This window comes from Acinetobacter johnsonii (genome assembly GCF_048551975.1).
Classification (GTDB): Bacteria; Pseudomonadota; Gammaproteobacteria; order Pseudomonadales; family Moraxellaceae; genus Acinetobacter; species Acinetobacter johnsonii_A.
Map to the genome: position 1 here is coordinate 1 of NZ_JBIMCF010000001.1, position 57,506 is coordinate 57,506.

General features: G+C 41.2%; 55 protein-coding genes and 1 pseudogene (1 of these 56 running past the window's edge). 27 read left to right on the forward strand and 29 right to left on the reverse strand.

From position 1 onward, the window contains the following. Positions 1-519 precede the first annotated feature (519 nt). From ACG9ZB_RS00005 to ACG9ZB_RS00015, 3 genes are read right to left on the reverse strand one after another with little or no spacing between them, the layout of a single operon-like run. The gene (locus ACG9ZB_RS00005; RefSeq protein ID WP_114837880.1) at positions 520-1,179 is read right to left on the reverse strand and encodes a hypothetical protein; all 660 of its coding nucleotides are present in this window, start codon (positions 1,177-1,179) and stop codon (positions 520-522) included. Between the two features lie 17 nt (positions 1,180-1,196). Next, positions 1,197-1,628: a ClpXP protease specificity-enhancing factor gene (locus ACG9ZB_RS00010; protein ID WP_114837879.1), complete on the reverse strand. Its 432-nt coding sequence runs from the start codon at positions 1,626-1,628 to the stop codon at positions 1,197-1,199. 8 nt (positions 1,629-1,636) lie between these two features. Next, positions 1,637-2,290, reverse strand: a complete 654-nt coding sequence (locus ACG9ZB_RS00015) for a glutathione S-transferase N-terminal domain-containing protein (protein ID WP_419323318.1) — start codon at positions 2,288-2,290, stop codon at positions 1,637-1,639. 123 nt (positions 2,291-2,413) lie between these two features. Between ACG9ZB_RS00015 and ACG9ZB_RS00020 the strand changes: the two genes are divergently transcribed. Continuing rightward, a complete protein-coding gene (locus ACG9ZB_RS00020) occupies positions 2,414-2,743 on the forward strand; it encodes a hypothetical protein (protein WP_419323320.1) in 330 nt (109 codons plus the stop codon). Positions 2,744-2,869: 126 nt separating this feature from the next. Here ACG9ZB_RS00020 and rpsI read toward each other — a convergent pair whose 3' ends face one another. Beyond that, positions 2,870-3,256 (reverse strand): 30S ribosomal protein S9, encoded by a 387-nt coding sequence (gene rpsI, locus ACG9ZB_RS00025; protein WP_004695095.1) that lies wholly within the window; start codon positions 3,254-3,256, stop codon positions 2,870-2,872. A gap of 12 nt (positions 3,257-3,268) precedes the next feature. Next, positions 3,269-3,697 (reverse strand): 50S ribosomal protein L13, encoded by a 429-nt coding sequence (gene rplM, locus ACG9ZB_RS00030; protein WP_004695096.1) that lies wholly within the window; start codon positions 3,695-3,697, stop codon positions 3,269-3,271. A gap of 490 nt (positions 3,698-4,187) precedes the next feature. Here rplM and pdxA point away from each other — a divergent pair, with 490 nt between their 5' ends. The 3 genes from pdxA to ACG9ZB_RS00045 are packed head-to-tail and all read left to right on the forward strand — an operon-like array spanning position 4,188 to position 6,851. Beyond that, a complete protein-coding gene (pdxA, locus tag ACG9ZB_RS00035; protein WP_419323322.1) occupies positions 4,188-5,156 on the forward strand; it encodes a 4-hydroxythreonine-4-phosphate dehydrogenase PdxA in 969 nt (322 codons plus the stop codon). Between the two features lie 32 nt (positions 5,157-5,188). Further along, complete coding sequence (gene rsmA, locus ACG9ZB_RS00040) at positions 5,189-6,001, forward strand: 16S rRNA (adenine(1518)-N(6)/adenine(1519)-N(6))-dimethyltransferase RsmA (RefSeq protein ID WP_004695098.1); 813 nt, start codon at positions 5,189-5,191, stop codon at positions 5,999-6,001. A 1-nt stretch (position 6,002) separates the two neighbouring features. Continuing rightward, positions 6,003-6,851 carry a symmetrical bis(5'-nucleosyl)-tetraphosphatase gene (locus ACG9ZB_RS00045; RefSeq protein ID WP_419323323.1) on the forward strand — a complete coding sequence of 283 codons (849 nt, stop codon included), beginning with the start codon at positions 6,003-6,005 and terminating at the stop codon, positions 6,849-6,851. Between the two features lie 42 nt (positions 6,852-6,893). On the opposite strand, the gene ACG9ZB_RS00050 is transcribed toward ACG9ZB_RS00045, so the two are convergent. From ACG9ZB_RS00050 to hflX, 5 genes are all read right to left on the reverse strand, one after another. Beyond that, positions 6,894-7,343, reverse strand: coding sequence for a DUF2147 domain-containing protein (locus tag ACG9ZB_RS00050; protein ID WP_419323325.1), 450 nt, complete (start codon positions 7,341-7,343; stop codon positions 6,894-6,896). Positions 7,344-7,626: 283 nt separating this feature from the next. After that, positions 7,627-8,070: a DUF2147 domain-containing protein gene (locus ACG9ZB_RS00055; protein ID WP_058870235.1), complete on the reverse strand. Its 444-nt coding sequence runs from the start codon at positions 8,068-8,070 to the stop codon at positions 7,627-7,629. Positions 8,071-8,157: 87 nt separating this feature from the next. Next, entirely contained in the window at positions 8,158-8,832 is a 675-nt protein-coding gene (locus tag ACG9ZB_RS00060) for an LrgB family protein (protein WP_004695104.1), read from the reverse strand. 10 nt (positions 8,833-8,842) lie between these two features. After that, positions 8,843-9,214: a hypothetical protein gene (locus ACG9ZB_RS00065; RefSeq protein WP_419323327.1), complete on the reverse strand. Its 372-nt coding sequence runs from the start codon at positions 9,212-9,214 to the stop codon at positions 8,843-8,845. A 43-nt stretch (positions 9,215-9,257) separates the two neighbouring features. Continuing rightward, on the reverse strand, positions 9,258-10,589 hold the full coding sequence (gene hflX / locus ACG9ZB_RS00070; protein WP_419323783.1) for a ribosome rescue GTPase HflX: 1,332 nt from the start codon (positions 10,587-10,589) through the stop codon (positions 9,258-9,260). A 387-nt stretch (positions 10,590-10,976) separates the two neighbouring features. On the opposite strand from hflX, the gene ACG9ZB_RS00075 reads away from it, so the two are divergent. Further along, on the forward strand, positions 10,977-11,801 hold the full coding sequence (locus ACG9ZB_RS00075) for a lysophospholipid acyltransferase family protein (RefSeq protein WP_279735078.1): 825 nt from the start codon (positions 10,977-10,979) through the stop codon (positions 11,799-11,801). Between the two features lie 4 nt (positions 11,802-11,805). On the opposite strand, the gene ACG9ZB_RS00080 is transcribed toward ACG9ZB_RS00075, so the two are convergent. Further along, positions 11,806-13,434, reverse strand: a complete 1,629-nt coding sequence (locus ACG9ZB_RS00080; RefSeq protein ID WP_419323329.1) for a phospholipase D family protein — start codon at positions 13,432-13,434, stop codon at positions 11,806-11,808. Between the two features lie 101 nt (positions 13,435-13,535). On the opposite strand from ACG9ZB_RS00080, the gene ACG9ZB_RS00085 reads away from it, so the two are divergent. Beyond that, positions 13,536-14,546, forward strand: coding sequence for a metallophosphoesterase (locus ACG9ZB_RS00085; protein WP_419323331.1), 1,011 nt, complete (start codon positions 13,536-13,538; stop codon positions 14,544-14,546). Between the two features lie 7 nt (positions 14,547-14,553). Here the strand turns inward: ACG9ZB_RS00085 and ACG9ZB_RS00090 are convergent, their stop codons facing one another. The 3 genes from ACG9ZB_RS00090 to trhA all read right to left on the reverse strand — a co-directional run bounded on the left by ACG9ZB_RS00090 (position 14,554) and on the right by trhA (position 17,218). Then, on the reverse strand, positions 14,554-14,976 hold the full coding sequence (locus tag ACG9ZB_RS00090; RefSeq protein ID WP_201706737.1) for a hypothetical protein: 423 nt from the start codon (positions 14,974-14,976) through the stop codon (positions 14,554-14,556). A 142-nt stretch (positions 14,977-15,118) separates the two neighbouring features. Further along, positions 15,119-16,432, reverse strand: coding sequence for an MFS transporter (locus ACG9ZB_RS00095; protein WP_419323333.1), 1,314 nt, complete (start codon positions 16,430-16,432; stop codon positions 15,119-15,121). 144 nt (positions 16,433-16,576) lie between these two features. Continuing rightward, positions 16,577-17,218: a PAQR family membrane homeostasis protein TrhA gene (gene trhA / locus ACG9ZB_RS00100; RefSeq protein ID WP_419323335.1), complete on the reverse strand. Its 642-nt coding sequence runs from the start codon at positions 17,216-17,218 to the stop codon at positions 16,577-16,579. Between the two features lie 106 nt (positions 17,219-17,324). On the opposite strand from trhA, the gene ACG9ZB_RS00105 reads away from it, so the two are divergent. Both ACG9ZB_RS00105 and ACG9ZB_RS00110 read left to right on the forward strand, forming a co-directional pair. After that, complete coding sequence (locus ACG9ZB_RS00105; protein ID WP_419323337.1) at positions 17,325-18,539, forward strand: class I SAM-dependent methyltransferase; 1,215 nt, start codon at positions 17,325-17,327, stop codon at positions 18,537-18,539. A 59-nt stretch (positions 18,540-18,598) separates the two neighbouring features. Continuing rightward, entirely contained in the window at positions 18,599-19,033 is a 435-nt protein-coding gene (locus ACG9ZB_RS00110; protein ID WP_419323339.1) for a GNAT family N-acetyltransferase, read from the forward strand. Between the two features lie 32 nt (positions 19,034-19,065). Here ACG9ZB_RS00110 and ACG9ZB_RS00115 read toward each other — a convergent pair whose 3' ends face one another. From ACG9ZB_RS00115 to ACG9ZB_RS00130, 4 genes are all read right to left on the reverse strand, one after another. Beyond that, positions 19,066-19,407 carry a hypothetical protein gene (locus ACG9ZB_RS00115; protein ID WP_234304539.1) on the reverse strand — a complete coding sequence of 114 codons (342 nt, stop codon included), beginning with the start codon at positions 19,405-19,407 and terminating at the stop codon, positions 19,066-19,068. Between the two features lie 188 nt (positions 19,408-19,595). Beyond that, on the reverse strand, positions 19,596-21,728 hold the full coding sequence (locus ACG9ZB_RS00120; protein ID WP_419323341.1) for a 3-hydroxyacyl-CoA dehydrogenase NAD-binding domain-containing protein: 2,133 nt from the start codon (positions 21,726-21,728) through the stop codon (positions 19,596-19,598). Positions 21,729-21,739: 11 nt separating this feature from the next. Then, a complete protein-coding gene (locus ACG9ZB_RS00125; protein ID WP_419323343.1) occupies positions 21,740-22,945 on the reverse strand; it encodes an acetyl-CoA C-acetyltransferase in 1,206 nt (401 codons plus the stop codon). Between the two features lie 190 nt (positions 22,946-23,135). After that, positions 23,136-24,146, reverse strand: a complete 1,011-nt coding sequence (locus ACG9ZB_RS00130) for an AraC family transcriptional regulator (RefSeq protein ID WP_004695134.1) — start codon at positions 24,144-24,146, stop codon at positions 23,136-23,138. Between the two features lie 207 nt (positions 24,147-24,353). Here ACG9ZB_RS00130 and ACG9ZB_RS00135 point away from each other — a divergent pair, with 207 nt between their 5' ends. The 6 genes from ACG9ZB_RS00135 (at position 24,354) to ACG9ZB_RS00160 (ending at position 32,419) form a co-directional block, all read left to right on the forward strand. Beyond that, entirely contained in the window at positions 24,354-25,472 is a 1,119-nt protein-coding gene (locus ACG9ZB_RS00135; protein ID WP_419323345.1) for a CaiB/BaiF CoA transferase family protein, read from the forward strand. Positions 25,473-25,591: 119 nt separating this feature from the next. Then, positions 25,592-26,869: a carbohydrate porin gene (locus ACG9ZB_RS00140; protein WP_419323347.1), complete on the forward strand. Its 1,278-nt coding sequence runs from the start codon at positions 25,592-25,594 to the stop codon at positions 26,867-26,869. Positions 26,870-27,053: 184 nt separating this feature from the next. After that, entirely contained in the window at positions 27,054-29,456 is a 2,403-nt protein-coding gene (locus ACG9ZB_RS00145) for a glucose/quinate/shikimate family membrane-bound PQQ-dependent dehydrogenase (RefSeq protein WP_010327444.1), read from the forward strand. 381 nt (positions 29,457-29,837) lie between these two features. Beyond that, positions 29,838-31,481: a nitrite/sulfite reductase gene (locus ACG9ZB_RS00150; RefSeq protein WP_419323349.1), complete on the forward strand. Its 1,644-nt coding sequence runs from the start codon at positions 29,838-29,840 to the stop codon at positions 31,479-31,481. Continuing rightward, the gene (locus ACG9ZB_RS00155) at positions 31,474-31,959 is read left to right on the forward strand and encodes a DUF934 domain-containing protein (RefSeq protein WP_062034136.1); all 486 of its coding nucleotides are present in this window, start codon (positions 31,474-31,476) and stop codon (positions 31,957-31,959) included. Before ACG9ZB_RS00150 ends, ACG9ZB_RS00155 begins: the two co-directional genes overlap by 8 nt. A 106-nt stretch (positions 31,960-32,065) precedes the next feature. Continuing rightward, a complete protein-coding gene (locus ACG9ZB_RS00160; RefSeq protein ID WP_148825551.1) occupies positions 32,066-32,419 on the forward strand; it encodes a DMT family transporter in 354 nt (117 codons plus the stop codon). 13 nt (positions 32,420-32,432) lie between these two features. Here the strand turns inward: ACG9ZB_RS00160 and ACG9ZB_RS00165 are convergent, their stop codons facing one another. From ACG9ZB_RS00165 to ACG9ZB_RS00175, 3 genes are all read right to left on the reverse strand, one after another. Continuing rightward, positions 32,433-32,885 (reverse strand): VOC family protein, encoded by a 453-nt coding sequence (locus ACG9ZB_RS00165; RefSeq protein ID WP_419323351.1) that lies wholly within the window; start codon positions 32,883-32,885, stop codon positions 32,433-32,435. Positions 32,886-33,069: 184 nt separating this feature from the next. Continuing rightward, positions 33,070-34,245: a thiolase family protein gene (locus tag ACG9ZB_RS00170; protein WP_004983123.1), complete on the reverse strand. Its 1,176-nt coding sequence runs from the start codon at positions 34,243-34,245 to the stop codon at positions 33,070-33,072. Between the two features lie 100 nt (positions 34,246-34,345). Then, positions 34,346-34,870, reverse strand: coding sequence for a GspH/FimT family protein (locus ACG9ZB_RS00175; protein ID WP_183174368.1), 525 nt, complete (start codon positions 34,868-34,870; stop codon positions 34,346-34,348). Positions 34,871-35,243: 373 nt separating this feature from the next. On the opposite strand from ACG9ZB_RS00175, the gene omp38 reads away from it, so the two are divergent. Next, positions 35,244-36,263 (forward strand): outer membrane protein Omp38, encoded by a 1,020-nt coding sequence (gene omp38, locus ACG9ZB_RS00180; RefSeq protein ID WP_183174367.1) that lies wholly within the window; start codon positions 35,244-35,246, stop codon positions 36,261-36,263. Between the two features lie 645 nt (positions 36,264-36,908). Here omp38 and ACG9ZB_RS00185 read toward each other — a convergent pair. The 3 genes from ACG9ZB_RS00185 to ACG9ZB_RS00195 all read right to left on the reverse strand — a co-directional run bounded on the left by ACG9ZB_RS00185 (position 36,909) and on the right by ACG9ZB_RS00195 (position 40,845). Then, positions 36,909-38,372: an amino acid permease gene (locus tag ACG9ZB_RS00185; protein ID WP_419323353.1), complete on the reverse strand. Its 1,464-nt coding sequence runs from the start codon at positions 38,370-38,372 to the stop codon at positions 36,909-36,911. A gap of 9 nt (positions 38,373-38,381) precedes the next feature. Beyond that, positions 38,382-39,407, reverse strand: a complete 1,026-nt coding sequence (locus ACG9ZB_RS00190; protein ID WP_419323355.1) for a methyltransferase — start codon at positions 39,405-39,407, stop codon at positions 38,382-38,384. A gap of 67 nt (positions 39,408-39,474) precedes the next feature. Next, a complete protein-coding gene (locus ACG9ZB_RS00195; RefSeq protein WP_419323357.1) occupies positions 39,475-40,845 on the reverse strand; it encodes a uracil-xanthine permease family protein in 1,371 nt (456 codons plus the stop codon). Positions 40,846-41,016: 171 nt separating this feature from the next. On the opposite strand from ACG9ZB_RS00195, the gene typA reads away from it, so the two are divergent. The 3 genes from typA (at position 41,017) to ACG9ZB_RS00210 (ending at position 43,957) form a co-directional block, all read left to right on the forward strand. After that, positions 41,017-42,855: a translational GTPase TypA gene (gene typA, locus ACG9ZB_RS00200; protein ID WP_010327435.1), complete on the forward strand. Its 1,839-nt coding sequence runs from the start codon at positions 41,017-41,019 to the stop codon at positions 42,853-42,855. 204 nt (positions 42,856-43,059) lie between these two features. Beyond that, positions 43,060-43,494 carry a large conductance mechanosensitive channel protein MscL gene (gene mscL, locus ACG9ZB_RS00205; RefSeq protein WP_058870213.1) on the forward strand — a complete coding sequence of 145 codons (435 nt, stop codon included), beginning with the start codon at positions 43,060-43,062 and terminating at the stop codon, positions 43,492-43,494. A 127-nt stretch (positions 43,495-43,621) separates the two neighbouring features. Further along, complete coding sequence (locus ACG9ZB_RS00210) at positions 43,622-43,957, forward strand: gamma-glutamylcyclotransferase family protein (protein WP_419323359.1); 336 nt, start codon at positions 43,622-43,624, stop codon at positions 43,955-43,957. Between the two features lies 1 nt (position 43,958). Here the strand turns inward: ACG9ZB_RS00210 and ACG9ZB_RS00215 are convergent, their stop codons facing one another. The 3 genes from ACG9ZB_RS00215 to mutM are packed head-to-tail and all read right to left on the reverse strand — an operon-like array spanning position 43,959 to position 45,525. Further along, entirely contained in the window at positions 43,959-44,387 is a 429-nt protein-coding gene (locus ACG9ZB_RS00215) for a hypothetical protein (protein ID WP_419323361.1), read from the reverse strand. Further along, positions 44,384-44,674, reverse strand: a complete 291-nt coding sequence (locus tag ACG9ZB_RS00220; protein WP_062034147.1) for a peptidylprolyl isomerase — start codon at positions 44,672-44,674, stop codon at positions 44,384-44,386. Before ACG9ZB_RS00220 ends, ACG9ZB_RS00215 begins: the two co-directional genes overlap by 4 nt. Next, the gene (mutM, locus tag ACG9ZB_RS00225; RefSeq protein WP_419323363.1) at positions 44,671-45,525 is read right to left on the reverse strand and encodes a bifunctional DNA-formamidopyrimidine glycosylase/DNA-(apurinic or apyrimidinic site) lyase; all 855 of its coding nucleotides are present in this window, start codon (positions 45,523-45,525) and stop codon (positions 44,671-44,673) included. The genes ACG9ZB_RS00220 and mutM overlap by 4 nt, the downstream gene beginning before the upstream one ends. A 353-nt stretch (positions 45,526-45,878) precedes the next feature. Here mutM and ACG9ZB_RS00230 point away from each other — a divergent pair, with 353 nt between their 5' ends. The 3 genes from ACG9ZB_RS00230 to ACG9ZB_RS00240 all read left to right on the forward strand — a co-directional run bounded on the left by ACG9ZB_RS00230 (position 45,879) and on the right by ACG9ZB_RS00240 (position 49,407). Next, positions 45,879-47,159 carry a carbohydrate porin gene (locus tag ACG9ZB_RS00230; RefSeq protein WP_419323365.1) on the forward strand — a complete coding sequence of 427 codons (1,281 nt, stop codon included), beginning with the start codon at positions 45,879-45,881 and terminating at the stop codon, positions 47,157-47,159. Between the two features lie 108 nt (positions 47,160-47,267). After that, the gene (locus tag ACG9ZB_RS00235; RefSeq protein ID WP_419323367.1) at positions 47,268-48,383 is read left to right on the forward strand and encodes an NADH:flavin oxidoreductase/NADH oxidase; all 1,116 of its coding nucleotides are present in this window, start codon (positions 47,268-47,270) and stop codon (positions 48,381-48,383) included. A 100-nt stretch (positions 48,384-48,483) separates the two neighbouring features. Next, positions 48,484-49,407 carry an AEC family transporter gene (locus ACG9ZB_RS00240; protein ID WP_419323369.1) on the forward strand — a complete coding sequence of 308 codons (924 nt, stop codon included), beginning with the start codon at positions 48,484-48,486 and terminating at the stop codon, positions 49,405-49,407. A gap of 41 nt (positions 49,408-49,448) precedes the next feature. On the opposite strand, the gene ACG9ZB_RS00245 is transcribed toward ACG9ZB_RS00240, so the two are convergent. After that, complete coding sequence (locus tag ACG9ZB_RS00245; protein WP_419323371.1) at positions 49,449-50,258, reverse strand: tetratricopeptide repeat protein; 810 nt, start codon at positions 50,256-50,258, stop codon at positions 49,449-49,451. A 290-nt stretch (positions 50,259-50,548) separates the two neighbouring features. Here ACG9ZB_RS00245 and ACG9ZB_RS00250 point away from each other — a divergent pair, with 290 nt between their 5' ends. Next, positions 50,549-50,794: a hypothetical protein gene (locus ACG9ZB_RS00250; RefSeq protein ID WP_419323373.1), complete on the forward strand. Its 246-nt coding sequence runs from the start codon at positions 50,549-50,551 to the stop codon at positions 50,792-50,794. A 355-nt stretch (positions 50,795-51,149) separates the two neighbouring features. Here the strand turns inward: ACG9ZB_RS00250 and ACG9ZB_RS00255 are convergent, their stop codons facing one another. Continuing rightward, positions 51,150-51,872, reverse strand: coding sequence for a YgfZ/GcvT domain-containing protein (locus tag ACG9ZB_RS00255; RefSeq protein ID WP_419323375.1), 723 nt, complete (start codon positions 51,870-51,872; stop codon positions 51,150-51,152). Between the two features lie 265 nt (positions 51,873-52,137). On the opposite strand from ACG9ZB_RS00255, the gene acnD reads away from it, so the two are divergent. From acnD to ACG9ZB_RS00280, 5 genes and pseudogenes are all read left to right on the forward strand, one after another. Further along, entirely contained in the window at positions 52,138-54,744 is a 2,607-nt protein-coding gene (acnD, locus tag ACG9ZB_RS00260; protein WP_419323377.1) for a Fe/S-dependent 2-methylisocitrate dehydratase AcnD, read from the forward strand. A 74-nt stretch (positions 54,745-54,818) separates the two neighbouring features. Then, positions 54,819-56,159 carry an SIR2 family NAD-dependent protein deacylase gene (locus tag ACG9ZB_RS00265; RefSeq protein ID WP_419323379.1) on the forward strand — a complete coding sequence of 447 codons (1,341 nt, stop codon included), beginning with the start codon at positions 54,819-54,821 and terminating at the stop codon, positions 56,157-56,159. Positions 56,160-56,276: 117 nt separating this feature from the next. Next, entirely contained in the window at positions 56,277-56,420 is a 144-nt protein-coding gene (locus ACG9ZB_RS00270) for a zinc ribbon-containing protein (protein WP_419323381.1), read from the forward strand. 106 nt (positions 56,421-56,526) lie between these two features. Further along, positions 56,527-57,101: pseudogene (locus ACG9ZB_RS00275) on the forward strand (DUF4126 domain-containing protein). A 230-nt stretch (positions 57,102-57,331) separates the two neighbouring features. Next, positions 57,332-57,506 carry the 5' portion of a hypothetical protein gene (locus ACG9ZB_RS00280; protein ID WP_419323383.1) on the forward strand. The gene runs 32 nt beyond the window's last position, so the window shows 175 of its 207 coding nt (coding positions 1-175); its start codon is at positions 57,332-57,334; the stop codon falls past the right edge of the window.

Genomic DNA, 57,506 nt, shown 5'->3' on the forward strand with positions numbered 1-57,506 from the left:
AAACTAATAAAACTAATAAAACTAATAAAACTAATAAAACTAATAAAACTAATAAAACTAATAAAACTAATAAAACTAATAAAACTAATAAAACTAATAAAACTAAGTCAATGAATTATTTTAATTTTTTTTAAAACATGTATGAGTAATAAAGTAGTTTGACTATAACTTGTTGTTTCACAATTCGATTTAATTATATGGAGGGCGTGAAAAAATTATCAATATAAATAAATGTAACAAAAAAAGATGAATAAATGTAAGATTAAACCTGAGTATTTTAGTTGGTTTTTGCTACAGATTATGTGATAAAGTTTGCGTATTTTAAAAGGAGTGTGAGAAATTTTATTGTTATTTGGAAAAGTGTTTAATTTATTTAATATTGTAACGAAATGTAAATTTTTACCATTTGGACAAATAAAAGTAAAATAAATCGATTTTTTTGATTTTTAAAGATGAGGTATATAATTATTTCTTATTAAAAAATAAAGGGATGCGCAAAATGAGTGCATCCCTTGGGAATTAGAAAAACATTTGACTTGCTGCGCAATAAAGTCCCCATAAAATAACAATAGCCACAGCAGGCTCAATCAGTTTTGCCCATGTTGGCGTTGGATTTTGCTCTACTACCTGTGTGTGTAGCTGATCTGAGTGGTCTGTTGTGTGTTGATTAACCATTTGATTAAACTCCTTCATCGTTTCTTCTAATGATAGCTCTTCTTCAGGCTTTGGTTTAGAGCCAATCAGTTCTGTTAGCTCACTTGTTGTCCAAACCCAGTCATCAGCCAGACCTGAGAGGTGCTCAATTTGACCGACAAGCAGCTCACGAATTCCATGTTCACCAAAGTTCCCCGTGACATCAAGTTGTTTGAGTTCAGCAAGCTGAAGATCTAACATGGTGGTCAGGCTATGCTCTAAGTCTGGCTTCGCTAACAGTGATTGATTTTGCGGAGACGTGGTGAGGTGCCTTGCAAGTTCTTGAATATAGAGATGATCTTGGGTTTGAATCTCATGATAGAGCTTGGTGCCATCTTGACGCATCAAGGTGATGAGTTTTCCAAGCGAGAGAGTGTTGGCCTCAGAAATATATTGAAGTCGCTCCTCGTCTGAATATTGAATCAGAAGCTCAGGCTTTTGAATTTTAATCTGCTCTGCAAAATATTGTACTAAATCAAAAGCCATATAATTACTCCATTTTATTAATCTAATAATCTTAAACTTGGTTTTTTCTTAGCGGGTTCAGTTTTTTCTTGATTGTCTGATTTTAAAGCATTTTGCTCACTTTGGGTATGATTGTCATACTCACTTGGATCGAAGAATAAGCCTTGTCCATTTTCACGGGCATAAATGCCTATCACAGCATTAAGTGGGACATAAATATCACGAGATACGCCACCAAAACGTGCTGAGAAAGTAATCGCATCGTTGCTCATATGTAGCGCATGTACGGCATGAGGGACGATGTTTAAGACAATTTGGCCATCTTGAATAAACTGTTCCGGAACGAGAGTATTGGGCTGGGTTGCATCGACCAATAAATGCGGTGTTAATTGGTTATCACAAATCCATTCATAAATGGCGCGAGCTAAATATGGACGAGTCGGCGTAAGGTTTAATTCTTGATCAGACATAATGTTCTCTACGGCTGTTTAAATTCAGATTGATAATGGTTTTTCTCCTGCAAAGTTAAAGACTTTAAAAATGCAGGACGATTAAAAATACGTTGACAATATAAATAGATTGGGCGGCATTGCTGTTTCGGTAAATGCACGCCCATGCTGTTTAAGCGTAGAAAGATAGGCGCAAGCATGCAATCTAAAATACTAAAGCTTTCCGACATGAAATAGGGGAAATGCTGGAACAATGGTGTTAAGGAAATGAGCGTATCTTTCAGTTTTTTTTGTGCTTTCAGTTTTGCTTGTTCATCGAGTGTATCTGGATGTCGCAGCATCATATCGGCAAGCTTTAACCAATCTTGTTCAAAGCGCCAGATATACTGCCGCTGTTCCGCACGAGGCATAGGTGCATCGGCATAGAGTTTGTTTTGACGATAACGATCGTCTAAATACTCAGAGATGATATTGGCATTAAATAGTTTTAAATCATTTTCAATCAACGTCGGTAGCTGATTATAAGGGTTTAAGCTGGCGAGATCTTCATCATCTGCATCACTTAAAACCAAATGGTATTTGATTTGCTTCTCTGCAAGTACATAACGAATCCAATGGGAGCGAAAATCATCTGCATGGCTATACAGCGTAATTCCTTGAAGCGGAGTAGTTTCGACAGACATATTTCAAGAAACTAGGTGAAGTGAATCGGTTAGAATACTAAAAATAGCCAATAAAATCATCTTAACTTTAATATGCTTATACAATAGAACAACTTGGAATAAATGAAAAAGAAGGATAGAACCATGCAGCTCTGGCTCAGAACCACCCAATCGATCGCAGTTATTATACTAATGACTTCCATCTCAAGTAGTTATGCTCAAAATCAAGATGCAGCCGAACAAGTAGATGTAGCGCAGCAGACTGCTGAATATGCAGCTTGTATTGCCGATGAAGCCTGTGATGTTGTTACTTCTGTATCTGAGGATGAGATGTATGGCGGCATTCAGCAAGAATATACAGTAAAAGGCTGTAAGGTCACTGTGTATAATGATGGGCCTGTGAAAATGGTCGATGCGAAAACTGATGAGCCATGTAATGCACCACTTCCCAAAGATCATCAATTTTCAAAATAAGCTGGAATATGCAACTAGAGGCATGTAGTAAGAATAGAGCAGGAAACTTAGACTTAAAACTTGAAAATGATGCATAAAAAAAGCCTTGGATAAACCAAGGCTTTTTTGTCCGATTCGGTAAGCGAATTAACGTTTAGAGAATTGAGGACGTTTACGAGCTTTACGTAAACCAAGTTTCTTACGTTCAACTTCACGAGCATCACGAGTAACGAAACCAGCTTGACGAAGAGCAGGTTTAAGTGTTTCGTCAGAAGCGATCAACGCACGGGTAATACCGTGACGGATAGCGCCAGCTTGACCACCGATACCACCACCAGCAACAGTGATGTAAAGGTCATACTTTTCAGTAACTTCAAGAAGCTCTAAAGGTTGACGAACAACCATACGAGCAGTTTCACGACCGAAGTATTGCTCAAGAGTACGGTTGTTAATTACGAGCTTGCCTGTACCAGCTGACAAGAAAACACGTGCAGTTGCGGTCTTACGGCGACCTGTACCATAATTAGTAGCCATGTGCTGTATCCCTTAGATGTCCAAAACTTGTGGCTGTTGAGCAGCGTGTGGATGCTCTGTACCTGCATACACTTTCATTTTCTTGATCATTGCATAACCAAGAGGACCTTTTGGTAACATACCTTTAACAGCTTTTTCTAAAACTGCTTCAGGTTTGTGAGCGATTAACTTTTCAAAGTTAGTCTCACGGATACCACCAGGGAAGCCAGTGTGGCGATAGTATTTTTTATCAAGTGCTTTTTTACCAGTCACTTGAATTTCTTCAGCATTGATTACAACGATATAATCGCCAGTGTCAACGTGAGGAGTATAAGAAGTCTTGTGCTTACCACGTAGACGACGAGCGATTTCAGTCGCAAGGCGACCTAAAGTTTTGCCAGAAGCATCAACAACGTACCAGTCGTGTTGAACTTCAGCAGGCTTAGCGCTGAGAGTTTTCATTAAACCACTACCTATTATAGTTGGTTTGGACTATGGAATCTGTCCAAACAAAAGGAGACGCGATTCTAAACGAAGTTGCTCAGAATCACAAATGAAAATATAAAATTTCAAGAGCCGTATCTTAAGGTATTTCCCTACATAAAGGAAGAGATCAAAGTTTATTCTTTTTAAAAAACCACAAAAGAGTTCAAACTTTAAAAAATGAGGAAACAGCGATATTGAACTTTATGACTTTACTGAATGAAATGCGGGATCATCACCATAGAACCATTTTAAAATAACGGATAATACAGGAGTTACGACTCGCAATTTCTTTGTCATGTTTTATATGTTTGAGGCTTTATTTTTTCTTTGAAAGTCGGTGGAATGTGAAAACAGGATAAGTGAGGATTTAAATATAAAAGAATAGGTTGAAGTTGAGTACGGTGAATGCGGAGATACTGGGTGAGACGTTGTATAATAGTCCAAACGCATTTTACTTGAGTTGATTATGCTGCCTTTATATGTCACCAGTGGTGAACCTGCTGGGATTGGTCCAGATATTTGTTTAAGCCTTACTGCTCGTATAGATGAGCGTCCGATCGTGGTCCTTGGTGATATGAACTTGCTACGTACACGTGCAGCATGTTTGGGATTGGACATTGAACTGATTGAATATTCAGGGCAAGAAGCATCATCAACTCAGGGACAACTTTATGTTGAGCATGTGCCTTTAAGTGAAGCTGTTGTAATGGGTGAGCTCAATCCTCAAAATTCGGCTTATGTCTTAGAGCAGCTACGACGTTCGGCCGATTATGCTATGTCCGGTAAAAGTGTAGGTGTTGCAACTGCACCTGTACAAAAGTCAGTCATCAATGATGCTGGGATTCACTTTAGTGGACATACCGAATACTACCAAGAGTTTGCTGGAGTTGAACGTGTGGTGATGATGCTCGCAACGAAGACGTTACGTGTCGCGCTGGCTACTACACATTTGCCATTAAGAGCTGTACCCGATGCGATTACTAAAGAACGACTGCATCAAGTGATTGATATTTTAATTCAGGACTTAAAAAGCAAATTTAAAAAAGAGCATCCCCTCATTTTAGTGTGTGGCCTAAATCCACATGCTGGGGAGGATGGTTATTTGGGCATGGAAGAAATTGAGGTGATTAACCCTGTGCTGGAAAGCTACCGTTATCAAGGCATAAATATGAGCCTGAGCCTACCTGCCGATACCTTATTCACCCCAGAAAACTTAAAAGATGCCGATGCTGTTTTGGCGATGTATCACGATCAGGGCTTACCTGTGTTAAAATCGCAAGGGTTTGGTGAAGCCATTAATATTACTTTGGGCTTACCGTTTATTCGTACCTCAGTCGATCATGGCACAGCTCTCTCCCTCGCAGGCACTGGTCTTGCGAAAAGCTCAAGTTTACAGGTCGCTGTTGATTTAGCGTTAGAATTAGCTCGTCACTAATGTTCAGTGATTAACTCACGTTGGAAAATTTTATGTATCAAATTAATGCCTTAAACCCTAAAGATGAAGGGCACCATACGCGGAAGCGTTTTGGGCAAAACTTCTTACATGACCAACGTGTGATTGCCAAGATTGTACGTTCAGTTGCACCACGTTCAGGTGATAACATTGTGGAAATTGGCCCGGGTTTGGCAGCATTAACATCACCGTTGATTGGAGAGTGTGACGCACTCACGGTGGTCGAATTAGACCGTGATTTGGCGGCCGGTTTGCCGGGGCGTGTGCCACATCCTGAACGTTTAACCATTATTGAAACCGATGCACTGAAGTACGACTTCACTAATTTATTTGAAGATGGTCGTCCTTTACGGGTTGTGGGTAATTTGCCGTATAACATTTCGACGCCACTTTTGTTTCATCTCTTGGAATTTGGTGACAAAGTTAAAGACATGCATTTTATGCTACAAAAAGAAGTGGTTGACCGTATTACGGCTTCTCCAAATAGCAAAGAATATGGTCGTTTGTCGGTGATGATCCAGTATTTCTGCAAACCTACGTTCTTGTTTGAAGTACCACCGGGTTCATTTAACCCGCCACCAAAAGTGACTTCTGCCGTTTTTCGTCTGGAGCCGTATGCGGTTAAGCCGATTGTGGCAAAAAATGAAAAAGCCTTAGCACGTTTGGTCTCGCATGTCTTTACTCAGCGCCGTAAAACTTTGCGTAATAGCTTAAAAGGCATGTTGGTTGAAGATGGTTTTGAACAAGCAGGTGTTGATCCGATGGCGCGTCCAGAGACTTTAACACTGGCTCAATTTGTGGCATTAGCAGATCAAATGGTGGCTTAAGGTGGCAGGTGCAGAGATTCGATACAATTATGTCATTGGTGATGTGCAGGGTTGTTTTGAAGCACTAAAAGCCTTGTTAAAGACCATACAGTTTGATCCTGACCAAGATTTTATTTGGTTTGCAGGGGATTTGGTTGCCCGTGGTGAAAACTCATTAGGTGCTTTACGCTTTATTAAAAAATTAGTAGAGCGTAATGCGGCTGCAACAGTTTTAGGCAATCATGATTTAACTTTGCTGGCGGCTGCACGTGGCATTAAAGCAATCAAAGACAAAGATAACATTCGGGATGTGATTGATGCGATTGATAGTGATGATTTGATTGATTGGTTACGTAAACAACCTTTGTGTGTGTTTCCAAACGCAACTACGGTTCTAACTCATGCAGGCATTCCAACCAATTGGACAGCGGAACAAACTGCTGCTTTATCCGCAGAAGTTGAGGCGGTCATTGCAGCGGATGATTTTGATGTTGTGGATGCCTTTTTAAAAGAAATGTATGGTAAAGAGCCCACGTTGTGGTCGGATGAACTAACGGGACACGCACGTTTACGTTGTATCGTAAATTATTTGACCCGTATGCGTTTAACCGATAGTGCAGGGCGTTTGGAGTTTAGTTTTAAAGACTCACTCAGTGACCCGATGCCTGAAGGCTTCAAACCATGGTTTGAATTTGCTTCACAAGCAGCGCAAACCCATAAAGTTGTGTTTGGTCACTGGGCCGCTTTACAAGGCAAAACCATTTCAGACTCGATTCAAAATGTAGATGGCGGTTGTGTTTGGGGGCATCAATTAATGGCTTACCGTTTAGAAGATGAGGCCTTATTTGCAGTTGATAATCCAGTTCAATAGCACATGCATTAAAAAGCCACGAAGTTCGTGGCTTTTTTATTCTTAGTCGATTCTTAACCAGGTTTGGTTACGACCTAAAGCAGAAACACCCATGTAAGCACGTAACGAAAGACGCTTTCCTGTGGCATTCAGTTTCATTTTCGCATCATAAAGTTTGCCAGACAAAGGATCAATCACACGACCTTTTTCATAATTATTGGTGCCGTCGACATGCTTTAAGCCTTTAATAATGTCCATACCTAAAATTGGTTTATTGGTATATGGCGTAGGGCAATTCACACAAGTTTCTTTTGGGGTATAACCTGGGCGTGGTGTAATTTTTACAATTTTTCCAGTGTAAGTATTATTCGATTCTTTACGAATTTCGATGATGGCTTTTGGTGAGCCTGACTTATCATCAATTTGTTGCCATGTCCCTGTTAAGTCCTGTGCAAATGCTCCCCCGCAAAGCATGGACAATGTTAATCCCGCGATAAAAAACTTACTTTTCATATAAGGTTCTCTATAGTTTCACAAAAAGATATCCAAGACACAAAAAATAAACAGTTTACACAAGGCAAACTGTTTTGTGTTTAGATATGAGTTAGGCAGTTGCCTTTAAAAATTGAAAAATCATACATGCTTAGCTGAAACTCTTTTATTCATTGAATTTGAAACAATCAGACTAAGTTTGATGCAATGTATGAGTGACTCAGTGGTGGTCTACAAAATCTAAAATGAATTGATCAAGTGATTGCTTGCGTAGACCAAGCCTGTTCAGTAATAAAAACCTAGATTATTCTCGAATCCACGTTTGACTACGACCTAGAGCAGATATGCCCACGTATCCTCGCAAGGTTAAGCGTTTGCCATTCGAACTGAGTTTTGCTTTACAGCTATAAATATTACCAGACAGTGGATCAATGATTTTTCCACCCGTGTAATTGGTATCACCGCTGTGTTTCAAACCTTTCATCACATCCATGCCTAAAATAGGCTTATTGGTATACGGCGCAGGGCAATTAATACACGTTTCTTTTGGTGTGTAACCCGGACGAGGCGTCACTTTAACGATCTTAGCGGTATAGGTCCCATTTGATTCTTGGCGAATCTCAAGGATGGCTTTTGACGACCCAGTTTTGTCATCAATATTTTTCCAAGTGCCGCTAATATCTTCAGCGAAAGCTGTACTACCTATAACGGTTGTAGCGAATGCGATTGCAAGTGTCAATTTGCTCATGAACAAAATCCTTTTATCATTTAATCAACGACAAACTCATCTTAAGTCGATTTTTTAAACAATACAATTGTTTATGTGAGGAACATATCACATTTTTTGCAAGTATAGAATAAACAACGGTAACCAGATTGCTGTAAATACCGCATTGACAGCCATTCCAAAGGCTGCATAACGTCCAGCAATACTTCCCCGTTGCCATGCTTGAGCTGTACCGATGGCATGAGCTGCAAGACCTAGCGCTAAGCCCGATGCTCGTTCATCATTAATGTGTTTGAGGATCAGTGGTGAAAATGCAGCACCAATCACACCAGATAAAATCACGATTAAAATAGCCAGACTCACAGGGGCTTGCAGCAGTGTTGCAATGTTAATTGCAATTGGCGTTGTGACTGCGCGTGTGGCAAATGCCATAATGGTAGGATCGGACAAATGTAGTAGATAAGCCAGTCCCATCGGTAGTCCGACCGCACTGATACTGGCAAAAACCAAGATACCCACCACGGCTTTGAGGGGGAGGTCGTCATAGCGCATTGCAGCCAATGGAATAGCCAAAGCGACTGTGACATAACCGAGCAGATGGTTAAATACTGGATTTACCTGTGCCATATATTGCTCATATGGAATGTTTAACAACAACAGCAGGGCAATCACAAAGCACATGCCAAAAACAATCACGGGAATTTGTGGCAGTTTTTTGTTGAGTGGCTTTGCCAGTAAATAGGCAACGAGGGTTAGGAAAAAACCGAAAATAATGGGAATCATGTGCACACTCCTAAAGCCATTTCTTAGACATTTTTGCGTAAACCCACAGTGGAATTAGTGTGCTGACAAATAGCACCACCAAAAACATTGGGATTTCACTGCCTAAATGCGTCATCATCAGCAGGGAGCCTGCACTGATAGGTAGAAAAGCAAAGGCACTTTCTTTCATGATTTTATTGTTGGTATCGACCAAACGTGCTGGAATTTTATGAAATTTTCTCCAACCCAAAAGGACGATTAATAAACTAATCAGTCCAATTAAATTGCCCAGTTCAGGATGTCCAAAACGTCCAGTGATCCACACAGCCGCTTCACGAAAGATGATGATCAGGGCAAGCGTGCCGATCCATGCTTTCCAATCAACAGTTTTTATCCATTTCATTTTGTTCTGTCATTAACATTTTACTTATCACGTTTTAACTGATTTAGCTTTTGATTTCAAATTCTTCAAGTTCACGATGAAATTGTTTTGCTTTCAAACCTAAAATTTCATCAATCGGTAAATGTGCTTGTTTGATCAATTGTTCAAGTTTATGTGGCGCAATATACACTTGTAGGTGTAGGTTGCCCTCATCATCATAATTTTCAGATTGAATCACATTTAGGGCGTACAGTTGATTACGCAATTTTCCATAGGCAGGTTTGAGTAGGAGGTCAAAGTTTTGAATTTGACCCATCAAGCATTCTTGTACCGCTTGGCGTAGTAGATCAAATCCTTCGCCTGTATGTGCTGAGACATAGACACGCTCAGGTACATTGGCTTCAACGTAAATGATTTTGGCTTGTTCACCACTTTGATCGATCTTGTTATACACCCGTAGGATTGGAATATCTGCACCAATTTCTTTGAGCACTTTTTCAACAGCTTCAATTTGTTCCATATGGTCTGGACTGCTCGAGTCAATCACATGCAACAGCAAACTGGCTTCTAATGTTTCCTCTAGTGTCGCTTTAAACGATTCCACTAAAGCATGCGCGAGATTACGCACAAAACCAACCGTGTCGGCTAGGACCAGTGGGCCAATACCATCCCATTCCAAACGTCTTAAGGTTGGATCTAAGGTTGCAAATAACTGATCTGCGGCATAAACATCAGATTTGGCTAGGGTGTTAAACAGGGTCGATTTGCCCGCATTGGTATAACCAACCAAAGAAACAGTTGGAATCGCAGCTTTTTGACGTGCAGCACGCCCTTGGATACGGGTCTGACGGACTTTTTCTAATTTATCTTTAAGTTGGCCAACCCGGACACGGAGTAAACGACGGTCAGTTTCGAGTTGCGTTTCACCTGGACCACGAAGTCCAATCCCGCCTTTTTGGCTATCGAGGCTAATGCCTGTACCGACCAATCGAGAAGACAAGTGATCCAATTGAGCCAATTCGACTTGAAGTTTCCCTTCATGGGTACGGGCACGTTGTGCAAAGATATCTAGAATAAGGCGTGTACGGTCAATAACACGGCACTTAATAATACGACTCAGATTACGTTCCTGACTAGGGGTTAGTGCATGGTCAATAATCACCAGCGTGGCTTCAAGCTCCTCAACACGAGCAGCAATTTCTTCTGCTTTGCCTGAACCAATGAAATATTTAGCATCGGGTTTGAATCTTTGAGCGTGAACATGCTCCAGAATTTCTGCACCTGCCGACTTAGCAAGCAAACGAAATTCTTCTGCATCAAGGTCTTCCAGAATATGAATGGCAACACTGACTAAAATGGTTTTTTCGCCACCTTGCTTCTGCTCAAAATATTCCACTAAATTCGATCTCACATTGAAAACTCTAGTGTAGATGAATTTGTTAATATTGGGCGAAATAGTTATGCCTTTGCGTTACATTGAGCGAAATAATTGAACCAAAAGCAGTAAGGTGCCAAAGTATAAAATACTAAGTCCTATAATAAATTTCAGTGCCTGAACAGGATTTAACGGCGGAGCTGGAGGATTCATTTGATCGTTCATATACATACTATGTTTTGTTATTTCGATTGATTTATTTTAATTAATTTATTTAAACGATTAAAATTGAAAATAATCATCTGGTCCTTCGGTTTTTATGATCAATGCAAGTTACTCAAGATCAGTATAGAATGAGTCGAAATCAATGATTAAATGTTGAATGAAGCTGTGCCAAGTGAACCGTCTATGCAATCAAATACTGAAATAAAAACAACATCAATAAAAGGTGTCTCTAAGCTTTTTCTGTATGGCAAAAAGCTGGCTTCAGGGCTTGGCGCTGTGTTCGAAGGGTTTTATTTGGTCTATCGACATGGCTTGTATAAAGACATTAACAATCCACAAAATACCCGTTACGTGCAGTATTTTTGCCGTCGACTGTGCAAGGTGTTTAACATTGATGTGCATGTCCACGGGGATATTCCGCGTAAGCCTGCACTTTGGGTCAGCAATCATATTTCATGGTTAGATGTCGCGGTTTTAGGCTCAGGCGCACGAGTTTTCTTTTTGGCCAAGGCTGAAATTGAAAAATGGCCTGTGTTTGGCAAGCTGGCAAAAAGTGGTGGAACTTTGTTTATTCAACGTGGTTCAGGCGATTCCATCAAAATTCGAGAGCAAATTACAGCGTTTTTAAAACAAGATATTCCTGTGTTGTTTTTCCCAGAAGCGACCACCACCGATGGTTCTAAAGTGAAAAAGGTCCATGGACGTATTTTAGGCGCAGCAATTGAGGCTCAGCGTGATGTGCAAATTTGTTTGCTTTGCTATGTGAATCAACAGGGCGAACTTGACCAAGTCTCTCCGTTTATCGGTAACATTAGTTTTGCCGAGCATGTTAAAAAAGTACTAGAAATGCCAAAAGTCACGGCACATTTAGTTGCGCTGCCAGCCATTTGTACCGCAGGACATACGGTTGAGAGTTTAACGGCACTGGTCCAACAAAAAATGGTGCAAGGTTTGGCCGATTTACATCAGAAAGTTTTGAAGTCCCAACCCAACATGCAACAAGCTTGAAGGCTTACATAAAGCCTTCAATTGGTAGCCAAGAGACGACTTTGAGACCAGCACGTTTGAACCAATTCATTTTGGGTTCAGTGGTATAGGTTTTGGTAGAACCATCAGCTTGTTTGATTTGCCAGTTAATGTTTTTATTTGCATCTAAAACCAGCTTATAGGCATATTTACTGAGGTTTTGGTCCATGGTGTAGTGTACGGCTTTGGCCAGCGGTGGACTGTTCAGTAAAACCCCAATTTCTGTATTTAAGTTGGCAGAGCGGGGATCAAAATTAAATGAACCAATAAAAACCTGTTTCTCATCAATGGCCATGAGTTTGGCATGCAGACTCGAGCGGCTTAATCCTTTGATACTGACTTTGGCTTTTTTCGAAATTTCTTCATTGTTTTCGTTTAGGGCTTCGGCTGCAGGCGTGGCTAAAAACTCATAGAGTTGAACACCGCTTTCCAGCAAGTCTTCACGATATTTTCCATAGAAAGCATGCACCAACGGTACATCATTGGCTTTAAATGAGTTGGTCAATACGCGGACTTGAATGTCACTCTGTGCTAGGTTGGCCAGATGTTTTTTGCCTTTACGTTCAGGTACAAAATAGGCTGAAATAATGTCGATGCTTTCCATTGGCTTTTCTAAATAGGTTTGCAACTGGAAGTTTAAATGTTCTTCTTTTTTTGCCCGTGATTTGATTTTACTCGGTGAGTCTTTCACCACTTCGGCTTTGACCCAATCGAATTGGATACTATCATTTAACCAGTGTTCAAAGGCTTGCGAACGATTGGCCAGATCGAGATAATTTTGGACGGTCACTTCCTGATAGTGCTGCGCTAACTGGGTTTTTAAACCTTCATAACGCAAGCTGTAATGGTTGGCGTTGACAATTTGACGCACTGGAAAGGCATAATCGTCATTCCAGTATTCATCGAAAGAATGCACAATTTCATCTGAGGCAGAGCCGACCAACATTACATCAACATCGGAAAACTGATAACTGTCGCTGACGTTATAATATTGATTGCTCATGTTGCGCCCACCAATCAACGAAATTTGATTATCGGCAATGAAACTTTTATTGTGCATACGACGGTTGATGCGTTTTAAATTTAAGACCATATCCATCGGGCGATAGTGACGGAAGCGGTAGGGGTTATACAGTTTGATGTCGATATTAGCGTGTTGATCGAGCGCCAAATAAATGCCTTCCATTTTCTTGGCATTGTTATCATCGATGAGTAATCGAACTTTCACCCCACGATCGGCGGCTTTCAAAATAGAATAAAGCGCTAAAGAACCAATACGATCGTTATCCCAAATATAGTATTGTAGATCTAAGGTCTTTTCTGCCTTATCAATGAGATGGATACGTGCGGCCAATGCTTCGAGCGGGTTGTAGAGAACATGGAAACCTGTAAGCCCTGGATTTTGTTCACGTAAAGGCAGTACGATTTTACCTAAACTGGTTTGATCTGTCGGTAGATCAAAAGCATAGACGGGCGTCTGTGGGATCTGCTTGGGTAAGGTATTACACGCTGGGACAGTCAAAACCATACAGCTCAGCAACAACAGTTTAGCACCTTGCTGAGTCGAAGATGAGCGGAATGAAGTTTGTTTCGCTAAGCCGTGAGGTTTTTCCATCGTCATAAAGTCTATAAATTTGGTTTGAGTATAATTCTGAGCTGTGAAAAGATAAACAGAAGATTATGTGTTCTTGATGAACAGTTTGTGGGTAAAAGTCTATGATGAATATACACTCCGTCGTGTTCTATTTTTATATTGCGATGGCCTTGTTTGCGGGGTGGGCGGTGTATCAGGCATGGATCAGTCAAACCAATACGGAGACTATTCATCCGTTTAAAGCCTTTGTGCATTTGTTGGCTTTTTATCTCTCTTATTTACTCATTCCTTTGTTTTTCTTTAGCTTATATGCCGGTTTTCAGGGCTATTATTCATGGCATGAAGCTATTTTTGTGTTTTTAGTCAGTGGTGTGCTGTGTTATGCACGTTTCATTGAACCGCATTTTGTACATGTCAAAACTACTCAATATCAAATCCAAGAAGATTATAAATTACTCAAACCCGTTCGTATTGGGTTAATTGCCGATCTACATATTGGTCTATTCTCAGGGCATGAGCGACAACTGAAAACCATCGTCAAACGACTGAATGAACAAAAACCTGATTTGGTGGTGGTTGCAGGGGACTGGACGTATGAACCTGAAAATACACTGGCAGAAGAATTAGAGGTGTTACAAGAAATTAATGCCCCTGTCTATTCGGTCAATGGTAATCATGATGAGCAATATCCAGGCCCGCCGATTCAAAATTTGTTAAGACATGCTTTGAAGGTGAATAATGTGATTGATATTGAAGGTCAGATTGTTGAATTTGAAGAGTTTCGTCTGATTGGAGTCGGAGATTTGTGGGCCGGTAAGGCGGATATGCGTTTTATGCCGCATTTACCGCAGGACAAGCCGTGGGTCATCCTATCGCACAATCCAGACACGATCGATATGGTACCCGCTTTACCCAGTCGTCCTTTAATGCTTTCAGGTCATACGCATGGTGGTCAAGTTGAGCTACCATGGCTTACAGATTATGTGATGAAGAAGGTGTCTATATTAGGACACAAAAAAGGTTTGTACCGACATGAACATGCGGATGTGTTTGTCACGGTTGGAACAGGCATGGTGGGTGTGCCGTTTCGTTTTCGTGTACCACCGACGATCGATATTATTGAACTGATTTAAGTTGGGTTTAGAACCAATAAAAAATAAAGCTTAAAACCAAAATGACCACAGCCAAAACGATCCAAAGGTTGTGATTTTTTGTATGGAGCTCTTGTAGGTCTTGTATTGCATCGAGGTTATTCACTGTGGTGCTATGCGGGCTTTGTGGCTGTTGTTGTGTAAAGCTGCGTCCTTCAGACACAAGGGAGCTGTGGTGTCTTAATTCAGCAGTTGATATGCGTTGTTGTTGATGTCGTTTATGGCGATACATGCTTTTTAGTGCAGCATCATGCCGCTTTGTGAGTTCAGTCACGATCTCTTGTGCATCATCGTATTGAAAAGCAGTATGTGTGGCGATGTATTGAATGGCTTGAATAATTTTATTTTCTTCAACTAATACGATGACATCAAGGAGTTGTTCATTGGTGAGTTGTTGTATTTTTTCATCCATTTTTCGGTCCTATTCATCTGTATCTCTCTCTATTTTTGAAGTAAAACGACAGATTTTAAATATGGTTTTTGTAGCGTTTATTAAAGTATTGGTATAAAAAAACCAGCATCACTGTGCTGGTTTTTAGACATCAAATTCAGGGTCAAATTTGATTATTTACATCATCATTTTTGGTTTCACGGATCATTAAGAACGCACATAAAGACAGTAGTGATGCCGCCGTGAGGTAGTAACCTACTGCGTGTAAACCGTAGGTGGTTGCAAGCTTGGTGGCAATGAGAGGTGCAAATGATGCCCCAAAGATCCCCGCAAGGTTAAAGGTTAGTGCTGAACCTGTATAACGAACGGATATTGGAAAAATTTCTGAGAGCACAGTACCAATTGGTCCATAGGTTAAACCCATGATGGATAAACCAATACACAGGAACAAGAACACAACAAGAGTACTGCCTGATTCCAACATGCTTGAGAAAACTAAGCCAAATAACGCCGCAGCAATACAGACTGCAATAGAGGTGGTTTTACGACCAAATTTTTCCGCAAAAACCGCAGACAAGGGGATGAATGCAGCAAAGCAGAGGGTTGCGACCAGTTGAAGTTGTAAGAACTGTTCACGGGTGTACCCCAGCTGTTTGGTACCCCATTGCAAAGCAAATACCGTCGTGAGGTAGAACACTACAAAGGTACAGATGGCTGCAATGGTACCTAAAATCAACATGCCCCAGTGCTTGGTTATCACTTCTTTAAATGGAATGTTAACTTCTTTTTGCTTGTCTAAAACTTTCTGGAACGCGGGAGTTTCATGGAGTTGTAAACGAATCCACAGACCTACAATCACCAATAACGCACTTGAGATAAAAGGAATACGCCAGCCCCAAGTCATGAACGTCTCTTCAGTCATAAAATGACCCAGCGTTAAGAATGAACCCGTTGCTAAGATAAAGCCAATCGGCGCGCCCAGTTGGGGAAACATGCCATACCAAGCACGTTTACCTTCAGGTGCATTTTCCGTGGCAAGCAATACCGCACCCGACCATTCACCACCTAAGCCGAGTCCTTGACCTAAACGACACAGCGCAAGCAGTGATGGTGCTGCAATTCCAATTTGTGCATAGGTGGGTAACAAGCCGATACACACGGTTGAAAGTCCCATGGTCAGCAAAGCTGCAACCAAGGTCGCCTTTCGGCCGATACGATCACCTAAATGTCCAAAGAGTGCAGCGCCAATCGGGCGTGCAATAAAGGCAATCGCGAAGGTTGCCAAAGACTGAATGGTTGCAGTCATTGGATCGGTACTTGTTGGAAAGAACAGATACGGAAAAATAATGACAGCCGCAGTGGCATAAATATAAAAATCGAAGAATTCGATAGTTGTACCTACTAGACTGGCTGTAAGTACGCGGAATTTTGAGTTTACATGCTGCTGTTCAGCAACAGCAGTATTTAATGACGCCATGGTAGACCTTACACTTAAAAAATAGTCGAACTGAGTTTTAAAAGCGTCATCTTTTTAAAAAAGGCGTAATTTTTTAAAAAAATACGAATGTTCCTCGGGCAAACTACGGAATTAGGGTTACTAAAAAAATGTAGTATGCGCGGGTTATATCACGTAAAGATAGATGGACAGGAAATGTGATCCTGCACCAATCAATACAAAAATATGCCAGATAGCGTGCGTATATCTTACCTTTTTTAGCGCATAAAACAATGCACCGATGGTATAGGAAAGTCCACCAATGATTAAAAAAGTCAAAGCTGGTTTAGATAAAAAGCGTTGCATATCATCCATTACCAGTACAGCCAGCCAACCCATAAGCAGATAAGCAATCAGTGAAATTTTCTCAAAGCGATGAATGAAAACTAACTTGAATAGTGTACCAATGAGTGCAATCACCCAAAGTGCAATGAGTAGGTAATGGGCTTTTTGTGTGGGCAGTGCAATAGACAAAAATGGAGTGTAGGTTCCTGCAATCAGGTAATAAATGGCAGTGTGATCTAATTTTTTATACCAGCCGCGACGCTCTGGAGATTCCGCAAAATGATACAAGCTTGATGCGGCAAATAATAAAAATAGGCTCAAAGCATAGACCCATAGCCCGGTCCACTGCGCTGTTTCTAAGTAAGACCCTTTGATAATCAATAAAATACCTGCTATGAGTGCAAGAGCTGCACCAATAGCATGGCTAATAAAATTGATTCTTTCTTCAGCAGGATCGTAGTTGACACCAGGGTGAACGCTCATAAGTCATGTGCATTTTTATAAAATATACAACTGTATCGTAATTCAAATTTGCATTTAGCGTAAGACGCTTTAAAATTTAATCGCAATTCTTTTTTTGGTTTCTATTATGACCGTTTCGGTATCGTCCTCTGCACAAGAGCAGCAATTCCTTCAAGCCTTCCAGCAAGCGCTTGAATCTCAAAGTTTTGATCGGATGATTCTGAGTCAATATCAGGGTGAACTAGAGAAACTCGAGAAGATGACTTTTCGGGTGGTGATGTTGCAAGGACAGCCTGTATTGAGCTGTTTATATCGTTATAAAACCCAAGACGTCACCAAAAACTACTCATTAGACACAGCACTTGATACGGTAACTGCACTTTTGGCGCAGTGTAAACAAGCCAATTTGATGACAACTGAACAAGAGTTGCAACTGAAGAAGAACAAGAAGAAAGCCATGCTGACGCAAAGTAAAAATAAAACGGTAACCAAAGCTGTTGAGCAGCAAGGTCATGACCGTGTCAAACAGCGTTTTGTCGATCAAGACAGTTATTTCTTACAGCCGCTTGGTATTACCGATGCAAAAGCGCACATCATTCCCAGTATGGCGCGTAAGTGGAAGCAGATTAATAAGTTTGTCGAAATTTTCTCAGGGGCATTAAGTCATATTCAACTGCCTGAACAACTGCGCGTGGTCGATTTTGGCTCAGGAAAAGGCTATTTAACTTTTGCTTTGTATGATTATTTGCTGAAGCAAGATCTGAACCCTTTTGTGACTGGGGTGGAGCTAAACAGCAAGATGGTGGAATTCTGTCAGGAGGTTGCGAACAAGTCGGATTTTCAGCAACTTGATTTTTTTCAGGGTGATGTTCGGACTTACCAACCTGAACGCCTCGATGTGATGATCGCGTTACATGCATGTGATGTCGCGACTGACTTTGCAATTCATACCGGCATTCGTTTAAATGCTGAAATGATCATGTGTGCGCCGTGTTGTCATAAAGAATTACGTCCACAGCTGAAAGCTCCACTCGTGTTGCAACCGATGTTGCAGTTTGGCATTCATGCAGGACAGCAAGCTGAAATGCTGACGGATACTATTCGTGCCTTATTACTCAAAGCCTATGGCTATGAAACCAAAGTGTTTGAGTTTGTAGCACTTGAGCATACCAGCAAGAATAAAATGATTTTGGCAACCAAGCGTAAGGATTATCAAGCGCCTGATGTTGCTGTCTTGGCACAAATTCAAGCCTTGAAAGAGATGTATGGTATTCAAAAGCATTCACTGGAATTGCTGTTGAATGATCAATGGGATCAGCAAGATGTAGGCTGTAAATGCTGATCTGAACATCACTTTTTAGTGCAATGACCAATACAAAGATAATTTATAGGGAAATGAAAATGCCAAGCTTGAGAATTACGCACGGAACATGGGAAGAGTCGCAACGGGCTGCGAAAATGATTCGTGAGCAGGTCTTTATTCAAGAGCAAAACATTGCTGCTGAAGATGAATGGGATGAGCAAGATGAAATAGCAGTTCATTTTGTGGTCTATGAACAAGATCAAGCCATCGCCACCGCACGACTTTTACAAAATCATAGTATTAGTCGTGTTGCAGTTTTGAAGTCACATCGCGGTTTGGGCGTGGGCAAAGTGCTGATGCAGGCGGTGATTGCATATGCTCAACAACAACAGCGTCCATTTTTAGTCTTATCCTCTCAAGTACATGTGCAAGCGTTTTATCAGGCTTTGGGCTTTATACAAGAGGGTGAGGAGTATTTGGATTGTGGTATTCCACATATCCACATGCGTTTATCATCCATAAAAAAGCCCTGATCTTTCAGGGCTTTTTTATTAGTAACAGCATATTAGTGACCATGTTCAGATGACATTTTCGCGTGTTCATCAGCATTCATACTGTGCTCATCAGCGGTTACATGTTCTGTGGTGTCTTCAGACGCTGCTTGAGCTCTTGCTTCACGCGCTTCTTTATCCGCTTGTGCTTTGGCAATGGCTTCTTCAGACATTGCAGGCGCATTTTTAAAAGCATGTTGCTGAGAGTTTTGCTGCGTTTGCTGACTTGGCATATAGTCAGGCTCATTGGTGATCGCAAGGTAGAAGATACCTAAGAAAATTCCACTTAAAATGAAAGCAATAATCAGTGCTTTCCAACCCCATGGTGATTTTTCAGGAGAAGTATTGTCAGTCATGTGCAACAGCCCAATTGAATAAAAATAAATCTAAAAGTATGTAACTTTATAACACAAAAAACTGCGTCGGGCTTGAAAAGAATGCACTAAAATAAGTCAAAATTAGATGCTGAATCAGCAGGTTAATTTTGTTGTGTGCTGAGAACATAAAAAAGGGATCAGCAGATCCCTTTTTTAAGGTGGAAGTTTTAGCGAATCTGACCCGATGACACCGATTCAACCAGACGTTGCGGTGCTTTAAAACGCTCACCGTATTTCGCTTCAAGTTCATTGGCACGTTGTACAGCTTTGTCTAAACCATATTGGTTTAAAAACTGAATTGCACCCCCTGTCCACGGCGCAAAACCAATCCCAAAGATCGAACCGATATTCGCGTCAATCACAGATTCAAGAACATTTTCTTCATAACAACGTAAGGTATCTAGCGATTGTACAAACAGGAAACGGTCTATCATTTCTTGTTCAGAAATATCTACATCTTGCTTCCAATGGTTCAAACCCTCCCAAAGATGTTTTTTAGCACCTTCTGGATAATCATAGAAACCTGCACCAGTTGCTTTACCTTTACGATCAAAAGTATGAATCATGGTTTGAATCACATCATCTGCACCTGAACGTGGTAAATCTTTACCCTCAGCCTGAAGCGCCTTACGCGTTTCATTGGCAACATGCTCAGAAAGTGTTAATGCAACTTCATCTTGAATGGCTAGTGGGCCAACGGGCATGCCTGCTTTGAGTGCTGCCATTTCAATACGAGCTGGGTGTACACCTTCATGCAGTAAACGTAGACCTTCCTGAACAAAAGTACCAAATACACGACTGGTGAAGAAACCACGGCTATCATTGACAACAATCGGGATTTTACCAATTTGCTGTACATAGTCATACGCCTTCGCCAAAGTTTCAGCAGAAGTGTTTTTACCTTTAATGATTTCAACCAATTGCATTTTATCGACGGGACTAAAGAAATGCAGACCAATAAAGTTCGCTTGATCTTTCGATGCGTTTGCCAAACCAGTAATTGGTAATGTCGAGGTATTTGAAGCCATCACACCACCTTCTACAAGGAATACTTCGGCTTCTTGAGTGACTTTCGCTTTGAGTTCTTGATTTTCAAATACAGCTTCGATAATTAAATCACAACCTTTCAGATCTTCCGCAGATGCTGTTGCTGTAATTAAACTTAAAACCTGATCACGTTTTTCAGCCGTCATACGACCTTGAGAGACCTTTTTATCCAGTAGCTTTTGGCTATAGGCTTTACCTTTTTCTGCATTTTCTACAGAAACATCTTTCAGTACAACGGGAACGCCTTTGATTGCTGTAGAGTAAGCAATGCCTGCTCCCATCATGCCTGCACCAAGCACACCGACTTTGGTCGCTTGCCATTTTGCAACATCTTTAGGGCGGCTTGCACCTGCCTTAATGGCATTCAACCCATGCCAAAAAGTACCGATCATATTTTTTGAAATTTGACCTGTCGCCAAATAAGTAAAATAACGAGATTCAATAGTCAGTGCCGTATCCACATCGACTTGCATACCTTCAACCGCAGCTGCCATGATCGCTTCAGGTGCAGGATAACAACCTTTGGTTTTATCACGGAGCATTGCAGGAGCAATCGCCAGCATTTGCGCAACCGCAGGTGTTTTAGGATCACCACCCGGAATTTTATAACCTTTTACATCAAACGGTTGTTGCGACTTTGGATGTTCTTTTACCCAAGCGATGGCTTTATCCATCAACTCTTCAGGTGTTTCCGCCGTGTCTTGGATTAAACCTAGAGATTTCGCTTTATCCACACCAAACTGCTTACCTTCCATTAAGAATGGAAAAGCATTTTGTAAGCCTAAAAGGCGCACCATACGCACGATACCACCACCACCCGGCAGTAGACCTAAAGTCACTTCAGGCAAACCAAACTTCGTTTTAGGATCATTCAATGCAATACGTGCATGACAACCTAATGCGATTTCCCAACCACCGCCTAAAGCTGTACCATTCAATGCTGCAATGACAGGAACACCTAGAGTTTCGATATAACGGAACTCTGCTTTCATTTTCTGAATCATTTCAAAAAATGGCGTGACATCTTCCAAACGTGCTTGGATCAATTCATCCAAATCGCCGCCTGCAAAGAAAGTTTTTTTCGCTGAACGGAAAATAATTCCCGTAATAGAAGTTTCAGATTTCAGTTTAGAAACAATATTTTCCAAAGCTACCCGAAAATCTGCATTCATAGTATTTGCAGATTGGTTTGGAGAATCTAAGGTCAGAATAATAATGCCATCGTCATTTTTTAAATATTGAATTGCGCTCATTATTATTCTCCTTATACCAACTCAATAATGGTCGCAATACCCATGCCACCACCCACACATAATGTTGCTAAGCCACGCTTTTTACCTTGGCGTTCTAACTCATCCAATAAAGTTCCAAGAATCATCGCACCTGTCGCACCCAATGGATGTCCCATCGCAATTGCGCCACCATTCACATTGACTTTATCGCTTGGAACTTTTAATTCCGTCATAAAACGCATCACCACTGATGCAAATGCTTCATTGACTTCAAATAGATCAATATCATCAATCGTTAAACCAGCTTTTGCCAACGCTTTACGCGTAGCAGGTGCAGGTCCTGTCAGCATAATGGTTGGATCTGAACCCACCAATGCGGTCGCCAATACTTTGGCACGTGGTTTTAAACCTTGTTCTTTGACTGCTTTTTCTGAAGCAAGTAATACAAGCGCTGCACCATCGACAATACCCGATGAGTTTCCTGCGTGATGCACATGGTTAATTTTTTGCGCTTCTGGATATTGCTGTAATGCAATCGCATCAAAACCCATTGCCCCCATCATTTCAAAACTTGGATTGAGTTTTGCTAAACCTTCCGCTGTTGTTGATGGTTTGATAAATTCATCTTGATCTAAAATGGTCACGCCTGCTTTGTCTTTAATAGCAATCACTGATTGATTGAAATAACCCGCAGCTTGTGCTGCTGCCGCTTTACGCTGCGAATTTGCAGCAAATGCGTCGACATCTGAACGTGTATAACCATCCAATGTTGCAATTAAATCTGCGCCAATGCCTTGCGGAACAAAGTGTGATTTTAAATTGGTTTCAGGGTCTAATGCCCATGGGCCACCATCTGAACCCATTGCAATACGTGACATCGACTCAACACCACCTGCGACAACCACATCTTCCCAACCTGAACGTACTTTTTGCGCAGCCATATTGACCGCTTCTAAGCCTGATGCACAGAAACGGTTGATTTGCACACCAGCAATATCATTGTCCCAACCTGCCGCAATTGCCGCAGTTTTAGCAATATCACCACCTTGGTCTGCAATTGGAGTAACACACCCCAAGACAATATCGTCTACTTTAGAGGTATCTAAGTGATGGCGATCTTTCAATTCATTCAATAATGTTGTCACTAAAGTAATCGGCTTTACTTCATGCAATGAACCATCTTTCTTTCCTTTTCCGCGTGGTGTGCGAATGGCATCAATGATATAAGCCTCGCTCATAGCTGTTCCTTGTTATGACTTTTAAGTTGTTATGCATTTGAGTGTACAAATTAATGGCCGTGATGCAATGACTAGAACGGGTCAGGTCAGATGAGTCTTTTTGCCAATAGACTGAAGATTGGGGCATAAAAAAACCCAAGATCGAAATCTTGGGTTTAGCAATGTGCCGAACCGTCGTTAAACTAGAAAATTAGTGATAGCCGTGTAGTTGGCGATATAAACCGGGTGTAACTCCAGTCCATTTTTTAAAGGCACGGTGGAAGGTACTGGTTTCACTAAACCCCACTTGTTGTGCCACATCTTCTAAAGTCAAACCTGGGTTCAATAGTAGGTGGATCGCGGCATCACGACGTAATGCATCTTTCACGCCTTGGTAACTTTTACCTTCAGCGGCTAAGCGGCGACGCAACGTTTGTGGAGATAAATACAGCATAGAAGCCACATCATTCAGAGTTGGCATTTCCTCACCAATTTGGCTCTTCAATACATCACGAATACGTGAAGTGAGTGAGTTGGTGTTTTTAAATTTCACCAACAACTGTGCAGGCGCGGCTTTTAAAAACTCTTCTAACGTTTCTTCATTTTGACGAATTGGTAAGTCCAAATAATCTGCGGCAAAAGTGATTTCGGTACGCGGCATGTCGAACTGCATCACAGGTGCGAAGAACAGGGCATCATACTCATCTGCATGAGTCGGACGTTCATAACCAAAGTGCACACGTTCCAGCGGTAAACGACGTTCAATCAACCAAGACGCGAGACCATGCCAAATCATCAGCATACTTTCGGTAATGAAGTGATCTGGGTCCATCGATTTCGGAATCTGAGGAACAAGACGAGCTTCATGCTTGTCGCGCTCTAATGTCACCGACCACTCATCACCAAACAATTTATAAAACTGTGACGACAGTTCTAAAGCATCACCTAAGGTTTTGGCATGAATAATCAGCTGACACATGATAGCAAACGTACCTAAACGGCGTGGTTGCTTATCGAAGCCAACATGTTCGTCTTGGGTCACCATCCATAACATTTTAACGAAGCGAGTATATTGTTCTGGAGAAATACGGGCTTTAGGTTGACGCAGTAGTTCTGCCTCAATCCCTACGTGAGAAAGTAATGTTTCGACATCCATGCCAAGACGTTTTACACCAGTTAAAGCCGCATTGACGAAATGGATACTAATGGTATCACGGCTCATATTTAATCCTTCAGTCTCTTTTATATTCACTTGCGTTTGACCTAAATGACGCTAAAAAGTATTTTAGGCAATTTACACTAAAGTTTTTTGCCTTTTTACATGTTAAATTGCCGAAATGATCAAGGTAAATGGCTGAACATGACATTGTTTTGTTGCTTTTATATTTCTAAAATAGCTAAAAAATCAACATAAAAAGAGAAAATAAACATGGATATGGCGTTGAAAGGATTGAAAGTTCTCGATTTTTCTACACTTTTGCCCGGACCTTTTGCAACAATGTACTTAGCAGACTTAGGTGCAGAAGTGATCCGCATCGAGTCTCCAACCCGCCCCGATCTGATCCGTTTAATGCCACCTTATGCCAATGGACAGGCCACAGCACATAGTTATCTCAACCGAAATAAGCATGCTGTCGCTCTTGATTTGAAGGATCCTGCCAATATTGAACTGATCAAATCGAAAATTTCAGACTATGACATTGTGATTGAACAATTCCGTCCAGGCGTGATGCAAAGATTAGGACTTGATTATCAGACCTTATCTGCAATTAATCCGCGCTTGATCTATTGTTCCATTACGGGTTATGGGCAAACAGGTTTATATCAAAATAAAGCAGGCCACGATATCAACTATGTGGCTTTGTCTGGGATCGCAGGACATAGCGGCCGACAGCACAGTGGTCCTCCTCCTTTGGGAATTCAAATTGCGGATATTGCAGGCGGGTCATTACATAGCGTGATAGGAATACTCGCAGCTGTGATCGAAAGGCAGCGTAGTGGCATAGGACAGTATATTGATATCTCTATGACTGACTGTGTGGTGGGGCTCAGTAGCATGGCTGCAGCGGCGAGCTTAGCAGGACAGGAAAAGCAAGGGCCGGAGCAAAGCTATCTCAATGGTGCGACTTTTTATGACTATTATGAAACGCAAGATGGGCGTTATTTATCGATTGGGAGTTTAGAGCCGCAGTTTTTACATGGGCTGGCCCAGATTTTAGACTTGCCGATTGTGGCTGAAAAAGGAGCCTCACTGGCAACCGAAGACCGTCAGGTGGTGAAACAAGCAATAAAAGACAAAATTAAAACCCAAGATTTTGCCACGTGGAAAGCAATTTTTCAGCAGCAAGATGTCTGCGTTGAGCCTGTATTAAAGTTAGACGAAGCACTTGATTCGCAGTTGGCCAAAGATCGTGCATGGGTGGTTTCTGTACCTTTACAAGAGGGGAGTACAAAAAGCGAACAACAATTAGCTTGTCCAATTAAGTTTTCACGTTCAAAAATAAGATATGAATTTATAGGCAAACCAGTCGGTTTCGATTCTTTGTAAATATCATATAACGATAATTTGGATATATTTAAAACAACAAAAAGTCATAAAATGGGTTTTTATACAAATAAAGCGTATCATATCGATTAGTTGTAATTTTGTAAGAAAGGTCACCAATTATGAATAAATGTAAAAGAAGTTGGTGTTTTAACCTCAGTCTCTTAGCGCTCAGTTGCTGCTTTCAAAGTGTGTATGCTGCAAATGCCTTTGAGGCAGAAAGCCCTTGGATGCTGGGTGATTGGAGTGGTCAGCGCAGTGCATTGCAGCAAAAAGGCTACGACTTTAGCTTTGGCTATACGGGTGAAATAGCAACGTTGCTCGATGCCTCACATTCTTCAAGTCATGGTACCGAATATGCAGACCAGTTTGCATTCGGTACGCACTTCGATTTAGACAAGATTTTGGGCTGGCAGGATACTGAGGCTCAAATCACCATTACCGAACGCAATGGGCGTTCACTTTCTCAAACATCCGATGCTTTAGATGGACATTTAAGTTCCACTCAAGAAGTGTGGGGACGTGGACAAACGTGGCGTTTAACGGATTTGTGGATTAAGAAAAAGTTCATGGATCAAAAGTTAGACATCAAAGTCGGTCGTTTTGGTGAAGGTGAAGACTTCAACAGTTTCGACTGTGATTTCCAAAACCTTGCGCTCTGCGGCTCTCAAGTTGGTAACTGGGTCGGTGACCAGTGGTACAACTGGCCTGTCAGCCAATGGGCTGCACGAGTCAAATATAACCTTCGGCCAGACCTGTATGCACAAGTCGGGGTGTATGAATATAACCCTGAAAATTTAGAACGTGGCAAAGGCTGGAACTTAAGTACTTACGGTTCGCATGGTGCCATTATTCCTGCTGAAGTGGTGTGGCAACCTGCTGTAGGTATAAATAAGTTACCTGGTGAATATCGTGCGGGTTATTACTACAGTTCGGCAGATGCCACAGACATTCAAAACCCACAGCAAACCTCACATAAACAAGGCGGCTGGGTGGTTGCCAAGCAGCAACTCACAGCACATCACGGTGATGCCGCGCGCGGTTTAACAGGTTTTGTGAATCTCACGCTACATGATTCAGATACAAATACGGTTCGTGACATGCAGAACATTGGTTTGGTCTATAAAGGCGCTTTTGATGCCCGCCCTCAAGACGAAATTGCGATTGGCCTAGCCCGTATTAATATCAATGATGATGTCAATGACGCGAATATTGTCAATAACAGCATCGACGCCCGTGGCCTAAAAAGTGAAGAATATGATGCCGAGATTCACTATGGTATTCATGCAGCCAACTGGTTAACCATTCGTCCCAATATCCAATATATCCGCCATGTAGGCGCATATAAAAATGGTGAAAATGCATGGGTCGGCGGAATTAAATTCCAGACCGCATTTTAGTTTCTAGATCGATAAGTATTTGTCCAGCAAGGTTGATAAAAACTTTTAACGGTTGTTCAAAGCATAAAACTGTTCGAAATAAGTCGTTTGGACAGATACTTAAAATCTAAAAACTGTCTAGGTGTTCATATCGATATTAAAACGATATGAGCTTTTAACAGAATCTAAGAAAAAGGTGGTCAATATGAGTACTCCGTCTTCAGGTTCAGGGCTTAAAACTTTTACAGCTGTGATTGCTGTAATCTTTGGTTTAGTCCTGCTGATAGGAGGGATTTATCTTGCAGTGCTTGGTGGGTCTTGGTACTACATCATTGCAGGTTTACTCTTCATCGCGACTGCAGTTCTACTGCAAAAATTAAAAAGTACGGCATTAATCGTTTATGCGTTGTTGGTCTTGGGTACAGTGATTTGGGGCTTATGGGAAGTGGGTTCAGACTTCTTTGCCTTGGCGCCACGCTTAGATATCCTTGGTTTATTTGGTTTATGGCTACTCATTCCAGCGGTCACACGCGGTTTTGACAATGCTAAAAGTGCAAAACTAGTTTTAACAGGTTCACTGGCGGTGACTATTGCCGTGATGATTTTTGCTGTGTTTAATGATCCTCAAGAAATTCGAGGTGAACTGAGCAGCAAGCAACCTGCAACCGCACAGTCCATTCCGGGTGTTGCTGATGGCGACTGGCCTGCTTATGGTCGTACTCAGTCTGGTTTGCGCTATTCTCCTTTAACGCAAATTAATTCTGAGAATGTTAAAGATTTAAAAGTGGCTTGGACCTATAACACAGGTGACTTTAAAACAGAAAATGACTCTGGTGAAACCACCAATCAGGTCACCCCAATTAAAGTTGGGGACAATATGTATATCTGTACCACGCACCAAAAACTGGTTGCCCTCGACCCAGCGACAGGTAAGGCGAAATGGACTTTTGATCCGAAGTTGAAATCGGACAATACTTTTCAGCATTTAACCTGTCGTGGCGTGTCTTATTATGATGCGAACAATACAGTTGGTTTTGAAGCCAGCTTGCAACATAAAAAGTCATCGTCTGAGTTGTGCCCACGTAAAGTAATCTTACCTGTCAATGATGGTCGTTTGGTTGCCATCAATGCTGATACTGGTGAGCGTTGTACGGACTTTGGTAAAAATGGTGAAGTCGACTTACAAAAAGATATGCCATTCCCTTATCCGGGTGGTTATATCCCAACTTCTCCACCTGTGGTCACAGGCACGACGATTATTATTGCGGGTTCAACCACAGATAACTATTCAACTGAAGAACCTTCAGGTGTGATTCGTGGTTATGATGTGAATACCGGCGCATTGTTGTGGGTCTTTGACACAGGTGCCGAAGATCCAAATGCGATTCCAGCTCCGGGTCAAAAGTATGTTCAAAACTCACCGAATGCATGGGCACCATTAGCCTATGATGCAGCCTTGGATATGGTTTACATTCCAACGGGTGTGGGTACGCCAGATATTTGGGGCGGTAACCGTACTGAGTTGCATGAGCGTTATGCTAACTCAATGCTGGCACTGAATGCTTCAACAGGTAAGTTGGTGTGGAACTTCCAAACCACGCATCATGATTTGTGGGATATGGATGTACCATCACAGCCGACATTGACGGATATTAAAGATAAGTCAGGCAAAATGGTTCCTGCCATTTACGTATTAACGAAAACGGGCAATGCCTTTGTTCTAGACCGTCGTACTGGTGCAGCCATTGTTCCAATTACGGAAAAACCTGTACCACAAACAGTGAAACGTGGGCCGCAAACCAAAGGTGAGCGTTACTCTGCGACACAACCTTTCTCTGACTTTGACCTTGCGCCAAAAGAGAAACTGACGGATAAGCAAATGTGGGGTGCAACCATGTTTGACCAGTTGATGTGCCGTGTGTCTTTCCACAAACTGAACTATGACGGTATTTATACCCCACCTTCAGAAAATGGAACTTTAGTTTTCCCAGGCAACTTGGGTGTATTTGAATGGGGCGGTATGTCCGTTAACCCTGATCGTCAAATCGCGGTGATGAACCCAATCGGTTTACCGTTTGTTTCTCGACTCATTCCAGCCGATCCAAACCGTCCGAAAACAGCCAAAGGTGCAGGCACCGAAGCGGGTGTACAACCGATGTATGGTGTGCCTTACGGTGTAGAGATCAGTGCGTTCTTGTCTCCATTTGGTTTGCCATGTAAACAGCCTGCTTGGGGCTTTGTGGCGGGTGTGGATTTAAATACTCACGAAGTTGCATGGAAACGTCGTATTGGTACAATCCGTGACAGCTTACCGGGGATTCAATTACCACCATTTAAAATGGGGGTTCCTATGCTTGGTGGTTCAATCTCAACTGCGGGGAATGTGATGTTTGTCGGTGGTACGCAAGATAACTATATCCGTGCTATCAACGTGACCAATGGTGATGAACTTTGGAAAGGTCGTCTACCAGCGGGCGGTCAAGCAACACCAATGACCTATGAAGCCAATGGCAAGCAGTATGTAGTCATTATGGCGGGTGGTCATGGTTCATTTGGCACCAAGATGGGAGATGCTTTGGTGGCGTATGCCTTACCCGATGCAAAATAATCGTCTGTAGTTATTTAAACTTTAAAATAGCCTGATTCGTCAGGCTATTTTTATATGCAGTCGGTTTAAAAGGGCAAAGTGATGAGGAGGAAAGAATAGAAAAATTGAGTTCTACCCAGATAAGCCGAGTTTAAAATTCACGTAGTAGCAATGGATGGGCTAGCGTGTATACGATAGATTGAAGGAAGTTAGCTGAATAATGTATAAGTATCTAATAAAAAATAATTTAATCAGAAAAAACCTTTAGGATTAGGGACAAACAGTACATCTACTTATCCTTATCAATAAAACAGCTATGAAATATGTAAAAAACGCATTTTGTTGATAGTTTAAATCTCGTTATGCTGTCAGCCGTTATAATGAAACTACTAGCTGTACGCCATGTATTTATATACTGATTTCGATCAGCAACTGATCAATGAACGTGTTGCACAGTTCCGTGACCAAACGGAACGTTATTTAGCTGGAAAACTCACTGAAGATGAGTACCGCCCATTACGTCTTCAAAACGGTCTCTATGTACAACGCTATGCGCCAATGTTACGTATTGCTGTGCCTTATGGCTTAATGAACTCAACGCAATTGCGCAAAGTTGCACAACTTGCAACTGAGTTTGACCGTGGTTATGCACACGTTTCAACGCGTCAGAATATTCAGTTTAACTGGCCTGCGCTAGAAAATGTTCCAGACATGCTTCAAGAGCTAGCTTCTGTACAAATGCATGCGATCCAAACTTCGGGTAACTGTATTCGTAACACGACTACAGACCAATATGCAGGTGTGGTTGCTGGTGAAGTGGCTGACCCACGTCCAACGTGTGAATTGATACGTCAATGGTCAACCTTCCATCCAGAATTTGCCTTCTTGCCACGTAAGTTCAAGATTGCTGTATCAGCACTTAAAGAAACTGATCGTGCAGCGACATCATTCCATGATATTGGGGTGTATATCGTTAAAAATGAAGCGGGCGAAATTGGCTATAAAATTAAAGTCGGTGGTGGCTTAGGTCGTACCCCTGTGATTGGTAGTTTCATTCGTGACTTCTTGCCACGTGAAGACCTGATTGCTTACTTAGAAGCCGTACTGCGTGTTTATAACTTACACGGTCGTCGTGATAACAAATACAAAGCACGTATTAAGATTTTGGTGAAAGCGTTGACGCCTCAAGTTTTTGCTGAGAAAGTCGAAGCTGAGTTTGAGCACACCATTAAAACTTTAAAAATTCAGCCTGAAATTTTGCAGAAATTAGACGAAGAATTTATGCCGTTTGATTATCAAGATTATGCAGATGAAGATTTTTCTGAACAGTTTGCTGCACATCCGAAATTCAAACAGTGGTTCAATATCAACACCAATGCTCACAAAGTGAAGGGCTACCGTATTGTAACGATTTCGTTGAAACGTACGGGTATTGCACCGGGTGACGTGACCACGGAAGAGATGAATTTGATTGCAGACCTTGCAGACAAATACACCTTTGGTGAACTGCGGACCACGCATGAGCAAAATATTTCTTTGGTAGATGTGCCACAGAAGGATTTATTTGAACTGTGGACTATTCTTGAGAAAAACAATCTAGCGCGTGCACACATTGGTTTCTTAACCGACATTATCTGCTGCCCAGGCGGTGACTTCTGTTCACTGGCAAATGCGAAATCGATTCCTATTTCAGAAGCGATTTCACGTCGTTTTGATGACTTAGATACCATTTATAACCTTGGCAAACTGGATCTGAATATTTCAGGTTGTATGAATGCATGTGGTCATCACCATGTGGGCAACATTGGTATTTTAGGTGTAGACAAAAAAGGCGCTGAATTCTACCAAATCACTTTGGGTGGTAATGCCGATCATGATGCTTCAATTGGTGACATTTTAGGCCCTTCATTTGCAGCTGAGGTTGTGCCAGACATCGTTGAAGAAATTTTAAATACTTATCTTGACCTTCGTGCTGAGGGTGAAGAATTCATTGATACTTATCGCCGTGTGGGCATTCAACCCTTTAAGGAGCGTGCATATGCTTAATACAGCACTACAAGTCCTCTCTAAAGATGGCTCGATTGCAGACAATACTTACCAAGTGATTGGTGAAGATGGTGTTTTACCGCAAGGTGATGTGGTTTTAACGGTTGAGCAGTTAGATCAATTAGCTGAAGTTTCGGGTAAAAAAGCACTACTGGTTACAGTCGATGCTTCTCCTGAAACGCATGAGTTCCCTTTAGATCAGCTAGATGCCATCTTTATTGATTTTGCCGGTTTTAACGATGGTCGTGGCTATTCATTTGCAGCTCTATTACGTCGCCAAGGTTTCCAAGGTGAACTACGTGCAACAGGTGATGTGTTTAAAGATGTCTTGAACTACATGAAACGTTCAGGCTTTGATACCTTTGTCATTAAAGAAGGTAAAGACATTCTTGAGGCTGCAGCGGGTTTAAATGATTTTAGAAATCCATATCAAGCATCAACAGCCGTTGCACAAGCCAGTTATCAAACGGGCGCTTAATTTTTTAAGCAAGCAATGAAAAGCTGGACTTCGGTTCAGCTTTTTTGTATTTATATGCAACATTTTTGATGAACAAATTGAAGAAAAAGAAACAGGTAAATTGGACATGATGGCACTTTTTGCAAAAATTAATCCCGGTGTCATTTGGCTACTTATTGCTATTGCTACAGATGTACTTTCGACTTTTTATTCCGCAAAAGGTAATGGGTTGGTTAATAAGTCGGATCAGGGCATTGCACTGGTGCTTTACATAATTTCTTTTGCGTGTGCAGCCTATGCCTTGAAATTTATGCAAGCGGGAATTTTATATGTGCTGTGGTCTGGCATTGGTGTCATTGCTACAGCACTCCTTGCTAAAGCATTTTTAGGGCAGAACATCGATTTGGCTGGATGGCTCGGTATTGGTTTTATTACCGTGGGGCTCACTATTATTGCGCAATTTTCAAATATTGATGTTTAAAAAGAAGACGCTTTTATCCTTCTTGTAATTGGCAATTCACCATCCATTTAATTCTAAACTGATCGGTAAATGCACCATAAAGTGCGCCCCAAAAGGTTTTCTCTAAAGGCATCTCTATTTTTCCATTGACTGAAAGCGCATCAAATAAGCGTTTAGCATCGGCTTCTTCATGGGCATCTAAGTTAATCGAAATATAGTGGTTGTTGCCTACAGTAAAGACAGTATTGCTTTGGGCGCAAAACTGATCGTTAGTATCCGAAGCCATCAGAATCGTGCTGGCATTGATGGGAAGCGAAACATGCATGATTTTTTGTTGGTCAGCGTCGGAAAGGGTAACTGAACTTTCATCTGAAGGTAAGTCTCCATAACGCATGAACGTTGCAAACTCTCCACCAAAGACAGACTTGTAAAAATTAAAAGCGGCTTCAGTTTGACCATTAAAGTTGAGGTAGTGATTCAGTTGCATTGTCTTATCCTTGTTGTTTTTTTCGTCGTTATTTTAACAAGTCGTTAAGATCGCCCCCTAATACAATCTTGTAATAAAAAATCCCTCGCAGTCGAGGGATTTTCATAAATGTCGCTTTTATATCAACTAATCATCCAATCTTTTATTGTATAAAATATGTCAATAAAAGAGTGTTACTTGCATATTAAAGTAATTCAATCGCTACAGCTGTTGCTTCACCACCGCCGATGCATAGTGCCGCAATCCCTTTTTTACCACCTGTACGTTTAAGCGCATGAATCAAAGTTAGGATAATACGTGAACCAGTTGAACCGACAGGGTGACCCAATGCGCAAGCTCCACCATTGATGTTCACTTTTGCTGGATCAAGTTTGAAGTCATCGATTGGACACATGGTCACCATTGCAAAAGCTTCATTGATTTCCCAAAGATCTACGTCCTGTGCATTCCAACCTGTTTTCTTAAGCACTTTTTCAATTGCACCGACTGGTGCAATAGTGAACTCTGATGGATGTTGTGAGTTCGATGCATAAGCCACAATTTTCGCTAATGGTGCTAAACCTTTGTTCGATGCATTTTCTGCTGAAGTTAAAACCAGTGCGGATGCACCATCCGAGATTGAGCTTGCATTTGCAGCAGTGATAGTTCCATCTTTAGCGAAAGCAGGACGAAGGCTTGGAATTTTTGCAATATTGGCATTGAACGGTTGTTCATCTTTATCAACGACAACATCACCTTTGCGAGATGAAACGGTCACAGGCACGATTTCATCTGCAAAGTAACCTTCGTTGACCGCTGTTTGTGCACGCTCTAAAGAACGAATCGCGAAGGCATCCATTTGCTCACGCGTATAGCCACGGGTATTGGCCATATCTTGTGCAAAAGAACCCATCAATCGACCTGTTTCTGCATCTTCTAAGCCATCAAGGAACATGTGGTCTTTGACATCGCCATGTCCCATACGGTAGCCCGCACGCGCTTTGGTTAAAATATAGGGAGCATTGGTCATCGACTCCATGCCACCTGCAACCACGATATTTGCTGAACCAGCTTTGATCATATCCGCAGCTTGCATTACCGCTTTCATGCCAGAACCACATAATTTATTGATGGTCACAGCACCTGTTGAATCAGGTAAACCTGCTTGGCGCATAGCTTGACGTGCTGGACCTTGCTTTAATCCTGCAGGTAGAACACAGCCCATAATTACTTCTTCTACATCGTTTGCGTGTAGGCCAGCACGAGCAATCGCTTCTTTAATCGTCACAGCACCGAGTTCTGGAGCGGTTACACTGGCTAAACTGCCTTGAAAACCGCCCATTGCCGTACGAGCACCATTTACAATCACGATGTCTGTCATTTTCTTCTCCGAATCACTTATACGTTTTGTTGGAAACTTAAGCAGTATATGTAAATTTACTCGAGAGAAAAGCTGAAAACGTGATTATGGACTCATGGGTCTAGTTACAAGTATTGATGAGTTCTGTTCGGGTCTGACCCATTTTGCTCATGACCAGTTTAAAGTGATCCTGACTTTGTATAGAGCAGTAATAGAAGGTTCCATTTGAGCCAAGGGGGAGGCCATTTTCAGCTTTAAAGCTTAATGATGGAAGGTTGAGTGTGCCACGCCAATCAAGATTGCCATATTTAAGCTGTTGTTGTTCTGTCCGAATAATCGTTTCATTAGTATCTACTCGTCGATTTTTATTATTATCGATAAATACAATAAAACCTGTGTTCCATTGATGATTTTGGCATTGAATAAGGTCTTGACTTGGGCAAATGGTGATATTTTGACGTTGCAGGTTAGCCATATTTTTGGCTGCCTGAATACTATTTCGTAATGTATTCAGTGTTTTGCTTCGCTCTTGTGAGGCCATATACTGATGAAAGTGAGGAAGTGCGATTGTACAAATGATCAGAATAATGCTAATAGTGATCAGGAGTTCAAATAATGTGAACCCTTTTTTATTTATAAAAAACATATGGTTATCCAGTTTTATTGTTGTGGGCTATTTTTTATTTATTAAAGCTTTGTTTATCAAACAAATTTTATACATAATTAGTAGTACTCAACTTGTTTAAAAAACTGTTAAAATGTAAGACAAGTGAAAATAAGCTATTCGCAAGTAAAGATTGAGTAAAAAATTACCGAATTACAACGGAATTTGTAAGTAATTTTGTCAATAATTTACTTGATTAAAGTTATCAAGCACTTGGAAAAAAAATAAAGTGTTTGTATGATTCATTGCGAATAGCTTAAAAATAAAACTGGGGTATAAAAAAGCCTATCTCAGAATGGTTAAATAATTTTAAGCTTAGCTTGAAAAACAATTGTTATCTCTGGAGGATAAATCCATGAAAATGAGTCGTATTGCATTAGCAATGCTCGTAGCTGCTCCTTTAGCTGCTGCAAACGCGGGCGTAACTGTTACTCCATTAATGCTTGGTTATACTTGGCAAGACAGTAAACACAATAATGGTGGTGATCATTTAACAGATGGTCCTGAGCTACAAGACGATTTATTCGTTGGTGCAGCACTTGGTGTTGAATTGACTCCATGGCTAGGTTTTGAAGCTGAATACAACCAAGTTAAAGGTGATGTTGAAGGTGATGTGCCTGCTGGTGCTGAATACAAACAAACTCAAATCAACGGTAACTTTTATGCTACTTCTGATTTGATTACTAAAAACTATGACAGTAAAATCAAGCCGTACGTACTTTTAGGTGCTGGTCACTACAAGTATAAAGGTGAAGGTTCAATTTCAGGTGATGAAGCTGAGGAAGGTACTTTAGGTAATGTAGGTTTAGGTGCTTTCTGGCGCTTAAACGATGCTTTGTCTCTACGTACAGAAGCCCGTGCTACACATAATTTTGACGAAAAATTCTGGAACTACACAGCTTTAGCTGGTCTTAACGTAGTTCTCGGTGGTCACTTGAAACCTGCTGCTCCAGTAGTAGAAGTTGCTCCAGTTGAGCCAGTTGCTCCAGTTCAACCACAAGAGTTAACTGAAGACCTTAACATGGAACTTCGTGTGTTCTTTGATACAAACAAATCAAACATCAAAGACCAATACAAGCCAGAAATCGCTAAAGTTGCTGAGAAGTTAGTTGAATATCCAAACGCTACTGCTCGCATCGAAGGTCACACAGACAACACTGGTCCACGTGCATTGAACGAACGTTTATCTTTAGCTCGTGCTAACTCTGTTAAATCGTCTCTAGTAAACGAATACAACGTTGACCCAGCTCGTTTGTCTACTCAAGGTTTCGCTTGGGACCAACCGATTGCTGACAACAACACTAAAGAAGGCCGTGCTATGAACCGTCGTGTATTCGCGACAATTTCTGGCAGCCGCACAGTTCAAGCTCAATAATCTGAGTTTTAACTAAAAAACGACTCTTCGGAGTCGTTTTTTATGTCTAAAATAATGAAATTTATGTTAACTCACATCGTTGAAAATAAACTCAAGCTCAATGTAAGAGTCTTTAAGGCTTACGTTGGTTATGGTCATTTACGCATAGGACATAAGACACAGTTAGAAGTATTTCATTTTAGAGGATGAATATAAGAAGAATGAAGAGTGGATTTTATTCACTCATGCTTCACGACATCGATCATAACTTTTGCCTTTAGAATGAATTGATATTTATATTTATTTTTATAAAGATTTGTTTGCCAGCGAGATAATATTTCTGGCTTGATATTTAGGGGGCTAGGAATTTGATAGAGATCAGTACTCAATGAACCGTAACATTTAGTTATTGCTGTGCGAATTGAGAGGCTAAATTTTTACAACCTAGATATGTAAATTGTTAATCGTATAAGTGAGCGGATGCTGGTTGCAGAATATTAACTAAGTTTAGAGTGGATCCGAGTCATAGATATCGCTTTTATGTGAAGTCAATAATTGAACTGTCTTATTGAAAATTGCGTTATTAATTTATGCTTTACGGCTTTAGCAAATGGATAAATGATAATAAAAAACAGCCCGAAGGCTGTCTTTTATGATGAAAGGATTTTATTCGCGATCAGGACTCATTGGACTGACATCCATTTCTTGGTAAGAAACAAGTTTGGTTTTGTATTTCCATTTATAGCCTAGCCAAATCGCCAAGAATAAGAAAATACCAATATAGGTCGATAACACAGAGAGCCATTCGCCATCAAGCACTGCTTGGTAGTTTTGACCTAAAACAACAATCGCACACAGGATAAAGGCGAACCACGGAGCAAATGGGAAGAATTTTGCACGATAAGCTAAGTCTTCAACCTTATGCCCTTGGGCAACATAGCCTTTACGGAAACGATAGTGTGAAACAGCAATCCCTAACCAAACAATAAAGCCACACATACCCGACATATTGAGCAGCCAATTAAAGACCTGTTCTTCGCCAATGAAGGTGGTTAAGAAGCAAAGTGCAGCAATTGCAGTTGTCGCATAAAGCGCATTCATGGGTACGCCGCGTGGGTCTAATTTGGCAAACACTTTAGGTGCACTGCCATTTTGGGCCATATTGAACAGCATACGCGTAGATGAATACATCCCTGAATTACCTGCCGATAGAATCGCGGTTAAAATCACGGCATTCATAACGCTGGCAGCAAAGGCAAAACCAGCTTTTTCATACAGGAGGGTAAATGGAGAGAGTGCAATATTCTCTGATGAAGCCGCTTGTAACAAAAGTGGATCATCATATGAAATGAGTGTGCCGATAATGAAAATACACACCACATAAAACAGTAGAATACGCCAAAAAATCTGTTTGATGGCAATCGGAATCGTCTTTTGTGGATCTTTCGATTCACCTGCAGCAACACCGACCATTTCGGTACCTTGGAACGAGAACCCTGCAATCATCGCCACACCAATCAGTGCAGATAAGCCACCAACGAAGGGCGCTTCACCTTTGCTCCAGTTGGCAAAAGTTGCGACACCAGGCGTCATCATGATTTTACCAATCATGAAAATACCAATGATGATAAATACAATGATGGCAAGGACTTTAACCAAAGAGAAGAAGAATTCACTTTCACCAAAGCCTTTGACTGTCAGTGCATTGATCCCAAAGACAACAGCTAAGAAGAGAGCACTCCAGTAGAAACCGGGCAGGTCGGGAAACCAGAATTTCATGATGAATTGGACTGCAACCAATTCAAATGCAACAGTAATGGCCCAGTTATACCAATAGTTCCAGCCAAGGGCGAAACCAAAACCGCCTTCAACATACTTGGTGCCATAGGTAAAAAATGCACCCGATGTTGGGTTGTGTGTTGCCAACTCACCCAGACTGGTCATGAGAAAGTAAATCATCACACCAATTAAGCAGTAGGCCAATAACGCCCCGCCAGGGCCAGCATTTGCAATGGTTGCACCTGAGGCAAGGAATAAACCTGTACCAATTGAACCACCAATGGCAATCATATTCAGATGGCGAGCTCCAAGCTTTCGCTTGAGTTGAGCTGGTTGAGTCGTTTCGCTCATCATTGTTCCTTAAGATTTCTTTTGTGTGCTAGCAAACAGCACTTTAAAGCCTTGTTGATCGGCTTTGGTTGTACATTGGCCAAAACTTTGCTCAATGAGTAATGGATAATTCAGAAAGCGGTTGGCAACAATCCACAACTCGCCATCCGATTTAAGATGGCGACGGGATGTTTTGCATAAATTTTCGCTGGCATTGTAATCTGTATGAATGCCTTGATGGAATGGGGGGTTACTGACGATTGCGTGTAAAAACAGAGGGGCATCCTCAATTCCGTGTACCGCTTTAATCTCAAGTTGTTCTGGTAAAAGGTTATTTTTCTCAAAAGTCATTTTTGTTGAAGCTAATGCAAAGGCATCGACATCGAGTGCAAAAATGCGATTTTTCGGATTTAACTTGGCCAAATAAGCACTGATCACGCCTGCACCACAGCCAAAGTCTGCAATTTTTCCAGAAGTGACCTGTGAAAGGTGAGGCAATAACACGGCTGTACCCACGTCCAGACGATTTTGACTAAACACACCCGGTAATGCGCAAATCTGTAATTCACCTTTCGGAGTTGGCACGGTATAGAGTTGTGCCCAATCAGCTAAAGGTTTTGCGGTTACGGTTTTTTCGGTGACTAACTGCCACATTTGACAATGTCGAGCGCTGTCTAATTTGAGGGTTTTACCAAAAGGTTGCAGCTGTTTAGAAGCGCGCTCTACACCTCCTTTCTTTTCACCGACTAAAAAGATCGATGCACCTACGGCCAAACGACTCACCAGTTGGTGTAGGACATAATTGAGTAGTTCTTTTGACTTTGGAACAAACACGATGGCTTGATCAAAAGCGACATCAGGCAAATCTATACCAAAATGCACATCACTTTGTTGGTTTTGGAAATATTGTAATTCGTTAAAATTCCATGTCCAAAAATGTGGTTTTACAGTACCAATTAGCTGTGTGTTTAATTCGTCGCACGGTGCATTGACCAGTAAAACTGAACCAGAGAGAAATTCTTGCTGGCGAAGAACAACTTCACTTCGTGGATCCATTTTATATACTCCATTGTAAAAACGATGCCCAGACAGTGCTGGGCAAAGTGCATACAGAAATGAACAATTATTTCTTCGTTTCAGGAAGAATAATATTTAATAACAAGGCTGCAATACCACCTGTCGCAACACCCGAGCTAAAGATGTTACGGAATAATTCAGGTAAGTGTTCCAAAATTTGTGGAACTTGTGCAACACCCAAGCCAAGCGCCAATGAAATGGCAATAATCAGTAGTGCGCGGCGGTCAAGATAAATACCTGACAGAATGTTGATTCCAGAAGCTGCTACAGCTCCAAACATCACCATTACAGCGCCGCCTAAAACAGCTTGAGGGACCGCCTGAATCACACCTGCAACAGCAGGGAGTAAACCTAGAATCACCAATAACGCAGCAATCCAAATGCCGACATAACGGCTCGCAACGCCAGTGAGTTGAATTACGCCATTATTTTGTGCAAAGACCGAGCTAGGGAAGGTGTTGAAAATACCCGCAAGGAAAGAGTTTGCACCATTCACCAAGACACCGCCTTTAATACGCTCCATCCATGTTGCACCATCGACAGGTTGGTTCGAGAGTTTAGAGGTTGCTGTAATATCACCAATCGCCTCTAAAGACGTCACAAGGTAAATAAAGGCCATAGGAATAAACAAGCTCCAAGAGAAGCTGAGTCCAAAATGCATTGGCGTCGGAACTTGTACTATAGGCGCATCTTTTAAACCTGAAAAATCCAGATGCCCCATAAAGCCTGCAAGAGTGTACCCTGCAATTAAGGCAATTAAGATAGCAGAACTTTTTACCCATGTAATACGGATGCGATTCAGCAAGATAATTAAGCCTAAAACCGTACACGACATGATTAGGTTGTCTGCATTGGCAAAGGTATTGTTTGACATGGCTTGATAGCCACCACCCATGCTGATCAGACCTTCTTTAATGAGAGTCAAACCAATCAATAACACTACAATGCCTGTGACCAATGGAGTAATGAGCATTTTCACCCAAGGCAGAATACGTGACACGCCCATTTCAATAAATGAACCTGCGATTACCACACCAAAAATTGCGGCCATGACGGATTCTACTGGAGTACCTGCAGCAACCATGGCAGAGCCAATTCCAATAATCGGGCCGATAAAGTTAAAACTGGTACCCTGAACAATCAATAAGCCTGCACCAAAAGGTCCAACTTTTTTACATTGTAAGAAGGTTGCAATCCCTGAAATGACCAAAGACATGGATAAAATCATGTTGGTGTCTTCTTTCGACACACCAAGCGCTAGACAGATAAGTAAGCCTGGAGTAACAATTGGGACAATAATTGCAAGAAGATGTTGAAAGGCAGCAAGAAAAGCAATGATTGGACGAGGGCGGTCGTTTAAACCATAGACCAAATCGAGTTGATCTGTTTGATTGGGAGAGAGATTTTGATCAGACATATGTCAAAGGGTGTTAGCAAGGTGGCGCTATTCTAATCGCTTTACACAGCTTTACAAAATTAATTACACACCACTTATCAAAAAAAATGAGTCTGTCAATAAACTGTCACTACTAAATTCTATTATTTTTCTGTATAATTTGCCCTCAAACTTTAGGCGTATCGAATTTACATGTCAGATATCAAAACTCTCCGCAACATTGCCATCATTGCGCACGTTGACCACGGTAAAACCACTCTAGTAGACAAACTTTTACAGCAATCAGGTGCACTTGGCGATCGTGCAGGCGAGATTGAGCGTGTCATGGATTCAGGCGCGATTGAAAGTGAGCGTGGTATTACCATTCTTGCAAAAAATACTGCAATCAAATGGTTAGATGCACGTACCAATACAGAATACCGTATTAACATCGTTGACACCCCAGGACACGCGGACTTCGGTGGTGAAGTTGAACGTGTGATGTCGATGGTTGACTGTGTACTTCTTCTTGTTGACTCTCAAGAAGGTCCAATGCCACAAACTCGTTTCGTAACGCAAAAAGCGTTCGCACGTGGTTTGAAGCCAATCGTAATTATTAACAAAGTCGACAAGCCAAGCGCGCGTCCAGATTGGGTAATTGACCAAGTTTTTGATTTATTTGATAACCTTGGTGGTTCTGACGAACAGTTAGACTTCCCAGTTGTTTACGCTTCAGGTCTTCGTGGTGTTGCTGGTCCATCTCCAGAAGAACTTGCTGAAGATATGACGCCATTGTTCCAAACCATCGTAGACATTGTTGAACCACCAGCAGTTGATGTTGATGGTCCATTTCAAATGCAGATTTCATCACTTGACTATAACAGCTTCGTAGGTGTTATCGGTGTTGGTCGTATTCAACGTGGTTCTGTAAAATTAAACACACCAGTAACTGTGATTGATAAAGACGGTAAGACACGTAATGGTCGTATCTTAAAAATCATGGGTTACCATGGTTTAGAACGTGTTGATGTTGAATCTGCTCAAGCAGGCGATATCGTGTGTATCACAGGTATTGATGAACTTCATATTTCTGACACCATTTGTGATCCGAAAAATGTTGAAGCTTTACCAGCATTGTCTGTAGATGAACCTACAGTAACGATGACTTTCCAAGTAAACAACTCTCCGTTTGCTGGTAAAGAAGGTAAATTTGTTACTTCACGTAATATTCGTGAACGTCTTGACCGCGAATTAATTCATAACGTTGCACTTCGTGTTGAAGATACTGATAGTCCTGATAGCTTTAAAGTATCAGGTCGTGGTGAACTCCACCTTTCAGTTCTTATTGAAAACATGCGTCGTGAAGGCTTCGAGATGGGCGTATCTCGTCCACAAGTAATCTTGAAAGAAGTTGATGGCGAAAAGCAAGAGCCATATGAAAACGTAACATTTGACGTTGAAGAACAGCACCAAGGTTCTGTAATGGAACAAATGGGTCACCGTAAAGGCGAAATGACGAATATGGAAGTTGACGGTAAAGGCCGTATCCGTATTGAAGCAACTGTTCCTTCACGTGGCTTAATTGGTTTCCGTTCAGAATTCTTGACCATGACTTCTGGTACAGGAATCATGACTTCAAGCTTCTCGCATTACGGTCCAATGAAACAAGGTACTGTTGCGAAACGTCAAAACGGTGTGTTGATTTCTATGGTTCAAGGTACTTGCCTTGGCTATGCATTGTTCACATTGCAGGACCGTGGTCGTCTATTTGCTAAACCTCAGTTAGAAGTTTACGAAGGTATGATCATTGGTATTAACTCTCGTTCAGATGACATGACAGTTAACCCAACTAAAGCAAAACAGTTAACAAACGTACGTGCTTCTGGTACTGATGATGCGTTGACTCTTGTTCCTGCTGTTGAATATACGCTTGAACAAGCGCTTGAATTCATTGAAGATGATGAATTAGTTGAAGTAACACCTAAGTCAATCCGTATCCGTAAGCGTTACTTGACTGAAAACGAACGTAAACGTAACCGTTCTGGTAAATAAGTTTTAAAAATGATGTTGTCCTCATGCGGGGCAGCAAAATTTAAAAATGCCATCAATTTATTGATGGCATTTTTTTTTGTTTAAAATTAGCAAACCAATATATAAAAGCAGATGATTTCCGAGTAAATTACGTGGAAATGAAGCTATAAAATTAAATGTATACTTCGTCACATAAATTAAAGTCAAAAAAAACTGGAGATTTAAATGAGTATTATTCAAGAGTTCCGCGAATTTGCGGTAAAAGGCAACATGATCGACTTGGCTGTCGGTGTGATTATTGGTGGGGCATTTGGTAAAATTGTTGACTCATTAGTGAAAGATATCATCATGCCATTGATTACTGTGATCACTGGCGGTGGTGTGGATTTCACACAAAAGTTCTTTGTTTTGGGCGATAACCCAAACAATTTACAGTCTTTAGATGAGTTAACCAAAGCAGGTGTAAATGTCCTGACCTATGGTAACTTCCTTACGATTTTAATTAACTTCATCATTTTGGCATGGGTGGTGTTCTTAATGGTGAAAATGATTAATCGTATGCGCCGTAAACAAGAAGAAGTAGCGCCAGAACCAGCAGCAACGCCAGAAGATATCGCGTTGCTACGTGAAATTCGTGATGAATTGAAAAAACGTCAGTAATTGAACCGTTAAAATAAAACGGCACATCAAGTGCCGTTTTTTTATGTCTGAGACTTATCCGAAGACTGGTTTTTGTACAGTTTTGGTTTTATGATGCGCGCTGATTGAATAGCTGTGATGATGCCATATGAACCAATTATTTGTCTATGGGACGCTCCGTCCAAATCATGAAAATGCCTATCTTTTAGAGCGTATAGGTGGAACATGGCAAAAAGGCTATGTGCATGGCGTGGTGCATATTTTGGATTCGGGACCTGACAAAGGCTTATTCGCCATTGTTTTAGATCCGCAAGCAGTAGCAGTTGAAGGATATTTTTTTAGCAGTGAAAAATTAACCGAACATTGGGATGCGTTGGATGAATTTGAAGGGATACAGTACCAACGGGTAAAGGTGCAGGGAGTGTTAGCCTCTGGTGAACTTGTTGATGCGTGGACTTATGAGATGAAACCAAAGCAACGATGAACTAGTTTACTTTAGGAACTTTATAAGGCTCAAGAATTTCTCTAAATTTTTTGGTAATTTTAGTTTGGAAATATGTCCCTTTTTCCAACCATGTCTTATCTGCAATATTATTTTCTACTTGTACTAATATATAGTCATGAGGGTAAATATATAAATCACCTTGTTCAAAAAAGGCAATATAGATATTCTTTGCCCAATATTTTCGTGCAAAGGAAATACTGCCCTTTAGCTGAATTTTAAAATCTGAAATACCATCAATATGAACAGCAATACAATCTGCGCCATTCCAGTCGTCATTAAGCCAAAGACAGTTGTAGCCATAATCTGCTAGTATCGCTGCCATTTTATGGAAATTATATGTTTCTTGTGCTTTTGAATTGAGTGTTCGATATTCAATTTTTGTAAGCTTAATACCATCTTGTTTAATCATCTTAAGCCATCCATACGAAATTTAATTTCTAATAAATGAAAACCAAATTGGCTCTTGATGGGGCCATGTAGTACCTTTTCAGCTGCACTAAAAACCAATTTATCAATTACAGGCACCAATTGGCCTTTTTTGACTTCACCCAGTTCACCACCGCGCTTAGCTGAGTTACAGGTGGAATATTGCTTGGCAATTTTGGCGAAATCGGCACCATCGTGGATTTTCTTTTTCAGTTGTTCAGCAAGGTCTTTGTCTTTGACCAAAATATGACGAACAATAGCAGTTTTCATTTGATTTTTCCTCGAGCTGTGGCTTTGGGCTTAGGTTGCACTTTTTTCAGCGGTTGGCATTCGGGACAAAATACAGAAGCACGCTGTCCCAGTTTGATGTTTTCAAGCGTGGTTTCGCAGTTCACACACATTTCACCTGCTCGGCCATAAGCCAATAAGGTTTGTTGAAAGTAGCCATTTTCACCCATCGCATTGGAATAGTCCCGAAGGGTAGACCCACCTAAGTCTATGGCCTGCTGTAAGATACGTTTAATTTCGACCACCAATTTTTCAATTTGGTTGTGCGTTAAACTAGACGCCACTTGCGCAGGGTGTATGCCCAAATTAAACAAACTCTCTGTGGCATAGATATTTCCGACACCAACCACCACATGATTATCCATGATTGCAACTTTTATGCCGACCTGTTTGTTTTTCAACTTTTGACTTAAATATTCAGCGTTAAAATCAGCACTCAGTGGTTCAGGCCCAAGGGGATCGATTAACTTGGTTTGCGAATATTCATCCAACCATAAAATACAGCCGAAGCGGCGTGGGTCATGGTAGCGTAGCTCAACATCTTCAAAACGAATAATCAAATGATCGTGTTTACGCAGGGTTTCACCCACCTCACAAATACGGAAACTCCCTGACATGCCCAAATGCCAAAGCATCGTGTCTTGTTCAAAAACGGCTAGAATGTATTTAGAGCGGCGTTTGAGTTGAACTAAACGCTGTCCCACCAGTTTGCTGAGATCTGCGGGAATTGGCCAGCGCAGGCTCGACTGGCGAACTTCAACACTAAGCACCTGTTGATCTAATAACGGCACTAAACTGGCTTTGGTGGTTTCAACTTCTGGTAATTCTGGCATGGCAACATGAGATGATAAAACTTGAGGCTAATATTGCGGTCTACACGCGAGATTGCAAGTGATTTCAACGAGAGGCTTGCCTTTAGTACATTTGTACAAAGCTAAAGTGCGGGATTGTGTGTAGTGATTAGGAATCATCATTCTCAAATTACACTCTTGAATTGAGTGAAAACTGCCATGAATACCCCAAATCAAATCTTCTATTTATTGCTGTGGGCGATATTGATAACTTTTTTTTGACTTAATGATAAAAATTTTGCTGAGATCTTTGTTTAAAAATTATGTACTTTTCATTAAATTTTTCATTTAAATGAAATGGATTGTTCTTCATTTTAGTTTGGGGCTTAGGTTTTATGCGACAGTTTTCTTTCTCTTTATTTGCAACAGCAATGTGTGCCTGGGCGACAGTGTGTCATGCGGAGCAGATGTTGGATGCACATGGTCAGTATTTGTTTGGTGACTGGCAGGGAAAACGAACTGAATTGGCACAAAAAGGCATTAAGTTTGAAGCCAATGCTCTAATAGATACCAACTATTTGGCGGATGGCGGTCGCAATGCAGGTGCAAGCCCAAGTACTGCTTCGCAGTTTTGGCTAGGAACACAATTTGATTTAGAAAAGTTAGCCGGCTGGGAAGGGGTCACCGTTCGTTTTGTTGCGACTGCGCGTCAAGGACAAAGTACCTCAATTCGCGATTTACAAGATCCTTCTGCACCACAATTAGCCAATGTGCAAGCCACCTATGGCCGTGGAAACCAAGATAGCCGTTTGTCAGAGCTTTCGATTGAAAAGCGTTTTAAAGAACAAGGGCTCAGTGTCAAAGTTGGGCGACTGGGTTTAGGTTCTGATTTTGATGTGATGGCCTGTGATTTTGTCAGTAATGCCTTTTGTGCCGCACAAATGGGGAAATGGCAGGGCAATATCTGGATGAATACGCCGGTTTCACAATGGGGGGGGCGCATTAAATATCAAGTGACTCCTGAAGTGGCAACGCAAATTGGGGTGTACGAATTTAATCCAGATAATGGCAATGGCAAAGCCGAGGGACAAGGTTGGAGCCTAGACACAGAACATGCCGACGGTGTGACTATTCCAGTAGAAGTGATTTGGACACCAAAAGCACTGTTCAATGGTTTGGCGGGGAGCTATCGTGTCGGTGGGATCTATAACACCGCAGATGATCCAAATAACCAATATGATGTGGCTTATGGCAAAGGTGTGGTTGGCGAAGACCGGACATTTGCAGGATGGATTGCCATCGAACAGCAACTGATTTCAACGGGTGCAGGGCGCCAAGGTTTGCATAGTTTTGCCAACTTTACATGGCATGACCGCATTACTAATAAAGTAGATAACTCACAACAAGTGGGGCTGAAATATATTGGGGTATTTGAACAGCATCCGACGGATATTCTAGGTTTGGGTGTGAATCGAGTACACCTAAATGATCGATTCACTGCGGGTAAAGCACAGTATGATGCGAGCGCGGAATACAATATTGAACTGAACTATAGCTATAACGCTACGCCGTGGTTAATGTTACGTCCCAACATTCAGTATGTGGTCAACTCAGGTTCAAGCCATGTGGTGGATAATGCACTGGTCTTGGGGCTCGGAAGCCGCATTATTTTCTAAATGGATAGCCATAAAAGTGCAAAGGTTTGACAACAGATTTGCACTTTTAGCGTTGAATGCAAGGCACTTTATTTGTTATAGATCATAATGAGTACAGGGAGAGCTATGATGCCATTATTATTTCAACCCATTCAATTTGGGGATCTAAACTTAACAAATAAAATCGTGATTGCACCGATGTGCCAATACTCAGCTAATGATGCGGGTGAGCTGAGCTATTGGCATGAGCAACAATGGGCCAATTATGCTTTGTCAGGTGCGGGCTTGTGTATTGTTGAAGCGACAGCCGTACAAGCTGTAGGACGAATCAGTTTTGCGGATTTAGGGCTGTGGAATGATTTGCAACGTGCACAAATGAAGGCCTTGCTTCAAAAAGTCAAAACACTTTCACCAATGCCTTTTGCCATTCAACTGGCACATGCGGGGCGTAAAGCATCGACCGATCTTCCTTGGTCGGAAAAAGGTCAGATCAAACCGAATGAACCGCATGGTTGGCAAACGGTGTCTGCCAGTGATGTCCCCTTTAAGCCCGAAGAGCATGCACCACATGCTTTAAGTGTGACGGAGATGCAAGACATCATTGATGACTTTGCCAGTGCAGCAGTACGGGCAGTAGATGCAGGTTTTGAGCTGATCGAACTACATGCAGCCCATGGCTATTTGTTGCATCAGTTCATGTCACCGCTGTCGAACCGACGGACTGATGAATATGGCGGAAGTTTTGAAAACCGCATTCGATTTACCTTAGAAGTATTCCAAGCCATTAAACAAGCTGTTCCTGAAAATTATCCCGTAGGTATACGTTTATCTGCAACCGACTGGATGGAGTCGACTGCAACAGAAAGTTGGGATATTGATTCAACGGTTGGGCTATCAAAAGCGTTAGAGCAACTCGGTGCGGCTTATATTCATGTTTCAAGTGGTGGCTTGCATGTGGAACAAGACATTCAGATTAAGCCCAATTATCAAGTGCCTTTTGCCCATGCAGTGAAACAAGCGGTGAAAATTCCAGTCATTGCGGTGGGCTTGATTACAGAAGCTAAGCAGGCTGAACATATTTTAGAAGCGAAAGAAGCAGATGCAATTGGTCTGGCGCGTGCCATGTTGTATGACCCACGATGGCCGTGGCATGCCGCTGCAGAACTGGGTGGGAAAGTCTCTATCGCACCGCAGTATTTACGGTGTCAGCCACATGGGATCAAAGATTTGTTTTCTGCGTTTTAATCATATATTCGCCCATTGATCTTTTAAAATATTTCAATTGAGTAAAGGTGTATCCTAGGATAGGTCTTTACTTACATCATCTGGAAAAGGAACAGCTTGAATGATTTTTTCGGTAATTTTTCCAGTATTTTTCCTGCTCTTCCTTGGTTTTGCCTCTGTCAAAATCCAGTTGCTCGCTAAAGAGCAAATGATTGCGATCAGTGCTTTTGTCATCAAAATTGCATTACCTGCTTTATTGTTGCATGCCTTAGCTTCAAAAGACTTGCATGAAATTTGGTATCCGTCATATTTTTATGTTTATGCCGCTGTGACCTTTGGCTTATTTATTACGGCTTTTATTTTAGGTCAAAAGCTGTTTAAAAATCACTTTACCCATGCTGCAGTCTTTTCACTGGGTGCATCCATGTCGAATACGGGGTTATTGGGAGCAGCAATTTTGACACTTCTGATGGGAAGCGAAGCGATGATTTACATTTCATTGGTGGTGATCATTGAAAGTGTATTTCTTGTACCGCTGATGCTCACTCTGGCAGAAATAGGGCGACAAAGGCAAGCCAATTTAGCCTCCATTTTAAAAACTACATTTCTCACGCTACTCAAAAATCCGTTGTTCTTATCGGTAATGATTGGCATGAGCTGCGCGATTTTCGAAGTTCAAATTCCACATTTAATCGACCAAGTATTTGCGATGCTAGGTCAGACTGCTGCACCTTTAGCGCTCTTTATTATTGGTGGGGGAATGGTAGGGCTAACCATTCAATCGTTTAACTTACAAACCGTTTATCTGGTGGCGTCTAAAAATTTTTGTATGCCATTCTTGGTTTATTTAGGGCTGACCTATTTGACTGAATTGGAGCCAAAGATGATTTATGCAGGGACCTTGATTGCGGCTTTACCAATGCCGTCTCTATTTGGAATTTTTGGGCAAGTGTATGGCTTAAATGAAAAAGCACTCACCCCATTGATGATCAGCACGCTATTGAGTTTTGTGGTGGTCAGTGTCTTGATTGGTCTTTGGTGGTAAAAAAATACTCTCGCTTGAGAGTATTTTTTGGAAGAAGAGATTTATTTTTTGACCGCAGCTGTTGCAGCAGCGGCTTTGGCTTGATCGGCAATCATTTTATCAACCATCGCCAAAGATTCTTTGGCTTGCGGTACATTTTCTTTAGCTAAAGCGGTGAAAATTTTCTTCGCTTCAGGCAAGTTCTGCGGAATGATATTGCCATTAGCAAACATATTGCCTACGGCCATTAGGGCAGGAATATAGCCTTTTTTGGCTAAGTCTTGAATGCTGTTGAGGCCTTTTTGAATGGGTGTTTCTTGTTTGTTTTTAAAGCCTGTGCTGATGTCGTACAGGGCTTTTGCATGAATGGCTTGATAGTTGCCTTTTTTCACCAAAGGCTCAAGTTTCTTAAGGGCCAACTTTTCAGACTCTGGTTTATTTTCAGAAAATAACAGTATGGCATATTCAACGGTTGCATCATCAAAGCCTAGTTTAGATGCGGCTTCAAAGTGTTGTTTGGCTTTGTTAATGTCTTGAGGCAAGCCTAAAGTACCAGTGACATAGTTTTTCGCAAGCACATAATGCGCAACAGGATAGCCTTTGTTTGCAGCATCTTGATAGAGATGAATGGCTTTCTTCTCATTCTTCGCTGTGCCTTGGCCAGTCTGAGTCAAATAAGCCAAGTTGTACATGGCTTGTGGGTTGCCAGACTTTGCCAGTTTTTCTAACGCTTGATATGCCCCCGCCATATTGTTGGCTTTAACCATTTCTTCAATCTTGGCAAATTCGGGGTTGATGGTATCTTGAGTGGAGGCTGCAAGTGCAAGCTGGCTAGAGAGTGCAATTAAGCTTGTAAGTACGATTTTCTTCATGTTTTATAAACCTTTTTCTTACACATAAGTCCATCTATGTGTATTTTTTTGAGTCATTTCACATCATAAGTTGAATTGTGTGAATGTAAATATCTGAATTGTGTCTTGGTCTTACAAATTTCCGTTGATTGTGTTGATCGGTATATCTTTTTCCAATACAAACCGCGTGCTGTGCAGTGGAAAAGTCTGAAACGTGTTATTGGTATTTGTAGCTGATGAGCTTCGGGTTTTATTAGGATTCTGGCTTAGATTCTGTTTAAATAGCGCTGAAATTGAATAGTGAGTTCAGCATGTTTATTAAGTCAATTAAGCGAAATTATTTAAAAGTTTTGGCCGATGAGTCGATTCCAGATGGCGAAAAAATTGATGCCTTATTGATGAAATTAGGTAGTGAGTTTTTAGTGAGCAAAGATGACCGTGTATATATTTTTGAAAAAGACGGTGTGACCGCAAAATTTGATGCTAAACATGCACGAGACTTTTCATTTAAAGACTATCTCTGCAAAGACATGAATAAGCTGTTTCATGATTTTTGATATTTCATATTCATTAAAAATGAGTGAACTGTTCAATAGTGCTGTTAAATAGTTTAAGTCCTTGGATGAGCCTTTTACCCAAGTACTGATGCTTGCTATAGAGTTCTAAAGCAATAATTTTTTTATATTTTGTTTATACCTGAAGAACGAGTGTGAATGTCTTTACCCACTGCAAAGATACTTGCAGTGGTCAGGCTAAAAGATAATAGGACTTATTATTGTTCCGATGATAAGGATGGTGTGATTTATTATGTGAGGAAGAAAGATCCCTCATCGCTCTAAGTTAAAAAAAGCCTCTAAAACTAAGAATAAGTTTTAGAGGCTAATTTATCACAACATTCTAAAATTTATAGACTTATTGTGGGCGAGCCACATCACCGTTTAAGCGTTCTGGTAAGTCTAAAACCGTCACATCCAGTTCGGTCAAAGACTCAGGACGTGCCACCACCAACGCGATATAACCGCCATCAATCGCAGCGCTGTTCAGCACTTGAATACCTTTATTCAACTGTTCAGCTTGCGCAGGTGCACTGCCTGTACCCTGAATTAAATGTAACCATGCTTTAGGTTTAGCTTTAAACCATAAACGTGCAATCACTTCCTGTCCCAAATAACAGCCTTTGTCATAGTGTACCCCTCCACGCTGGTGTAAGCGAAGTTCTTGAGGTTGAAACATATGCTCAATGCTTTGGTCAATAAATGCCTCACCATGAGTAATGGCTTGCACTTGCCATGCAGCAATATCGGTAGGCTCAGCAGAAAAGGTGGTACGGTCTTGCGTAAAGGTTGGGAAAACTGAACCCACAGGTTCAAGTTTCATTTTAGAGAAAGCGCCAAACTTTTTAATGTGCTTAGCAAACTCTTCCGACTGGTCTTGAGTGGTGACAATTTCAAAGTGCTCAGGATTACGTTTTGTCAGCCACAAACCAAAGTGGATACGGCCTTTCAAGTCACAAATGGCGGTGTATTGCGTTGTATTTTCAGCCAAAGCTTCAACGTTGACCGTCACTTGGCCTTGTAAAAATTTGAGTGCATCTACACCAATTAAAGTGAAAGAGGAGAAAGCTAGATCGCTCATGAATTGCTCGCCTACCTTAAAATCTAATACTAAAGAATGAGAGCTATTTTCCGCTATTTTTCAGAAAAAATCATATTTAGAGTAAATATTTAAAAGTTAATGTAACCAAATGTTTAAAAAACCCCTGTTTTTATATCTAAGTTAATGAAATATAAAAGATTTGGGAAATGGGTTTTCGACAGTGTAGTATGCCTAGCAGACAAAGATGAATTGTCTAGTAAAGAAAGACAGTGAAGAAAAATGAAACACCAAAGGCAGGAACGCTATGAACAATAATCACCGCAAACCACTGCAAGGCACCCAGCTAGAATACTTTGATGTGCGAGAAGCCATTGAACAGATTCAGCCAGGCGCTTATGCCAAACTTCCTTATACATCAAAAGTACTTGCAGAACAGTTGGTGCGCCGTTGTGATCCTGCAATTTTAGAACAATCTTTAAAACAATTGATTGAGCGTAAACAAGAGCATGATTTTCCGTGGTATCCAGCGCGTGTAGTGTGTCACGACATTTTAGGTCAAACTGCATTGGTGGATTTGGCAGGCTTGCGTGATGCGATTGCCGATCAGGGTGGTGATCCTTCCAAAGTGAATCCTGTCGTACCTACCCAGTTAATTGTCGATCACTCTTTAGCTGTGGAATATGGTGGTTTTGACCCAGATGCTTTCCGTAAAAACCGTGAAGTGGAAGATCGTCGTAATGAAGACCGTTTCCACTTTATTGAATGGACGAAAACTGCATTTGAAAATGTTGATGTGATTCCTGCGGGCAACGGCATCATGCACCAGATCAATCTGGAAAAAATGTCCCCAGTGATTCAAAACCGTGAAGGCATTGCATTCCCAGATACTTGTGTCGGTACAGACTCACATACACCACATACCGATGCTTTGGGTGTCATTTCTGTGGGTGTAGGCGGTCTTGAGGCTGAAAACGTGATGTTGGGTCGTGCTTCTTGGATGCGTCTGCCAGATATTATTGGTGTTGAGTTGGTTGGTGAGCGTCAGGCGGGTATTACAGCAACTGACATCGTGTTGGCTTTAACTGAGTTCTTGCGTAAAGAACGTGTGGTTGGTGCTTATTTAGAATTTTTTGGTGAAGGAGCAGATAGCATGTCGGTGGGTGATCGTGCCACGATTTCCAACATGACACCTGAATATGGTGCAACTGCTGCCATGTTCTATATCGATCAAAACACCATCGACTATTTAACCTTAACAGGTCGTGAAGCAGAACAGGTCAAACTGGTTGAAACTTATGCCAAAGAAATTGGTCTTTGGGCATCTGAAATGACTCAGGCAGAATATCCACGTGTATTACGTTTTGACCTTTCAACGGTAACTCGTAACATTGCAGGTCCATCGAATCCGCATGCGCGTGTATCAACATCTGACCTGAAAGAAAAAGGTATTGCGGGTGTGGTAGAAAACCGTACTGATGGCTTGATGCCAGATGGCGCTATCATCATCGCCGCAATTACTTCGTGCACCAATACTTCAAACCCACGTAATACAGTGGCAGCAGGTTTGTTGGCACGTAAAGCCAATGAGTTAGGCTTGGTGCGTAAACCTTGGGTGAAGTCGTCATTTGCACCAGGTTCTAAAGCAGCAGCATTGTACTTAGAAGAAGCAGGCGTACTAAAAGACTTGGAAAAACTCGGTTTTGGTATTGTGGCTTATGCATGTACCACCTGTAACGGTATGTCTGGCGCATTAGACCCAGCGATTCAACAAGAAATTATTGACCGTGACTTGTATGCGACTGCGGTCCTGTCGGGTAACCGTAACTTTGATGGTCGTATCCATCCGTACGCAAAACAAGCTTTCTTGGCATCTCCACCGTTGGTTGTGGCTTACGCGATTGCGGGCACTATTCGTTTTGACATCGAAAAAGATGTTTTAGGTACAGATCAAAAGGGTAATCCAATTTACTTAAAAGATATTTGGCCGTCAGATGAAGAAATTGATGCTTTGGTGAAAGAATCAGTTAAACCTGAACAATTCCGCCAAGTGTATATTCCAATGTTCGACTTGGGCGAGTCGAAAAAATCTGAAAGTCCACTCTACGACTGGCGTCCACAAAGTACTTATATCCGCCGTCCGCCATACTGGGAAGGTGCATTGGCGGCTCCACGTACATTGGCCAATATGCGTCCGTTGGCAATTTTGGGCGATAACATCACCACAGACCATTTATCTCCATCGAATGCGATTGTTTTAGATTCGGCAGCAGGGGAGTATTTGGCAAAAATGGGTTTGCCAGAAGAAGATTTCAACTCTTATGCAACGCACCGCGGTGATCACCTGACTGCACAACGTGCAACTTTGGCGAATCCGAAATTGTATAATGAAATGGTGGTACGTTCAGACGGCACAATTAAGCAAGGTTCTAAAGCGCGTGTTGAGCCAGAAGGCGAAGTAATGCGTATGTGGGAAGCGATTGAAACCTATATGAACCGCAAGCAGCCGTTAATTATTATTGCGGGTGCAGATTATGGTCAGGGTTCAAGCCGTGACTGGGCTGCAAAAGGTGTGCGTCTTGCGGGCGTGGAAGCAATTGTCGCTGAAGGTTTTGAGCGTATCCACCGTACCAACTTGGTGGGTATGGGCGTATTGCCTCTTGAGTTTAAAGCAGGTGTAAACCGTAAAACTTTAGGTTTGGATGGTACGGAGTTGTATAGCGTAATAGGTAATATTGCGCCGCGTTCAACTTTGACTTTGGTGATTGAGCGTTCAACGGATGATGGTAAAAACCAAACGATTGAAGTGCCTGTCACTTGTCGCCTAGATACCGAAGAAGAAGTGTCTGTATATGAAGCGGGTGGTGTATTGCAACGCTTTGCGCAAGATTTCTTGGAAGGGAATGTGGCTTGATAATGTAAGCTAAAGTTATTGATGTTAGTTGAAAAATACCCTACTTTCGAGTGGGGTTTTTATTTGAGAAGAAAATGAGTCATTATTTTGATATTGCCTATGCTGCTGTTAATAATCGTTTATGCTTAATTACAGGCGCAGGATTTACAAAGGCTATAACACACCAAAAAGCACCAACTTGGGAAGATTTACTTAAACAGTTATGTGGAATCTGTGATCCATCAGGTAATCTTGTAAATAAGCTATTTACTAGCACTTCTATTGGTTATTGCTCAGAATGTAATACAGAGCATAATATTGAAGTGTATAAGCCTATATTACCATTAGATGAATTAGCAGAAATTATTTCAAGAAAATTAAAAGACAAAGATCTTAATATTTATGAAGAAATAAAAAAAATTATTGAAAAGTTGGAATTGGACGGGAACTATAAAAATATAGAGAAATTTTTTAAAGAACATTCTTTTAGAGTAGTAACAACTAACTATGATAAATTAATCTTAAAGTTATGTGAAGAAGGAGAATGTCAGGCAATTTCGCCAGGGATGCTAATACCGCGCTTAAGTTCTAAAGTTAAAGTTTATCATGTTCATGGTTCAATTGACTCACCAACTAATATGATTGTTACATCTAATAATTACTTTAGGTTTATGAGTTCAGAGAGCTATTTTTCACAAAAATTAAGTACGTTACTTTTTGAGAATACTATAGTAATTCTTGGTTATGCTTTGAACGATAATAATTTAAAATCAATTTTCAATAATTATAAAGAGTTTGCTCAAACTACCATGTCATCACCAAATGTTATTCTAGTAACACGTCGTAAGATTGATAGGCATATTAAAGATTTTTATAAAAACACTTATAACATGCGTGTTTTAGATGGGGTTGAAATTGATAAATTCTTTGAAATTCTAAATTTACATATTCCTAAAGCAGAGGAATGTAAAGAAAGTTCAAAAGATGCTATTACTCGTGTCATGAAAGATGGTTTAACGCGGTTTTACAAAAAAGATTACCTAAGGTCATCAGATTCATTCTTTGAGATTTTCAATGCTATGATTTCATCTGGATTTAATTTTAGTTCAACAGAATCTCAAGAAAAATTTTTAGATGTATTTGAAAAGAAGAAACAGTTAACGGGGGAGGATGGAGCTTGGAGCCAATATACAGGATTAGCAAATTGGTTAACTTACTTCCTAACATGCATTGATATATCCAAATTTCATAACAAAGATAAGTTTATGGAAATCATTTCCCATTCTTTTAATACTATGAGTGAGGAGCTACTGTTAGGTTACTCATGGGAAGCTTATTCAATTTGGAAGAAGAATTGGGATGAAATTTTGGAACAGAATAAGATAGAAATTCAAAATTTTATGACGAAACAAGATAAAGCAATAGCATTTCTATAATTATATAAAATCATCCTTTGCCCAACTGCCCTCATCATCTGTCAAAATGGACAGTAGACAATCATCACAGAATAGATATACTGGATTGACCATTTCTAAACCACACGGAGAACAAAGATGGTAACTGCAGGTGATAAACCAGGAACAGGCTTCTATTTTTGTGTCCAATGCGGGCATCGCGTTTACTTAGAAATTGGTACAGACCGTCTACCACCGTGTATCAAATGCCATGGCACCCAATATAACAACAAGGTTGCCTAAGCTACACGACATAAAACAGCAGATCCTGTTTTAATCTAAAGCCCTATCACCCGATGGGGCTTTTTGCTATTTTAGCCATAGAAAACCAAAGGCAATGAGGTACAACATGGAAACCATATTAGGACTTTGTATCGGTATTGGCTTAAGTGCGGCCTGTGGCTTTCGTGTCTTTGTCCCATTCTTAGTCATGAGCCTTGCATCTATTCTGAGGTGGTTCGAACCCATGCAAGGTTTTGAATGGTTAAGTATGCCATCGGTATGCATCGCCTTAGCCATTGCAACCGTCTGTGAAATCGCAGCTTATTACAACCATGGGTCGATAACGCTTTAGACACCATTGCAACACCAACCGCAATGGTCGCAGGAACACTCACCACTATGGCAGTCAGCAGCGGGGAAATGTCGCAGTTTGCCAGTTGGGCTGCGGCAATTATTGTGGGTGGGGGAACAGCAGGCGCCGTGCAAATGAGTACCGTTGCTGTTCGAGGGGTTTCAACCGCGACGACAGGCGGGGTCACCAACCCACTGGTGTCTACAGTAGAGTGGGTAGGTGCCGTTTTACTGTCCGTACTGTCACTACTGGTTCCAGTCTTGGTGGTGATTGTGGGCATTATTTTTGCGATCTGGGCTGTACGTTGGTTTAAACGCAAAAAACAACAAGGTATCAGCACACCCTTATAGTCTCGCCAGTTTTATTATGGCATTGCTAGGTCTCTAAGTTTTAAAAATAGAGTGGCTAATTTTTTGGTTAGTGGAGATCAATCCTTTTAACTTGATATGGCTTAGAGATCAGTTTCACTTTTAAAATAATGATTGATTTTTATACGGGATCCGTTTAATTTTATAAATACATACTTTTTTTATGGTTTTATTTGTAGTTGAACTTTATAAAAATTATTCGGGGACTTTAAATGATAAAATTTATTGTAAATGAACAGTCTAGTGAAAAAGGCATCCATCATATTCATAATGCATCCTTAGGTTGTGCAGATTTACCCAGCTCGCAGGATCAAATTCTGATTGGTTATTTTGCCAATTATGAGCTGGCTTATAAACGGGCAAGAATGAACTGGCCTAGAGAAAAAG

Excerpts from the sequence above, each read along its gene's own strand:
- ACG9ZB_RS00185 (WP_419323353.1), bottom strand. The coding sequence starts at position 38,372 with ATGAGCGAAACGACTCAACCAGCTCAACTCAAGCGAAAGCTTGGAGCT.
- ACG9ZB_RS00130 (WP_004695134.1), bottom strand. The coding sequence starts at position 24,146 with ATGAGCCGTGATACCATTAGTATCCATTTCGTCAATGCGGCTTTAACT.
- ACG9ZB_RS00105 (WP_419323337.1), top strand. The coding sequence starts at position 17,325 with ATGACCGTTTCGGTATCGTCCTCTGCACAAGAGCAGCAATTCCTTCAA.
- pdxA (WP_419323322.1), top strand. The coding sequence starts at position 4,188 with ATGCTGCCTTTATATGTCACCAGTGGTGAACCTGCTGGGATTGGTCCA.
- mutM (WP_419323363.1), bottom strand. The coding sequence starts at position 45,525 with ATGCCAGAATTACCAGAAGTTGAAACCACCAAAGCCAGTTTAGTGCCG.
- ACG9ZB_RS00055 (WP_058870235.1), bottom strand. The coding sequence starts at position 8,070 with ATGAGCAAATTGACACTTGCAATCGCATTCGCTACAACCGTTATAGGT.
- ACG9ZB_RS00085 (WP_419323331.1), top strand. The coding sequence starts at position 13,536 with ATGATGAATATACACTCCGTCGTGTTCTATTTTTATATTGCGATGGCC.
- ACG9ZB_RS00135 (WP_419323345.1), top strand. The coding sequence starts at position 24,354 with ATGGATATGGCGTTGAAAGGATTGAAAGTTCTCGATTTTTCTACACTT.
- ACG9ZB_RS00015 (WP_419323318.1), bottom strand. The coding sequence starts at position 2,290 with ATGTCTGTCGAAACTACTCCGCTTCAAGGAATTACGCTGTATAGCCAT.
- ACG9ZB_RS00095 (WP_419323333.1), bottom strand. The coding sequence starts at position 16,432 with ATGGCGTCATTAAATACTGCTGTTGCTGAACAGCAGCATGTAAACTCA.
- ACG9ZB_RS00155 (WP_062034136.1), top strand. The coding sequence starts at position 31,474 with ATGCTTAATACAGCACTACAAGTCCTCTCTAAAGATGGCTCGATTGCA.
- ACG9ZB_RS00145 (WP_010327444.1), top strand. The coding sequence starts at position 27,054 with ATGAGTACTCCGTCTTCAGGTTCAGGGCTTAAAACTTTTACAGCTGTG.
- ACG9ZB_RS00140 (WP_419323347.1), top strand. The coding sequence starts at position 25,592 with ATGAATAAATGTAAAAGAAGTTGGTGTTTTAACCTCAGTCTCTTAGCG.
- ACG9ZB_RS00020 (WP_419323320.1), top strand. The coding sequence starts at position 2,414 with ATGCAGCTCTGGCTCAGAACCACCCAATCGATCGCAGTTATTATACTA.
- rsmA (WP_004695098.1), top strand. The coding sequence starts at position 5,189 with ATGTATCAAATTAATGCCTTAAACCCTAAAGATGAAGGGCACCATACG.
- rpsI (WP_004695095.1), bottom strand. The coding sequence starts at position 3,256 with ATGGCTACTAATTATGGTACAGGTCGCCGTAAGACCGCAACTGCACGT.
- rplM (WP_004695096.1), bottom strand. The coding sequence starts at position 3,697 with ATGAAAACTCTCAGCGCTAAGCCTGCTGAAGTTCAACACGACTGGTAC.
- ACG9ZB_RS00190 (WP_419323355.1), bottom strand. The coding sequence starts at position 39,407 with ATGGATCCACGAAGTGAAGTTGTTCTTCGCCAGCAAGAATTTCTCTCT.
- typA (WP_010327435.1), top strand. The coding sequence starts at position 41,017 with ATGTCAGATATCAAAACTCTCCGCAACATTGCCATCATTGCGCACGTT.
- ACG9ZB_RS00165 (WP_419323351.1), bottom strand. The coding sequence starts at position 32,885 with ATGCAACTGAATCACTACCTCAACTTTAATGGTCAAACTGAAGCCGCT.
- ACG9ZB_RS00065 (WP_419323327.1), bottom strand. The coding sequence starts at position 9,214 with ATGAAATGGATAAAAACTGTTGATTGGAAAGCATGGATCGGCACGCTT.
- mscL (WP_058870213.1), top strand. The coding sequence starts at position 43,060 with ATGAGTATTATTCAAGAGTTCCGCGAATTTGCGGTAAAAGGCAACATG.
- ACG9ZB_RS00050 (WP_419323325.1), bottom strand. The coding sequence starts at position 7,343 with ATGAAAAGTAAGTTTTTTATCGCGGGATTAACATTGTCCATGCTTTGC.
- ACG9ZB_RS00230 (WP_419323365.1), top strand. The coding sequence starts at position 45,879 with ATGCGACAGTTTTCTTTCTCTTTATTTGCAACAGCAATGTGTGCCTGG.
- ACG9ZB_RS00120 (WP_419323341.1), bottom strand. The coding sequence starts at position 21,728 with ATGAGCGCAATTCAATATTTAAAAAATGACGATGGCATTATTATTCTG.
- ACG9ZB_RS00090 (WP_201706737.1), bottom strand. The coding sequence starts at position 14,976 with ATGGATGAAAAAATACAACAACTCACCAATGAACAACTCCTTGATGTC.
- ACG9ZB_RS00265 (WP_419323379.1), top strand. The coding sequence starts at position 54,819 with ATGAGTCATTATTTTGATATTGCCTATGCTGCTGTTAATAATCGTTTA.
- ACG9ZB_RS00110 (WP_419323339.1), top strand. The coding sequence starts at position 18,599 with ATGCCAAGCTTGAGAATTACGCACGGAACATGGGAAGAGTCGCAACGG.
- ACG9ZB_RS00115 (WP_234304539.1), bottom strand. The coding sequence starts at position 19,407 with ATGACTGACAATACTTCTCCTGAAAAATCACCATGGGGTTGGAAAGCA.
- ACG9ZB_RS00060 (WP_004695104.1), bottom strand. The coding sequence starts at position 8,832 with ATGATTCCCATTATTTTCGGTTTTTTCCTAACCCTCGTTGCCTATTTA.
- ACG9ZB_RS00170 (WP_004983123.1), bottom strand. The coding sequence starts at position 34,245 with ATGACAGACATCGTGATTGTAAATGGTGCTCGTACGGCAATGGGCGGT.
- ACG9ZB_RS00255 (WP_419323375.1), bottom strand. The coding sequence starts at position 51,872 with ATGAGCGATCTAGCTTTCTCCTCTTTCACTTTAATTGGTGTAGATGCA.
- ACG9ZB_RS00150 (WP_419323349.1), top strand. The coding sequence starts at position 29,838 with ATGTATTTATATACTGATTTCGATCAGCAACTGATCAATGAACGTGTT.
- ACG9ZB_RS00125 (WP_419323343.1), bottom strand. The coding sequence starts at position 22,945 with ATGAGCGAGGCTTATATCATTGATGCCATTCGCACACCACGCGGAAAA.
- trhA (WP_419323335.1), bottom strand. The coding sequence starts at position 17,218 with ATGAGCGTTCACCCTGGTGTCAACTACGATCCTGCTGAAGAAAGAATC.
- ACG9ZB_RS00075 (WP_279735078.1), top strand. The coding sequence starts at position 10,977 with ATGCAATCAAATACTGAAATAAAAACAACATCAATAAAAGGTGTCTCT.
- ACG9ZB_RS00175 (WP_183174368.1), bottom strand. The coding sequence starts at position 34,870 with ATGTTTTTTATAAATAAAAAAGGGTTCACATTATTTGAACTCCTGATC.
- ACG9ZB_RS00245 (WP_419323371.1), bottom strand. The coding sequence starts at position 50,258 with ATGAAGAAAATCGTACTTACAAGCTTAATTGCACTCTCTAGCCAGCTT.
- ACG9ZB_RS00005 (WP_114837880.1), bottom strand. The coding sequence starts at position 1,179 with ATGGCTTTTGATTTAGTACAATATTTTGCAGAGCAGATTAAAATTCAA.
- ACG9ZB_RS00010 (WP_114837879.1), bottom strand. The coding sequence starts at position 1,628 with ATGTCTGATCAAGAATTAAACCTTACGCCGACTCGTCCATATTTAGCT.
- omp38 (WP_183174367.1), top strand. The coding sequence starts at position 35,244 with ATGAAAATGAGTCGTATTGCATTAGCAATGCTCGTAGCTGCTCCTTTA.
- acnD (WP_419323377.1), top strand. The coding sequence starts at position 52,138 with ATGAACAATAATCACCGCAAACCACTGCAAGGCACCCAGCTAGAATAC.
- ACG9ZB_RS00195 (WP_419323357.1), bottom strand. The coding sequence starts at position 40,845 with ATGTCTGATCAAAATCTCTCTCCCAATCAAACAGATCAACTCGATTTG.
- ACG9ZB_RS00240 (WP_419323369.1), top strand. The coding sequence starts at position 48,484 with ATGATTTTTTCGGTAATTTTTCCAGTATTTTTCCTGCTCTTCCTTGGT.
- ACG9ZB_RS00080 (WP_419323329.1), bottom strand. The coding sequence starts at position 13,434 with ATGGAAAAACCTCACGGCTTAGCGAAACAAACTTCATTCCGCTCATCT.
- ACG9ZB_RS00160 (WP_148825551.1), top strand. The coding sequence starts at position 32,066 with ATGATGGCACTTTTTGCAAAAATTAATCCCGGTGTCATTTGGCTACTT.
- ACG9ZB_RS00235 (WP_419323367.1), top strand. The coding sequence starts at position 47,268 with ATGCCATTATTATTTCAACCCATTCAATTTGGGGATCTAAACTTAACA.
- ACG9ZB_RS00210 (WP_419323359.1), top strand. The coding sequence starts at position 43,622 with ATGAACCAATTATTTGTCTATGGGACGCTCCGTCCAAATCATGAAAAT.
- ACG9ZB_RS00250 (WP_419323373.1), top strand. The coding sequence starts at position 50,549 with ATGTTTATTAAGTCAATTAAGCGAAATTATTTAAAAGTTTTGGCCGAT.
- ACG9ZB_RS00215 (WP_419323361.1), bottom strand. The coding sequence starts at position 44,387 with ATGATTAAACAAGATGGTATTAAGCTTACAAAAATTGAATATCGAACA.
- ACG9ZB_RS00220 (WP_062034147.1), bottom strand. The coding sequence starts at position 44,674 with ATGAAAACTGCTATTGTTCGTCATATTTTGGTCAAAGACAAAGACCTT.
- ACG9ZB_RS00270 (WP_419323381.1), top strand. The coding sequence starts at position 56,277 with ATGGTAACTGCAGGTGATAAACCAGGAACAGGCTTCTATTTTTGTGTC.